32 protein-coding genes, 1 rRNA gene and 1 pseudogene are annotated in these 45,181 nt (G+C 49.1%); 3 read left to right on the forward strand and 31 right to left on the reverse strand.

Going from position 1 to position 45,181, the window contains the following annotated elements; translation table 11 throughout:
- Together H1R82_RS10030 and H1R82_RS10035 are read right to left on the reverse strand one after the other, a co-directional pair.
- Window positions 1-4,717 (reverse strand): non-ribosomal peptide synthetase (locus H1R82_RS10030; RefSeq protein WP_181821650.1); only part of this gene is annotated, 4,717 nt, incomplete at its 3' end.
- Between the two features lie 75 nt (window positions 4,718-4,792).
- The gene (locus H1R82_RS10035; protein ID WP_342354904.1) at window positions 4,793-16,393 is read right to left on the reverse strand and encodes a non-ribosomal peptide synthetase; all 11,601 of its coding nucleotides are present in this window, start codon (window positions 16,391-16,393) and stop codon (window positions 4,793-4,795) included.
- A gap of 373 nt (window positions 16,394-16,766) precedes the next feature.
- Here H1R82_RS10035 and sugE point away from each other — a divergent pair, with 373 nt between their 5' ends.
- Window positions 16,767-17,090 carry a quaternary ammonium compound efflux SMR transporter SugE gene (gene sugE / locus H1R82_RS10040; protein WP_181733011.1) on the forward strand — a complete coding sequence of 108 codons (324 nt, stop codon included), beginning with the start codon at window positions 16,767-16,769 and terminating at the stop codon, window positions 17,088-17,090.
- Window positions 17,091-17,172: 82 nt separating this feature from the next.
- Here the strand turns inward: sugE and H1R82_RS10045 are convergent, their stop codons facing one another.
- Entirely contained in the window at window positions 17,173-17,400 is a 228-nt protein-coding gene (locus tag H1R82_RS10045; RefSeq protein WP_181733012.1) for a hypothetical protein, read from the reverse strand.
- A 389-nt stretch (window positions 17,401-17,789) separates the two neighbouring features.
- On the opposite strand from H1R82_RS10045, the gene H1R82_RS14855 reads away from it, so the two are divergent.
- The gene (locus H1R82_RS14855) at window positions 17,790-18,944 is read left to right on the forward strand and encodes a GH25 family lysozyme (RefSeq protein ID WP_309544817.1); all 1,155 of its coding nucleotides are present in this window, start codon (window positions 17,790-17,792) and stop codon (window positions 18,942-18,944) included.
- 103 nt (window positions 18,945-19,047) lie between these two features.
- On the opposite strand, the gene H1R82_RS10055 is transcribed toward H1R82_RS14855, so the two are convergent.
- The 26 genes from H1R82_RS10055 to H1R82_RS10180 all read right to left on the reverse strand — a co-directional run bounded on the left by H1R82_RS10055 (window position 19,048) and on the right by H1R82_RS10180 (window position 42,369).
- On the reverse strand, window positions 19,048-20,721 hold the full coding sequence (locus tag H1R82_RS10055) for a ribonuclease J (RefSeq protein ID WP_181733014.1): 1,674 nt from the start codon (window positions 20,719-20,721) through the stop codon (window positions 19,048-19,050).
- A 167-nt stretch (window positions 20,722-20,888) separates the two neighbouring features.
- Entirely contained in the window at window positions 20,889-21,758 is an 870-nt protein-coding gene (gene dapA, locus H1R82_RS10060) for a 4-hydroxy-tetrahydrodipicolinate synthase (protein WP_181733015.1), read from the reverse strand.
- Window positions 21,759-21,773: 15 nt separating this feature from the next.
- Window positions 21,774-23,003 carry an aspartate kinase gene (gene dapG, locus H1R82_RS10065; protein ID WP_181733016.1) on the reverse strand — a complete coding sequence of 410 codons (1,230 nt, stop codon included), beginning with the start codon at window positions 23,001-23,003 and terminating at the stop codon, window positions 21,774-21,776.
- A gap of 15 nt (window positions 23,004-23,018) precedes the next feature.
- Window positions 23,019-24,059 (reverse strand): aspartate-semialdehyde dehydrogenase, encoded by a 1,041-nt coding sequence (locus H1R82_RS10070; RefSeq protein ID WP_181733017.1) that lies wholly within the window; start codon window positions 24,057-24,059, stop codon window positions 23,019-23,021.
- Between the two features lie 80 nt (window positions 24,060-24,139).
- A complete protein-coding gene (locus H1R82_RS10075) occupies window positions 24,140-24,742 on the reverse strand; it encodes a dipicolinate synthase subunit B (RefSeq protein ID WP_181733018.1) in 603 nt (200 codons plus the stop codon).
- The gene (dpsA, locus tag H1R82_RS10080; protein WP_181733019.1) at window positions 24,739-25,638 is read right to left on the reverse strand and encodes a dipicolinate synthase subunit DpsA; all 900 of its coding nucleotides are present in this window, start codon (window positions 25,636-25,638) and stop codon (window positions 24,739-24,741) included. The genes H1R82_RS10075 and dpsA overlap by 4 nt, the downstream gene beginning before the upstream one ends.
- Window positions 25,639-25,719: 81 nt before the next feature.
- The gene (locus H1R82_RS10085; protein WP_232334052.1) at window positions 25,720-25,980 is read right to left on the reverse strand and encodes a YlmC/YmxH family sporulation protein; all 261 of its coding nucleotides are present in this window, start codon (window positions 25,978-25,980) and stop codon (window positions 25,720-25,722) included.
- 128 nt (window positions 25,981-26,108) lie between these two features.
- A complete protein-coding gene (locus H1R82_RS10090) occupies window positions 26,109-26,249 on the reverse strand; it encodes an aspartyl-phosphate phosphatase Spo0E family protein (protein ID WP_197461823.1) in 141 nt (46 codons plus the stop codon).
- Window positions 26,250-26,302: 53 nt separating this feature from the next.
- Window positions 26,303-26,746, reverse strand: coding sequence for a dUTP diphosphatase (dut, locus tag H1R82_RS10095; RefSeq protein WP_181733020.1), 444 nt, complete (start codon window positions 26,744-26,746; stop codon window positions 26,303-26,305).
- Complete coding sequence (locus H1R82_RS10100) at window positions 26,739-27,992, reverse strand: M16 family metallopeptidase (RefSeq protein WP_181733021.1); 1,254 nt, start codon at window positions 27,990-27,992, stop codon at window positions 26,739-26,741. Before H1R82_RS10100 ends, dut begins: the two co-directional genes overlap by 8 nt.
- 64 nt (window positions 27,993-28,056) lie before the next feature.
- Entirely contained in the window at window positions 28,057-29,037 is a 981-nt protein-coding gene (locus H1R82_RS10105) for a polysaccharide deacetylase family protein (RefSeq protein WP_232334051.1), read from the reverse strand.
- A gap of 114 nt (window positions 29,038-29,151) precedes the next feature.
- The gene (pnp, locus tag H1R82_RS10110) at window positions 29,152-31,272 is read right to left on the reverse strand and encodes a polyribonucleotide nucleotidyltransferase (protein WP_370527092.1); all 2,121 of its coding nucleotides are present in this window, start codon (window positions 31,270-31,272) and stop codon (window positions 29,152-29,154) included.
- A gap of 126 nt (window positions 31,273-31,398) precedes the next feature.
- Window positions 31,399-31,668: a 30S ribosomal protein S15 gene (gene rpsO, locus H1R82_RS10115; RefSeq protein ID WP_037996435.1), complete on the reverse strand. Its 270-nt coding sequence runs from the start codon at window positions 31,666-31,668 to the stop codon at window positions 31,399-31,401.
- Window positions 31,669-31,789: 121 nt separating this feature from the next.
- A complete protein-coding gene (locus H1R82_RS10120; RefSeq protein WP_181733023.1) occupies window positions 31,790-32,734 on the reverse strand; it encodes a bifunctional riboflavin kinase/FAD synthetase in 945 nt (314 codons plus the stop codon).
- Window positions 32,735-33,649, reverse strand: coding sequence for a tRNA pseudouridine(55) synthase TruB (gene truB / locus H1R82_RS10125; RefSeq protein ID WP_181733024.1), 915 nt, complete (start codon window positions 33,647-33,649; stop codon window positions 32,735-32,737).
- Window positions 33,650-34,627, reverse strand: coding sequence for a DHH family phosphoesterase (locus H1R82_RS10130; RefSeq protein WP_181733025.1), 978 nt, complete (start codon window positions 34,625-34,627; stop codon window positions 33,650-33,652).
- Window positions 34,624-34,983, reverse strand: coding sequence for a 30S ribosome-binding factor RbfA (rbfA, locus tag H1R82_RS10135; RefSeq protein ID WP_181733026.1), 360 nt, complete (start codon window positions 34,981-34,983; stop codon window positions 34,624-34,626). Before rbfA ends, H1R82_RS10130 begins: the two co-directional genes overlap by 4 nt.
- Before the next feature lie 21 nt (window positions 34,984-35,004).
- The gene (locus H1R82_RS10140) at window positions 35,005-35,283 is read right to left on the reverse strand and encodes a DUF503 domain-containing protein (RefSeq protein WP_049720217.1); all 279 of its coding nucleotides are present in this window, start codon (window positions 35,281-35,283) and stop codon (window positions 35,005-35,007) included.
- Window position 35,284: 1 nt separating this feature from the next.
- Window positions 35,285-37,543 (reverse strand): translation initiation factor IF-2, encoded by a 2,259-nt coding sequence (infB, locus tag H1R82_RS10145; protein WP_232334049.1) that lies wholly within the window; start codon window positions 37,541-37,543, stop codon window positions 35,285-35,287.
- Window positions 37,544-37,558: 15 nt separating this feature from the next.
- Complete coding sequence (locus H1R82_RS10150; RefSeq protein WP_181733028.1) at window positions 37,559-37,858, reverse strand: YlxQ family RNA-binding protein; 300 nt, start codon at window positions 37,856-37,858, stop codon at window positions 37,559-37,561.
- Window positions 37,851-38,129 (reverse strand): RNase P modulator RnpM, encoded by a 279-nt coding sequence (rnpM, locus tag H1R82_RS10155; RefSeq protein ID WP_181733029.1) that lies wholly within the window; start codon window positions 38,127-38,129, stop codon window positions 37,851-37,853. The genes H1R82_RS10150 and rnpM overlap by 8 nt, the downstream gene beginning before the upstream one ends.
- A 31-nt stretch (window positions 38,130-38,160) precedes the next feature.
- Complete coding sequence (nusA, locus tag H1R82_RS10160) at window positions 38,161-39,291, reverse strand: transcription termination factor NusA (RefSeq protein ID WP_181733030.1); 1,131 nt, start codon at window positions 39,289-39,291, stop codon at window positions 38,161-38,163.
- 21 nt (window positions 39,292-39,312) lie between these two features.
- On the reverse strand, window positions 39,313-39,774 hold the full coding sequence (rimP, locus tag H1R82_RS10165) for a ribosome maturation factor RimP (RefSeq protein WP_049720218.1): 462 nt from the start codon (window positions 39,772-39,774) through the stop codon (window positions 39,313-39,315).
- Window positions 39,775-40,019: 245 nt separating this feature from the next.
- Complete coding sequence (locus H1R82_RS10170; protein WP_121874389.1) at window positions 40,020-41,444, reverse strand: FMN-binding glutamate synthase family protein; 1,425 nt, start codon at window positions 41,442-41,444, stop codon at window positions 40,020-40,022.
- Entirely contained in the window at window positions 41,428-41,721 is a 294-nt protein-coding gene (locus H1R82_RS10175; protein WP_037996415.1) for a hypothetical protein, read from the reverse strand. The genes H1R82_RS10170 and H1R82_RS10175 overlap by 17 nt, the downstream gene beginning before the upstream one ends.
- Before the next feature lie 177 nt (window positions 41,722-41,898).
- Window positions 41,899-42,369: an Hsp20/alpha crystallin family protein gene (locus H1R82_RS10180; protein ID WP_062843312.1), complete on the reverse strand. Its 471-nt coding sequence runs from the start codon at window positions 42,367-42,369 to the stop codon at window positions 41,899-41,901.
- Window positions 42,370-42,517: 148 nt separating this feature from the next.
- Here H1R82_RS10180 and pepF point away from each other — a divergent pair, with 148 nt between their 5' ends.
- Entirely contained in the window at window positions 42,518-44,332 is a 1,815-nt protein-coding gene (gene pepF, locus H1R82_RS10185) for an oligoendopeptidase F (RefSeq protein WP_181733031.1), read from the forward strand.
- 48 nt (window positions 44,333-44,380) lie between these two features.
- On the opposite strand, the pseudogene msrB reads toward pepF, so the two are convergent.
- Window positions 44,381-44,815, reverse strand: a pseudogene (msrB, locus tag H1R82_RS10190) (peptide-methionine (R)-S-oxide reductase MsrB); the annotation flags it as partial.
- Between the two features lie 252 nt (window positions 44,816-45,067).
- A 16S ribosomal RNA gene (locus H1R82_RS10195) occupies window positions 45,068-45,181 on the reverse strand; the annotation flags it as partial.

Genomic DNA, 45,181 nt, shown 5'->3' on the forward strand with positions numbered 1-45,181 from the left:
CTTTCAAAACACCCAGTACCACCGCCATCATCTCTTTGGACGGGAACATCAGGATGCCGACCAATTGCTCACGGCCGATCCCTTTTTTCCTCAACGCATGGGCCAGGCGGTTGGCCTGCCGGTTTAACTCTTCATAGGTCCACTTTTCTTCGCCGCATACCACTGCCACCCGGTCCGGCTGTTTTTCCACCCGTTCTTCAAACCAGGACGGAATCGTTCTTCCCCGTGGATACTCCAGACGATACGCATTGAAATGGTTTAACACCTGATGCTCTTCATCCGGCGTAATTAATTTGATGTCCGACAGGCGAAGGTCCGGATTCTCCGTGATTTGCTTTAAAATATGAAGATAATGGCGAACCATTCTTTTTACCGTTTCCGGCTTGAACAGATGCGTGGCAAATTCCACGATCCCTTTGATTTTCTCATCTTCGATCAGGATCCAGCTCATATCGAACTTGGATTTTTTCCAATCCCATTCAACCAGTTCCAGCGAAAAATCCCGGAATCGCAGGGGCGGCAATTCATTCTTTTGCAATGAAAACATGGTGTCAAAAAGAGGATTCCGGCTTAAATCCCGTTCCGCCCCCAATTTTTCCACCAGTTCTTCAAAGGGATAATCCTGATGCTCTGCCATCTCCAGGATCTGTTCTTTCAATCGCCCGAGGAATCGGGAAAACGAAACATCCGGTGTCGGCCGGGTCCGGACCGCCAGCGTGTTGGCAAACATGCCCACCATCGACTCCAGATCTGCATGCGGCCTTCCGGCGATGGGGGATCCGACAATCAAATCTTCCTGCTCCGTGTACTTGGCGAGCAGGACATGATAAGCGGCAAACAACACCATATACATCGTTGCATTCTGCTCATCAGCCAGCTGCCTTAACCGGTCCGACAATCCCGCATCCATTTCAAAAGAATGCTGATCCCCGTCAAAACGCTGCACTTTCGGGCGCGGAAAGTCGGTCGGCAATTGCAAAACGGGCAACTCGCCGGAAAGTTCATTCAACCAGTACTCCTCATGTTTTTTCCAACGGTCTTTTTGTTTCTCATGTTGTTGCCAATAAGCATAATCCTTGTATTGCAACGGAAGCGACGGCAGCGCTTCCCCCTGCATCCGCCGCGAAAAGTCGGAAAACCATTGCCGGATCGAAACACCGTCGGCCACGATATGATGGAAATCCAACAACAGATACTTTTCCCGGGTGTCCGTACGTTCCAACACCCCGGCACGCATCAACGGCGCCTTTTGCAAATCAAACGGGCGGATAAATTCTTGAATGGCACGTTTTTCTTGCCATTTCCCGCCGGCTTGGTAATGCTCGACGACCAACCGGGCATCGGGATGGATTTTCTGCCTTAATTCCCCGGCGATCATATGGAAAGAAGTTCTCAACGATTCGTGCCGGTCCACCAGAGATTGCAAGACGCTTTCTAAAACCGGAACGGACAAATCACCGTGAATCCGGAACACATAAGGCATATTGTAACTGGTGCCCATTCCTTCCAGTTGGCTGACCATATACAGGCGCTTCTGCGCGGAAGTCACCGGATAATCCTTCATCTCCGGTGCCGGGGCGATCCCGGTGTATTCTTTTTTGCCCGTATCTTGCAAAAAGGCCGCTTGTTGCTGTACCGTCGGCCGGGCAAAAATCTCCCTTAACGGCAAGTCCGCATTCAATTCCTTGCTCACCCGCGAAGAAAGCATCATCGCTTTCAGAGAGTGGCCCCCCAAGTCAAAAAAGTTGTCATGAATTCCAACCCGGTCCGTATCCAAAACTTCCTGCCAGACTTTCACCAACTTTTCTTCCACGGGGTTGGTGGGAGCAACATAATCGCTTTTGCTCTCCAACGCTTCGGCCGGCTTGGGAAGCGCCCGCAAATCCACTTTTCCATTGGGCGTAAAGGGAAGTTGGTCCATTTTCACAAAGTAATCGGGAATCATGTATTCCGGTAACGCTTTGGACATGTGTGCACGCAATGCGGAAGGTGAAACATCCTTTTTCAACACGACATAAGCGCACAGATAGGAGTGCCCGTTCTCATCTTTATCGGCCAAAACCACCGCATTCAGCACATCGGGATGGGCAAACAAACCTTTTTCCACTTCCCCGGTCTCAATGCGGTGTCCCCGGATTTTCACCTGGTTATCCATCCGCTCCAAATATTCCAAATGGCCATCCGGCAACAGGCGGACCAGATCCCCGGTGCGGTACATGCGTCGGCCGGGATGGAACGGATCCGGAACAAAGCGGGTTTCATTTAATTCGGGACGGTTTAAATACGCTTTGGCCACCCCGTCTCCACTGACGCAAAGTTCACCGGGAATGCCGGGCGGTTGAAGATTTCCCCACGGATCCAACACATACAGACTGGTGTTGTTCAGCGGCTTTCCTATCAGGACGCGATGGGTGGCCAACACCGACGAATCAATGGAATAAGTCGCGGCAAAAACCGTGGTTTCCGTCGGTCCGTACCCGTTGATCAGCCGGTTTCCGCCCAATGCTTGCACTGCCTTTTGGACATGTTTGACCGAAGCCTTTTCCCCGCCAAACACAATCTTGCGCAAGTTCTTTAAACAATCAAGATCCAAATCCACAACCGTGTTAAACAGGGAAGTGGTCATAAAGGCGACGGTAATCTCTTCTTCGCGGATCAATTTGGTCAGTGCCGCGAAGTCTTTAGAAGCCTCTTTGGGCACCAAAACCAGCGTCGCTCCGTTTAACAAGGCGTTATAGATATCAAACGTGGATCCGTCAAAACAATAGTTGGACAGCTGCAAAAGCCGGTCTTCGGCATGTACCTTTATGTACCCGTTGTTGATGACCGTCCGCATCACATTGTAATGCATGGTCAAAATGCCTTTGGGCTTTCCGGTCGATCCGGAAGTATACATGACATAAAGAAGATCATCCGGTTGATTGACATTTTCCGGGTTGCTTTTTTCTTCCCCCGCCCACTCACCGGGAGCCAGTTCAATCACCCGTCCTTCATAACCGGCAGGCACTTTCAGTCCCGGCTGCACCAGGAGAACCGGAGCCCCGGCATCTTCCAGCATAAATTCCTTCCGGTCATCCGGATATTCCGGATCAATCGGCATATAAGCCCCGCCGGCTTTGACGGCCGCCAGCATGCCGATCATCATTTCAAAAGAGCGTTCCGTCATCAATCCGACAATGTCCCCGCGCCGGACACCCTGTTTCCTTAACACCCTCGCCAGCTGATTGGCTTGCTCATTCAACTCTTTGTAAGTCATCGTGTTTCCCCGGAATTTCAAGGCGATTTGCTGCGGGGATGTTTCCGCCTGTTCTTCAAAAATCTCCTGAATGGTTTTATCGCGCGGATAATCCGCATCCGTTTGATTCCATTCAAACCACTTCTGCTTTTCCGAAGGCGAAACCAGTTCAATGTCTTTCAAGCGACAATCCGGATTTTCAATGACTTGGCGGACAATCCGTTCAAAGTGGCGGAAACAGGATTCCACGTCTTCTCTTTGATAAACCTGTCCGTTGTATTGAAACAAAATGGTGAATTTCTCACCGGGCACCACAATCACATTGAAGTCATAGTTGGTTTTTTCAAACGTGCTCTTGGCATCCGTCACGACAAACCCCAATTGATGCCGGTATTTATGGAAAATATTCGAATCAAACACATAGTTTTCAAACACAACAATATGGTCAACCAAGGAATCGCCGCATTGCGCCGCTTTTTGAATATCGGTCAAAGAAGCATAATCATACGGCTCCGAGGCCAGCGCCGCTTGTTGAACCTGTCTGGCCAGGTCAATAAAGCGTTCATCGCCACTTGCTTTAACCCGCACCGGAATGGTGTTGATGAACAAACCGACGATTTCCTGGATCCGGGGAATGTCTTTGTTCCTTCCGGAGACCACGGAACCGAACACCACATCGTCCGTGTGATTGTACCGTTGCAACATCAATCCCCAGATCGTCTGGAAAACATTGTTCAGGGTGAGATGATGTTCACGGGCCAATTGATTGAATTGCCTGGTCAACGTTTCATCCAGTGAATAACGGACTTCCTCCAACTTATAATCATCGCCGCGGGCAGTCTTTGCTCCCGGAATTTTGGCATGTCCCTCATACCCGGCCAAATACTGTTTCCAATATTGTTCCGTTTCTTTGGGGTCCTGATTTTCCAGCCAACGGATCAATTCGCGATATTGCGTCACTTTTTTGCGGGGAACGGGCTCGTGATTTTTCAGTTTCCCGTAAATTTCAAACAAATCTTCAAATACGATCCCCATACACCATCCGTCCAACAGGATGTGGTGGCTGCTGAACACAATTTGATACTGTTGGGCGCCGGTTTTCAACACGGAAACACGCAATAACAAATCTTTGGACAAATCAAACGGTTTGGTTTGATCTTTTCGAATCCATGCCTCAATCTTTTGATTCCGCTCATCTTCCGGAAAATGGGAAAAATCCTGATACTGAATTTTTGCTTTGCGCTCCTGCAAAACCACTTGGCGCGGTTTTTTCAGCTTTTTATAGAGAAACACGGTCCGGAAAATGTCATATCGTTCAATCAAAACATTTAAACTCTTTTCAAACAGTCCGGGATCAAAATCCCCCTCCACCTGGATCAGCAATTGTTTGAAATAAGAATTCCCCTGGTCATACAGCGAATGAAACAGCATGGCTTCTTGCATGGGAGACAAAGAATAGATGTCCACCTGTTTTTTCTCCATAACCGATCTCCTCCTATGCTCAGTCAAGGATGTTAAGCCAAGAGCCCTTCGCGAAAGGACTCTTGGCATGAACGTTTACAAATCGGAAAGCAAATCGGAAATATTCTTCAGCTCTTCAAACGTCAAATCTTTGGAACTAAAGTCACTGGGGGTCCACTCTTCTTCTTCTTTGGCTACGCAATGCCCGATGAGCAGGCGCAACTGACGAACAAACTCATCCGCCACGCGGGCCACGGTTTCAAAACGGAAAACATGCTGATGATACTGGAAGTTCATCTCCAATCGTTGATCCGTCACTTTGCCGTAAATATTCAACAAGTAAGGGCTGGTCGACAACGGACTGAACTCATCGCCCGCCGGTATCGGGGACATTTGGAACCCCTGGTCTTCTTTTTGCTGATCAAACTGCCCCAAATAGTTGAAACTGATCTCCGGTTTCAGGTTCCAGGTCATCCATTCTTTTTTCACCGGGGAAGTCAGGTATTTCAAAATCCCGTAACCAATTCCTTTATTGGGAATCTTCCGCAATTGCTCTTTCACCTGCTTGATGGCATCCCCTTCATGGTCTGTATCCAGATCAAAAACAACCGGGAACGCCGTTGTAAACCAACCGACAGTGCGGCTTAAATCCACATCTTGCACAATCTCTTCCCGACCGTGCCCTTCCAGGTTGACGGCCACCCGTTCCTGCCCCGTCCACTTGCGGACAGCCAAAACCAGTGCGGTCAACAACAGGTCGTTGATTTCGGTATGATATGCATGGTGCACTTCGGTAAGCAATTGTTTCGTTTCTTCTTCGCTCAGTTCCACTTTGATGGTGTCGTGATCCATAAGGCGCCGCTCTTTCGGCGGGATGAAATCCCTCGGCAAGGCCGGAACATCTTTATTTTCCACTTCCTTCCAATAATTCAATTCGGACAAGGCTTGGGGTGAATCGGCATAGTCGGTTAACTTTTTGCTCCATTTTTTAAAAGATGTGGTTTTCTTGGGCAAAACAACCTCCTGGTTTGCACAAACCTGTTGATAGGCGGTTGCGAAATCCTCCAACAGAATGCGCCACGACACGCCGTCCACCAGCAAGTGGTGAAGAATGATCAACAAATGATCCCCTTGGCCGGTTCTAAACAATCCCAGTTGGATCAATTTACCCTGTTTGAAATCATGGTTCCGCTGCAATTCATTGGCCATGGATTCGATGTGCGATTCCGGGTCGTTGACATGCCGCAAATCAAATTCATAAAGGGTGAAAAACTCCTCTTCTGCCAAGCCGCGGTTGATCTGCACCCATTTTTCGCCGTCCTGCTCAAAACGCATTCTCAGCGCATCATGATGTTCCACCAGTTTGGAGAAAGCTAGATGCACCCGGTCTTTTTGCCAGCCGTCCGGATGATACAGCATCATCGATTGATTCCAATGATGGGCATTCATAAACTCCTGCTCGAAGAACCAATGCTGAATCGGAGTCAGCGGGACTTCCCCCTCGACGATCCCCTCATCATCCGCTGATTCGACCGTTTGAACATACGGTGCCAGTTCATAAATGGTGGGATGATCGAACAGGTCGTTGATTTTCAGTTTGTAATCCCATTGATGCAACCGGGATACAATCTGAATGGCTTTGATCGAATCCCCGCCCAGTTCAAAGAAGTCATCATGGATCCCGATCCTTTCCAAACCGAGCACTTCTTTCCAGATTTGAACCAGCTTTTTCTCCACCTCATTGGTCGGAGAGGTGTGTTTCGCACCGGTTTGAACCATCCCGTCCGGTTTGGGCAATGCTTTTTTGTCAATTTTTCCGTTTGGGGTCAGCGGGATTTGTTCCAGTTCCACAAAAAATGCGGGAACCATGTACTCAGGCAACTCTTCCATCATGTACCGGCGCAATTCCGGAACTGACCAGGAATCCCTGGCCGTAAAGTAAGCGCACAAATACGAAGGTCCGTTTTCATTGGTTTGCGCCACCACCGCGGCTTTCTCCACACTCGGGTGTTTCAGCAACCGGTCTGTGATTTCGCCCAGTTCCACCCGGTGTCCGCGAATTTTCACCTGTTCGTCAAGCCGGCCCAGATACTCGATGTTTCCATCCGGCAACCATCGCGCCAAGTCCCCCGTCTTATACATTTTCGTCCCGGGGACAAACGGATTTTCCACAAACTTTTCCGCGGTTAATTCCGGACGGTTCCAGTAACCTCTGGCCAGCCCTTCCCCGCTGATGCAAAGCTCGCCGGGAACCCCGACCGGCTGCAGTTGATGGTCTTGGTTGACAATGTACACCTGCTGATTGAAAAACGGCTTTCCAATCGGCGTTTTATCCGAAGAACCGTCAAGCTTGGCGTAAGTCGTGCATACCGTCGCTTCCGTCGGACCGTAAGCATTGATAAACGTGCGGCCGGCTCCCCATTTATCGGCCACCCCCGGGCTGCATGCTTCTCCCGCACTGATGATCGTCTCCAGATCCGGCAATTTTTCATGCGGGATGGATTGCAATACCGACGGCGGCAATGTCACATTGCTGATCCTTTTTTCTTTCAAATATTTCACCAGGTCATTCAAGAGCACCATTTTTTCTTCCAGATACAAGGTCGCCCCGACGGTTAAGGTGGGGAAGATTTCGGCAACCGATGCATCAAAACTGATGGATGCAAACTGTAAAACGCGGCTGTGCTCACGGATCTCGTAAGGCCGGGCAATTTGCACCAAGTTGCAAAGGTTGCGGTGCTCAATCATCACCCCTTTGGGTTTACCCGTCGAGCCGGAGGTATAGATCATGTAAGCCAGGTCGTCCGGCTGGTTGATGACCGGCAAATCGGAGGCGTCTCCCCTCATCAGTGACGGGCTGATCACCAAAACATTTCCCCGGTAACCGGCCGGCACTTGCAATCCCGGCTGCACCAACAACAATTTGGCTTGGCTGTCCTCCAACATATACTGAATCCGCCCGGCCGGATAATCCGGATCCACGGGGAGATACGCGCCCCCGGCTTTTAAGACCGCCAATATGGAAACGATCAACTCCGGCGACCGGTTCATCATGATCCCGACAATCTGTTCGCGGCCGATTCCTTTGTCGCGGAGATTTCTCGCCAGTTGGTTGGCTTGTTCATTCAACTTTTTGTAAGTCCAGACTTCCTCTTTGTAAACCAGCGCCGGATGTCCGGGGGTTTTTTGCACCTGTTGTTCGAACAACTGCTGAATCACGGCTTGATCCGGATAGTCCGTCTTTGTGCGGTTAAAGTCCGCAAGCAATTGTTGTTTCTCTTTTTCCGAGACAATTTCCAACCGGTTCAGGGGCGTTTCCGGATTCTCCATGATTTGTTCCATCAAGGTCTGCAGATGCAAAATCACATGCTGCATGTCGGACTCTGTATACACTTCCGTGTCGTACTTGAGCTTGATCAACCATTCGTCGCCGGGGTAAATGATCAATCCCAACCCGTAGCTGTCCTGTTCAAACGCATCCAAACCGGCGATGGAAAATCCGAGGTCTTTTTCTTTGCTTTTTAACGCCTCCATGTCCAGCGGATAGTTTTCAAAGGCCATAATGTGATCGAACAGCTGATTAAACAACGGGGTGTTGGCCTGAATCTCCGCCAATGACGCATAGTGGACTTTTTCCGCTTCCAGAATTTCGCGCTGGGTCCGCACCAACAATTCGGAAAACGGTTCGTTTTCCTTCCGGCGGATCCGCACCGGAACGGTATTGATAAACAAACCGACCATTTTTTCCACTTGCGGCAGATCCGACGGCCTTCCGGACACCACGGTTCCGAACACGACATCATCCGTATTGTTGTATTTTTGAAGCAACACTCCCCAGATCGCTTGGAAGAACGTACTGGGCGTCACATGATATTTTTGCGCCAACATCGACAACCGGTCACTCAGATGGCGGGGAAGGCGGAAGCTGACCTCTTTCTTTTCCAACTCAAAATCGGTCTTCTTCCCGATGCCTTTACTCAAGACGCTGGCTGTCTGTTCATAACCCTGCAAATAATCCCGCCAGAACGCTTTGGCTTCTTCATGGTCCTGCTCTTCCAGCCACCGGATATAATCCCGGTAAGGAGCCATTTTTTCCGCTTTGAGCGTGGCATGCTTCATCCGCGCCCGGTACATGTCCAGCCAATCTTCCAACAACAGGCCGATGCACCAGCCGTCAAACAGGATGTGATGAAAACTCCACACAAAGTGATAACGCCGGTCGCCCAATTTGAACAACGCAAAGCGGATCAACGGCTCATGCAAAGTGGCAAACCCTTTTTTCCGGTCTTCCCGTTTAAACCGGGTTAAGAAAGCCTCTTGTTCGGCTTTGGATTGATGGCTTAAATCCTCAAACCGGAACGGAACCCCGACCTCTTTCAACACGGCTTGGAACGGTTGATTCAATTTTTGGTACAAAAAGACCGTTCGCAACACATCATGTTTTTTGACCAAATCATTCAAGCTCTCTTCAAAAGCGGCAAAGTCCACTTCCCCGTCCAAATCGATGTAAAACTGCTCAAAATATTGGATCCGTGTTTGGATCGCATGAAACAAAATTCCTTTTTGCAGAGAAGAGAGCGGATAAATGTCATGAATGTTCTTCGGATCCAACACCGAATAAATCTGTTCCAGTTCACGGATCGACAGGTCCCTGGCGCTGAAATCACTGGGGGTGCGAACCGGTTCGGCTTGATTTAAACAGTGACGGACACACCGGGCCAAATGGTCCAAAAAGCGTCGTCCCACCGTTTCAATGGTTTCCCTGCGGAAGAAACGGGCATTGTATCCCACCCGGACTTTGAATTTGCCGTCTGCCACCATGCTGTTAAACGTAAGCACATGTGGTTCCGGCGTCATCGGGCTGAACCAGTCCCCGGTGGACACGGAGCCAAATCCCAACCCTTCGTTTTCAAACTGTCCGAGGTAGTTAAAGCTGATTTCCGGTTCGAGCGCAAAGGACAAGTCCCGTTTCTGGTCCGAAGCGGTCAGATAACGCAGGATTCCGTAACCGATTCCTTTTTCCGGGACATGGCGCAACGTTTCCTTGACGGTTGGAATCACACGGGACAATTTCGTTTCATTCAGCTCGAAAACCACGGGATACATGGTGGTAAACCAACCCACCGTCCGGTTTAAATCAACTCTGTCAAACAATTCTTCCCGGCCATGCCCTTCCAGATGAAGCGCCACTTTCGATTGGCCCGTCCATTCATGAACAGCCAACGCCAGTCCGGTCAACAACAGGTCATTCACTTCCGTGTGATAAGCCTGATGGGCTTGGGTCAGCAGTTTCCGGGTGAGCTCTTCATCCAGCTCCAATTCGATCTCCCGCATGTCCCGGTGGAGTTTTTCCCCGGTCCATTCCTCATCTTTGGGCAAAGCAGGCACAGTTTGGGAACAAACCCGCTTCCAATAGCTTTTCTCTTTCAACATCTTCTTGCTGTTTGCATACCGGGAGAGTTGTTTTGCCCATGTTTTAAAGGAACTGGTTTTTTGGGGCAACCGGATCTCCTCTTGTTTGGACGCCAAATCATAAGCCGTTTGGAAATCTTCCAGCAGAATGCGCCAGGAGACGCCGTCCACCACCAAATGGTGGATCACCATCAACAAGTAATCCCCTTCACGGGTGTGGAAAACCCCCAACCGGACCAGCGGGCCGTTTGCAAGATCGATTCCTTTTTGCAATTGGTTCGCATAAGCTTCGATGTCGGCCGGCTCCGATCCGGTCAAATCGAATACATCCAAGGTAAACGCATGATGTCCCAAAGGTCGGTTCGTCTGTTTGACTTCACCGTTTGTGAAATCATACGTCATACGGAGCGCATCATGATGCCGGACCAATGCCCGGAATGCCTCGCCGACCCATGCCGGGTTCCATCCTTCACCGGAGAAAAGCATCATGGCTTGGTTAAAGTGATGCGGCTCCCCGGATTGTAGGGAGAAGAACCATTTTTGAATCGGGGTCAACCGGACGTCGCCGGAAACCATTTCCTCTTCCTCTTCCATCCGGGAGACCCCTTGCCGGATATACGGAGCGAGTTCCGCGATCGTGGGATGCCGGAATAACTGCTTGGTTTCCAGTTTCATTTGCTGCTGGTTCAGCCGGGCCGCAATCCGGATCGCTTTGATCGAATCGCCGCCCAGTTCAAAGAAGTTGTCATGAATTCCGACCCGTTCAGCCCCCAAAACTTCCTTCCAGACTTCCGCGAGCAAAGCTTCGGTTTCCGTCGTGGGCTCCACATATCCGGACGAAACCGCTTTGCGCAAATCCGGTTTTGGCAAAGCGCGTTTGTCAACTTTCCCATTGGCGTTTAACGGCAGCGAATCCATCGGGACAAAATATCCGGGCACCATGTAATCCGGCAGTTTTTTCAGCAAGTTTTGCCGCAATTGAGCAACATCGATTTCCCCTTCGGCCACGCAATAAGCGCATAAGTAAGACTGTCCTTTTTCATCCCGGTCCATCATCACAAAGGCTTCCCGGACCGTTTCTTCCTCCAGCAGCTTCCGTTGGATCTCGCCCAATTCAATGCGATGTCCCCGGATTTTGACCTGATCATCCATCCGGTCCAAATACTCAATCGTGCCGTCAGGCAACCAACGCACCAAATCGCCGGTTTTGTACATGCGCCCGTGCGGGGCGAAAGGCTCCCGTACAAACCGCTCTTCCATCAATTCCGGACGGTTCAGATATCCTTTGGCCACCCCGTCTCCGCTGATGCACAGTTCGCCGGGCACCCCGACCGGCTGCAATTGGTTTTCGGAATTCAACACATAAAGCCGGGTGTTATGGAGAGGTTTCCCGATCGGAATGATTCCGCGCCCGATATGCTTGAAGCCAACCGGGCAATAAGTGGCGAACACGGTGGTTTCCGTCGGTCCGTACACATGAACGATCCGATCCTCGCCCAAAAACTCCACCGCTCTTTTCACATGGGAAAAGGAGACTTTTTCCCCGCCAAACAAAATTTTCCGGACGTTTTGCAAACATTCCAAATCCAAGTCGACCAGGGTGTTAAACAACGCCGTCGTGATAAAGGTGACCGTGATTTGTTCTTCCCGGATCAGCCTGGATAATTGGTTCAAATCCAATAATGCCTCTTTGGAGACCAAGGTGAGTTGCGCTCCGTGCAATAACGAAATGTAAATGTCAAAGGTCGATCCGTCAAAAGCATAATTGGACAGTTGCAACACGCGATCCGAAGGATCCATTTCGATATATCCGTTATTAAACATGGTCCGGATCACATTATAGTGCATGGTTTCGATGCCTTTGGGCGTACCCGTGGAACCGGAAGTGTAGATGATGTACAAGACGTCTTCCGGGGCATTGATATTCGGCAAATTTCCGGGTTCCTCATCTTCCCAAACTTCCGGAGACAATCCGGCCACCAGCCCTTGATAAGAAACCGGCGCGGAAATCCCGGGTTCCACCAACAACATGGATGCCTGACTGTCTTCCAGCATAAACCGGATCCGCTCATCCGGATATTCGGGATCAATCGGCAAGTAAGTTCCTCCCGCCTTTACAATTGCCAACAGACTGACAATCATCAAGGGGGAACGGTTTACCATCAAACCGACGACACTTCCCCTGGTGACCCCTTGTTTCCGCAACCAACGGGCCATCCGGTTGGCTTGGGCATTCAACTCTTGATAAGTCAGCACTTGATCGCCCATTTTGACCGCCGTCCGATCCGGCGTTTTCAACACTTGCTCCTCGAACAGCTGTTGAATGGTCTTCGTTTTCGGATAAGGCGCATCCGTCTGATTGAATCCGACGACAAGCTGACGGCGGTCTTCCGGCGGGAGCAATTCCACGTCAGCCAGGCGCTGGCCCGGATCCATGGCGATTTGTTCCAAAATGTATAAAAAGGACCGGATATATCGTTGAATCGTTTCCGGTTCAAAAAGACGCGTGCAATACTCCACATGAAAGCGGACGGTGTCAGCTTCTTCCTTCGCTTCCCAAGTCATGTCAAACATCGATTGTTTCCAGGTTAACGGCACACTTTTCACGTCCACCCCGGGAATCCGGATGGCGACTTCCTCCATGTTTTGCAAAACAAACGCGGTGTCAAAGAGCGGATTGCGGCTCCGGTCCCGCTCCAATTGCAATGACCCGACGATTTCTTCCAACGGATAATCGCCGTTTTCATAAGCTCCCAGCACCCGGGTTCTGACTTGTTGCAGGTAACCGACAAAAGAAAGTTCCTTTTTGGGCTGTGAACGAAGCGGCAAGGTATTGACAAACATTCCGAAAACCGGTTCCATCCAGGATTTGGCCCGTCCCGCCACCGGGATTCCGACAATGATATCATCTTGTCCCGACAGTTTGGAAATGAGCACCTTGTATGCCGAAAACAGCATCATGAACAAGGTGGCATTTTCTCTTTGCCCGATTTGCTTCAGGCGTTCCACCAATTCCGGTTTCACTTCAAAAGAAACTTTATCTCCGGCAAACTCCTGAACCGGGGGCCTCGGATAATCGGCCGGCAACTCAAGAACCGGAATCTCTCCTTCCAGTTGCTTGAGCCAATACTCTTTGCGGCGAAGGCACTCTTCCGAACGGAGCCATTGTTGTTGCCACAGGGCATAATCCTTGTATTGTTTGGAAAGCGGCGGAAGCTCCTGTCCTTGATACAGCGCTCCCAGTTCACGGTACAAGATTTCTTCCACAGAAATTCCGTCCGAAACGATGTGGTGCATATCCAACAACAGGTAACAGCTCTCTTTGGCATGAATCAGGGCAGCACGAAGCAAAGGAGCTTGTTCCAAATCGAACGGCCTGATAAAATCTGCGGCAATCCGTTTGGCTTCTTCCTCCGAATCCGCATGGAACATCTCCCACGCAATCTCTGCTTCGGCATGTACTTTCTGCACCAGTTCTTCATCAACCCAGTGAAAAGAAGTCCGCAATGCCTCATGCCGCTGAACCAATTGTTCCACCGCCGATTTTAACCGCTTTGTGTCAACCTCTCCCTTCCATTCCAACAGCACCGGCGTATGGTAAGTGGTGCCGATGTTTTCCATCTGCTCCACTGCATACAAGCGTTTTTGGACGGAAGACACCGGATAATACTCTTTTTCCTCTGCCCCCTCCCATTCATCCGGGATTCTCCCTTCCGCTTTCCGGATTTGAACGGCCATATCTTGTAAAACCGGATTTTCAAACAAAGCCTGAATCGAAAGCTGAATCTGAAACGCTTCCCGGATCCTTGACACCAGCCGCATTAACTTGAGGGAATCCCCTCCCAAACGGAAGAAATGGTCCCCGGTTCCGGGCTCCACATGCAAAATTTCTCTCCAAAGCCGGATCAGCGTTTGTTCGGTCTCATCGGTGGTTTTCACCGTTTCCCGGGTGGCGGCGGCCTCCGTTTCCGGCACCGGCAAGGCTGTTTTATCCACTTTTCCGTTGGGGGTCAGCGGAAAAGCTTCCAAATGAATCAGATGGGATGGAATCATGAAGTCGGGCAATTCCTGCGCCAAGTGTTTGCGGATGTCTTCTTCCTCCCATCCTTCCCAGGCCGTGAAATAGCCGATCAGCCGGTTTTCGCCGTATTCATCCTTTTGCACCAGAACCAATGCATCTTGAATCAATGGATATTCCATGAGGCGTTGTGCGATTTCCCCCAGCTCAATCCTGAATCCACGGATCTTCACCTGGTCATCCAACCGCCCCAAAAACTCAAGCCTTCCGTCCGGAAGCCAACGGACCAAATCACCGGTTTTGTACATGATTTCACCGGGTTCATGGGGATTGGGGACAAACTTTTCCCGTGTCAGGTCGTCCCGGTTCAAATAACCGCGTGCCAAACCGGCCCCGCTGATGCACAACTCCCCGGGAACGCCAACCGGTTGCAACTCGTGGTTTTGATCCAAGACATAAACACGGTGGTTGGCAATGGGTTTTCCGATCATGACCGGCTCACCGGGACGGACGGTCCCGCTGGTGGTGACGACGGTGTTTTCCGTCGGCCCGTAGTTATTCACGATTTGATACGTTTGCGGAACCACTTTTTGCAGCCGGTCTCCACCGACCAGCAGGGTTTTTAAGCAATGGTTATCAAGCTCCATAAACTGTTCCGCCACCTGCGTCGGCAGAAAACTTACCGTCACGCCTTTTTCCTGCATAAAATCATTGAGCTGCCGGATGTCGTAACGCAATTCCTCCTCAATGACATACAGCGTCGCCCCGGCCACCAACGGCGGGAAAATTTCCCACACGGAAGCATCAAAGCCAAAACCGGCATATTTGGTGCACCGGTCTTTTTCGGTGATGTGAAATTGTTGATTATGCCAATAAACCAGGTTGACCAAAGAAGAATGTTCGATCATCACGCCTTTGGGTTTTCCCGTGGAACCCGATGTATAAATCACATAAGCCAGATCATCGGGCCGGACCGTCGACGGCAAGGGGCGCACTTCCCTGGTTACACTCCAATCCATTCCCGACAAATCAAACACCGGGATATCCGCCGCCCAATCGCGGGACGCCGTTTTCAAAGACAGCAACATTTTGGCATGGCTGTCGCTCAACATAAACGAAACCCGCTCCGGGGGATAATTGGGATCCACCGGCAAATAAGCGGCTCCGGTTTTCAAAATTCCCAAAACTCCCACGATCATTTCCAAAGAAGGCGGGACCATGATGGCCACAATATCCCCTTTTTCAATCCCGTGATCCCTTAATGCCATCGCCAGCAGATCCGCACGCCGGTTCAACTCCTGATAAGTCAGGCTGACCCCTTTGAATTCAACGGCGGTCCGGTCCGGCGACTTCACAGCCCTTTGCTCAATCAACCGGTGCACCGTTTGCCCGTCCGGATAAGCCCGGGTCGTTTCGTTAAACTTTTTCAACAATTTCTTTTCTTGTGCCGTCACGATTTGCAGCTTGGAAATTTCCAAACGGGGCTGGCTGATGACACTTTCAATGATTTGTTTCAGGTGATGACCGGTCGCTTGAACCAACCCGCCGTCATACCGGATCGGATCATATGAAATCCGGATGGTCAGATATTTGGCGGGAATAAAGGTGACAATCAATCCGAGCCGGGGCGAATGCTTTTTGATTTCATGAACGTGGCTTTTATATTTCTGGATCCATTTTTGGTATTCAAAATCGTGCTTGGAATAAGAACGTTCAGCGACCATCACCAGATGGTCCAAGGCTTTTTCTTCCATCCCCGTCGCTTCCTGAAACTTGGAAAGCGGAAATAAATACAAATCAGAATGGACATTCGTTTCAGACAAATGTTGAAAGAGCTGGTGAAAGGTTTGAAAATCGTCTTTGACACGGAGCAATCGAATTTCCGGATCGCAAGCGGAAACCTTCTCCCCGGAATGGTCGGCAAATGCAAACAAAACTTCTTTCTCTCCGCTGTATCTCAACAACAAACTGCCCCATACCCCTTGAATCAACGAAGACAAAGCCCCTTGATACCTTCTGGATAACGCATAGAAGCTTTCCGTGACGGACCGGCTCAGTCTGATTTCATAATGCTCCGTTGTTTCCACCGTGTCCTTCGTGTTTTCTTTGCCGGCCCATGTTTTCCTGGCGGGAATGAACACGCCCCCGTCATAGCTGCTTAACCATTCATCATAATACTTCCTGTGCTCACTCCATCGTTCCTTAACATTTGCCTTTGTCATGATTAACCTCCAATTTATATAAAACTTATAATCTATTTCAATTATTTTAAAAAGGCAAAACTCATTTTATCCGAAAATCCACCTCTTGTCAATGAGACAATCATGAAATTACAAAATAAAATATAAAAATTATATTATCAAAAAATGATTTTCGGAATAAGATGCAGGTATTTTGGATATCATCCCGGGGTATGTATTCTTTAAAAAAATGATATGCTTTTGTTTTTGGAATATACAGCATTTGGGAATTATGAAATATCATACTAATTCTTTTCCATCGTTTTGAATTCTCCTTCCTGATTCATACAAATTTCTCATTGGACTCCGGATATCGAAAGAGATTGCTTTTGATTTGAAAATTGTTATACTAAATGAGTATGAATCCAGCCATTCCGTTTTAACGGGAGGAGGAGATTCCATGGCATGGGCTTATTTGATCATTGCCGGAATCTTTGAAGTGGTATGGGCAATCGGACTCAAATACGCTCAAGGATTCACCCGGTGGTTTCCATCCCTTGTCACCATCGCGGGAATGATCTTCAGTTTTTATTTTTTGTCCCTGGCCCTCAAAGCACTGCCCATTGGCACCGCCTATGCGGTCTGGACAGGGATCGGCGCTTTGGGCACGGCGGTGATGGGGATCTTTTTGTTTGATGAACCTCATGACTGGATCCGTTTATTTTTTTTGTTCTTGATTCTGACCGGAATCGTCGGCTTGAAAGTGACATCCGCCGGTTCATAACCAAAAAGCCGTTTTCTTATCCGCGCAAAATAAAAAAACCGTTATCCTTGAACAGGATACGGTTTTTTATTCACTCTGTGGATCAGTTTTCTTTTTTGTCCTTCGTTTCTTCTTCACTAATTTCCTTGTTTTCACCGGCCGGAACACGCGGCTCAGCCGTTTTCTGATCCTTTTTTACCAATGGTGCCAGGTATCGTTTTACAAAGAAACCGGCAAACAGTGTCACCACCAATGCCTTGATAATGAATACCAACAATTCAACAGCCACTGGTATGACGAGTGAGTTCATCAAATCTGGTTCTTGCAGCAATTTTTACCCTCCCAATCGAACATCAATCACAAGAATTGATGGATATTATATCAAATCTCACCCCTTTTACATAACCCGTTTGAATAAATTCACCAATTTTTAATGAATGCTTACAAAAATCCCCGTCCCCCGGCGTCAAATGAACACAAAAATAGATAGAATTTTCTTTATTTTTGGTATAATTAAATGTGGAATAAGAAAAAGGGGGAGGGAGGTTCCACCACCTGGATCATCCAAAACCGCTTTTCAACCGGAAACCGAGGGATTTTGATTATCATCTTTAAGGGGTGAATGGCATGTCTGATCGATTTGGCAGTGTCACCGGGATTGATGTTTCCCATCATCAATCGGTCATTGATTGACAGAAGGTCAAAGAAGATCCCCAAAACATTCAATTCGCTTTTATCAAAGCCTCCGAAGGAGAAACATTCACCGACCCGCAATTCTCCAACAACGTAAAAGGGGCACAGGCCGCAGGAATCCAAGCGGGTGCTTATCATTACGCCAAGTTGTTAAGAGGGAAAGCAGAGAAAGAAGCGCAGAACTTTGTTGAAAAACTGAAACAACACCAACTGGATCTCATGCCTGTTCTCGACCTGGAAGAAAAAAATACCGATATGACAGCGGACGAAATCGCCGATTGGGTGCTTGCCTTCGCCGAGCATGTCAAAAAAGAAACGGGCGAACAAGTTCTGTTATATACTTTCCCCGCTTATATCAACCGGTTTAACGGCTTTAACAACCGTTTGAAGGACATGCCCTTATGGTTGGCGCATTGGGAAGTGGACGAGCCACGGTTGCCCGCAACAGGCGGCTGGGAAGAAATTACCTACTGGCAGTATACGGACAAAGGGAGTGTTTCGGGAATCATGGGGAACGTGGATATGGATAAAGCAAAATCGCTCGAAGCACTGAAAAGCAAAAAAGGATCGGACAACCCCCCGCCGGAAGAACCGCCCAACCCGCCGCAATCCCCGGAAGACGACAAATATTGGCATGTTGAACTGATCGCCTCCGGTTCAGGATCTGTCAATATCAGTTTTCAATTCAAAAAAGGAAATTCAGACAAAGAACCCGCCCCTTCCCCGGAGCCGGAACCCGATCCCGATCCGGAACCGGAACCCAAGCATGAAATGATCGATGATTACCCTTTTAAAAACAACAATCCCGGCGATGTGGACCCATGGGTTTTTTATTACAGGGAATGCGTCTCTTTTGTCGCTTGGCGCATCAATAACAATCTGGGCATTCCGTTCACCAATGACATGACCGGCCCCAACGGGAAAAAAGGACATTGGGGAGACGGCAGACATTGGGATGAAACCGCAAGACAGATCGGTTACAAAGTAACCCGCACCCCGAAAGTCGGAACCATTGCCCAATGGAACAAAGGAAACCTCAACCACGTGGCTTTCGTCGCCGAAGTGAGCAGCGACCAGAAAACGGTGACGGTCGAAGAATATAACTGGGACGTCCGTCACGGCTACGGAACACGCCAAGTTCCGGTCGACCGGATTGACAATTTTATCCATTTCAAAGAATAAACGGTTTCAGCATCCCGGTTTTCTTTTGCGGAAAACCGGGATATAAAAAAACCGCAGCCTTGAAAATTCAAAAGCTGCGGTTTTCTGTGCGGTTTAGCTCCGGTTACACTTCCATGATAATTGGCAAAATCATCGGACGACGACGGGTCCGCTCAAACAAGAATTTGCTTAATGCATCCCGGATGCTCGTTTTGAGCGAAGCCCATTCGCTGACATGTTCTCTCATGCATTTTTCCATGGTCAATGCCACAATCCGGTTTGCTTCATCCAATAACTGTTCGGATTCCCGAACATAAACAAAGCCTCGCGAAATGATATCCGGTCCTGATACGATGGTGCCGTTTTCTTTGCTTAAGGTCAGCACCACGACCAAAATTCCGTCCTGAGATAGTAATTTGCGGTCTCTTAATACAATATTGCCAACATCACCAACACCCAAACCGTCAACCAGTACTTTTCCGGTTTGAACCTTGGGCCCGTATCGGGCACGACCACCTGAAATTTCGACCATATCTCCGTTGTCACAGATAAAAATGTTTTCCGGGCTTACTCCTACAGATTCGGCAAGTTGGGCGTGAGCACGCAACATACGATACTCACCATGAATCGGAATAAAGTATTTGGGTTTCATCAAATTCAGCATGAGCTTCAGGTCTTCCTGAGACCCATGCCCCGAGACGTGTACATGCGAAGTCGTGCTATACACCACATCCGCCCCAATCCGGAATAATTGATCGACGGTGCGGCCGATCAATTTTTCGTTGCCCGGAATGGGCGTGGCGGCAATGATCACGGTATCACCGGGTAAAATTTCCACTTTGCGATGAGATGCGTTCGCCATGCGTGTCAGCGCTGACATCGATTCCCCCTGGCTTCCTGTGGAAATCACCGCCACCCGATTGGCAGGCAAACGATTGATCTCATCCGGGTCAATGATCAAATCAGAGGGCACATGCAAATACCCCAGCTCCGATGCAATATTGACCACGTTGACCATGCTCCGTCCCACCACAGCCAGCTTTCGACCGTACATATGGCATGCGTTCACCACTTGCTGGATGCGGTGAATATTGGACGCAAAAGTAGCCACAATCACCCGTTGCTTTGCTTTACGGAAAACTTCGTTAATCCCTTCACCGACCGAACTTTCCGATCCGGTAAATCCTCTCCGCTCCGCATTGGTGCTGTCGGATAATAAACACAATACCCCTTTTCTTCCAATCTCAGCCATTTTATGGATGTCCGCAGCGTGTCCATTCACCGGAGTCATGTCAAATTTAAAATCTCCCGTGTGAACAACGGCTCCTTCCGGTGTATGAATACAAATGCCGACGGAATCAGGAATACTGTGATTTGTATAAAAAAAGGTCGCTTTCAGTGTAGAACCCAGTTTGATTTCCGATTTACCGTTGATGATGTACCGTCTCGTGTCATTTAACAGATGAGCCTCACGCAATTTATGCTCCACCAGTCCCATCGTCAATTTCGTGGCGTAGATGGGAACATTGAGCTGACGCAAAATATACGGCAACCCGCCGATATGGTCCTCGTGACCATGCGTCAAAAGAATCCCGCGTACTTTATCCTTATTCTCAACCAAGTATGTGATGTCAGGTATCACGATATCGATTCCCAGCATTTCCTCTTCCGGGAACATCAAGCCCGCATCAATCACAACAATGTCGTTCTCATACTGCACCACATACATGTTTTTTCCGATTTCATCCAACCCACCGAGTGCAAAAATGGATAATTTGCCTCGCTGGTTTTTTGTCAAACTGTTTACCTCCTATATTCTGTTGTCTTTCACTGAAACCGCACAATTACCACTTGTCCCTTATTATATACGATGGAAAAATGGATATGCAACCGGATCTTTTGTTGAAAAAAGTCAATGACAAACAAAAAACCTGCCTGTTTTTTTCACAGGCAGGTCCGTTCCCGTCACAGTTCTTTCAACCATGCATCCGTTTTTCTTTTTTCTTCTTCCGACAATTCCACAATCGGAAGGCGCACGTAAGGTTTCGACCAACCTTTTTGCGACATCGCATATTTCAATGGCGCCGGGCTCGTCGTCAAAAACACGCCGTGGAAGACAGGAAGCAAACGAATGTGCAAGTTTTGGGCTTTCTTCACATCCCCCGAAAAGAAAGCGTCCATCATTTCTTTCATTTCCCGGCTGACCAGGTGGCTGGCCACGCTGACAACTCCGGCTCCGCCAATCGACAGAATCGGCAAAGTGAGCCCGTCATCGCCGCTGTATACCGCCACATCGTCGGGAACCGCCGCAATCAGCCGCCCGATTTGGTTGAGATCCCCGCTTGCTTCTTTGATGGCGACCACATTATCCAATTGAGCGAGCCGGGCCATGGTTTCAGCCGTCATATTGACACTGGTGCGTCCGGGCACATTGTACAGCATCACCGGCAATGAAGTCGATTCGGCAATCATTTTGAAATGTTGATACAACCCTTCCTGCGACGGTTTGTTGTAATAGGGGGCAACCAGCATCACCCCGTCGACGCCGATTTCCTCCGCTTTCTTGGTCAATTCCAGGCTCTGCACGGTGTTATTGCTTCCGGTCCCTGCGATCACTTTGATCCGGCCGTTTGCTTTTTCTTTGGCAAAACGATATAATTCCAGCTTTTCGGAGAGGGTCAGGGTGGGAGACTCTCCGGTCGTTCCGGAAACAACAATCGAATCATTCCCGTCTTCGATCAAACGCTCGATATTGGCTTCCAGACAGGGCCAGTCAATCTCATTCTCTTCGGTAAACGGCGTAAACAGCGCCGTGATTAATCGGCCAAACAACATCCTCACTTCCCTCCTTTATGAGCAATAGAGTTTATTCAGATGAAATTTTTTATGCAAAGCACGCACGGCTTTCTCCATGTCTTTTCCATGGACGAGCACCCAAATGGTGGTATGGGAATCCGCCGATTGCAACACTTGAATATCCTCTTCCGTCAGTGCTTCCGAAATTTTGGCCATCACGCCCGGAACGCCGGCGATGCCTGCCCCGACAACGGATACTTTACTGCAACCTCTGGATAATTCTGGTTCCAGTCCCAGGTCATATAAAATTTGTTCCGCCTGATCCGCCAGATCATCATAAACCGTATAAGCAATTTCGCTCGGGTTGACACTGATAAAATCGACACTGATCCCATGATCGGCCATCGCTTTGAAAACTTTCAACTGCGTATGGTATTGTCCTTGTCTCAGCCGGATCTTCACTTGGGTCACATTGGGCATCTGGGTCACCCCGATGATGGTGTTTTCCCGCACTTCCCGAACCAACCGGTCAATTTCACTCCGGTGTGTCACCAACGTGCCCGGATGGTCCGACATGGTTGAACGGATCCGGATCGGGGTGCTGTTTTGCATGGCAATCTCCACAGCCCGGGGATGAATCACCTTGGCTCCTTGAAAAGCGAGATTGCACATTTCGACATAGGTGACCTGCTCCAATTGGGCGGCATCCTCGACAATTCTTGGATCAGCTGTCATAATCCCTTCTACATCTGTAAAAATATCTACATATTCGGCATCAAGAGCCGCTCCCAACGCCGTTGCGGTGGTATCGCTGCCGCCGCGTCCCAATGTGGTGATTTCCCCATCGGTTGTTTGTCCTTGGAAACCGGCCACGACAACGACCCGGTTTTTCTCCAGTTCATGCAAAATGCGTTTGGGATTGACGGTGATAATCTGGGCATTGGTATGCTGATCGTTCGTAATGATCCCCGCTTGTCCACCGGTCAATACACAGCTCCGGATCCCCGCCTGGGTCAACATGCTGGACAGGGTAGCTGCAGAGATGATCTCTCCACAGCTTAACAACAAATCTTTCTCACGGGGAAGGATCTGCTGATCATATTGATCAATCAAACCAAGCAACGTATCGGTTGCGTATGGTTCCCCTTTTCTTCCCATCGCTGAAACAACGACAACCAGTTTGTTTCCTTTCTCCAGCTCGTTGGAAATATGATGAAGGACACGTTGGCGCCGTTCAGCGGTTGCCACGGAGGTTCCTCCGAACTTCTGTACAATAATGCTCATGCCTATCCCTTCTCTTTATGATCTTTCTCTTTTAATCAAAGTTTCTGCAATTTGAACCGTGTTGGTTGCGGCTCCTTTCAAAAGATTATCCGAAACCACCCACATGTTGAGCGCGCGCGGATGGGTCAAATCGCGACGGAGACGTCCGACAAACACTTCCGTCCGGCCGGATGCATCCAACGGCATGGGATAAATCTGCTCCTCAATCGCATCCTGCACCACCACACCCGGCGCATCATTTAAGAGGGTCCGGACTTCATCAAGATCATAATCCGATTTTAATTCCACATACACCGATTCGCTGTGTCCCCGTACAACCGGGACCCGTACACAAGTGGCAGTCACGCCGATGGAATCATCCGCGAAGATTTTTTTCGTTTCGCGCACCATTTTCATTTCTTCAAGTGTAAATCCGTTTTCTTCCGCCACATCCACTTGCGGAATCACATTGAACGCTTGCTGATAATGTTTGTCAAGTTTGCCCACGGGAAGAACATTTTTTTGGACTTCTTCACCGGCCATCACGGCTTTCGTCTGTTCTTCCAATTCATTGATCGCTTTCCAACCCGCACCGGAGACGGCTTGGTAAGTGGAGACAATGATTCTTTCGATTCCGTAACGATCCGCCAACGGTTTTAATGCAACAACCATTTGAATGGTCGAACAGTTGGGATTGGCGATGATTCCTTTATGTTGATCCAACGCTTCCGGATTCACTTCCGGAACCACCAACGGGACTTCCGGATCCATTCGAAAGGCGTTGGTATTATCCACAACGATTGCACCACGTTGCACCGCTTCTTTTGCCAATGCCTTACTCACACTGCCGCCGGCACTGAATAAAGCGAAGTCAATGCCTTCAAATGCTTCCGGCACGGCTTCCTGAACCGTGATTTCCTGACCGCGGAATGTGATTTTTTTGCCTGCGGAACGTTTGGAAGAAAGCAAGCGCAATTCTTTGACCGGAAAATTTCTTTCATCGAGGGTGTTCAATATTTCTTGCCCGACGGCTCCGGTTGCTCCTACCACTGCAACATGATATTTTTTTGCACTCATGAAGTCCCCTCCCATATGAAGTGAGCCCCCTGTTTTTCATCAAGGGGGACGAATGTATCATCTATCCGAGCTCTTTTCTATTATGAAGTCAAGTCGCGGTATTTTTCAACTATTAATGGTTGCAACTGTTTCCCTTCGATGGCGGCCAGACAAGTTTCCGGGATCAATTCCATGCGCGCGACCATGGACTTGGGTTTTTTTTCGGGGGCATCCTGGCCGAACGGAACAAAATAAATGTCTTTGGCTGCCAGCAGTTTTGCCAGGTTGACGGCATTTAAGCCGAGGGCGTCGTTCGTGGAAATGGCCACCACCACCGGACGGTGATTGCGCATTTGCGCTTTTGCCGCCATCAAAACCGGGCTGTCTGTCAACGCATTGGCAAGTTTGGCCAGGGAATTGCCGGTGCAGGGAGCAATCACATAACAATCCAAACTTTTTTCAGGACCGAACGGTTCCACTTCCGGTATGGTCATCAACGGGGTCCGGCCGGTGATTTCTTTAATTTTTTTCTTCCACTCTTCCGCGGTGCCGAACCGGCTGTCCACCGTCGCCACCGTGTGGGAAATCACCGGAATCACGTTTGCCCCCAGTTCCACCAATCTTTTCATTTGCGGAAGCACTTCATCATGCGTACAGTGGGATCCCGTCATGCCGAAGCCGATCGTCAGGTTTTGAAAATTCACTGAACGGTTCCCTCCCTGAATAACTCATTTTTCATGATCCGGGTGATGGTCCGCGCCAAAATTTGTCCGGCTGTTTTCGGAGCCACGATTCCCGGCAGACTGGGTGCCAATATGGCTTTGATTCCCCTTTTTTCAGCAAACGGATAATCCACGCCTCCCGGTTTGGATGCCAGATCAATGATGACCACATCATGCGGCACGTTGGCTAAAACGGCTGAATCAATGATCAAAGCCGGAACGGTGTTAAAAATCAAATCCGCATTTTTCACATGGTCTTTTAATTCGGATGTATCAAACGCCTGAATCCCCATTTCAAATGCGCGGGCTTTATGCTCGGAACTTCTTACCCCGACTTTCACCCGGGCTCCGATCGCATGAAGCACACGGGCCAGCGACAAGCCGCATCTTCCCATGCCCAGCACAATGCTTTCGGAACCGTGAATGGTGATGTCGGTGTGTTGGATGGCCATCATGAGTGCGCCTTCCACCGTCGGGATGGAGTTATAAATGGCCACATCATCCCGGTTTAAGAGTTCAAAAAGTTGAATCCCGAAATCTTGGCACAACTTTCGCAAATACTCCTTGGCCATCCCGGCAAAAACGAGGCAATGTTTTGGAAGTGATTGAAACACCTCCGGGGTCAAAAACAATTTTTTGGAAGTAAAAACACTGCTGATTTGCCCTTTTTCATCGGTTCCAATGATCGGGAGCACCAAAACATCCGCCGTCTGTAACACATCGGACGAAAGCTCCTTTAATGAAGCCCCGCTGACCGGACTTTGCAAATTGTCAAATCCGACCAACGAAACCCGGGCTCCCATCTCTGTACAGCTTTTAATCACCTCTAATTGCCGTGCATCTCCACCGAGGAAGACAACGTGTTTGCCTGTCAGCATTTTCTTCACTCCTTTCCCCGGAAGAATCCTTACCACATCTATTTGCATCATATGAAAAAAATAAAATTCGGTTCCCTTCTGTCAAAATTGTTTTTTGGAAGATCTCCGGTCCAACGAATCCACGATCAGCATTTCCGGCCCGACTTTCCGGATCATGCTCCACGTCAATTCCATAAATCTGTGCTTCTTTTTAAACCAGGAAGATTCCGTCGGCACCAAGATAGCATGGATTTTTCCGGTTAGCGGATCAAACGACATGTCTGCATGCAACAAATCCCCCAAACGTTCTCCTCCCACCAAATCGATGCATTCCTTTTCCGCCAGTTCACTCCAGCGCAACATCCTTCCCTCCCCCGGCTTTTCATTTTTTCTCTCCCTTTATTCATATGATTCAGTCAACTCTTTTATAAAAAACAAAAAGCCCGGCAGGTTTAGCCGGACTTTCGGGATTTGGCATTCATCCTCTTTATTTAACGATGTTCCAATCGGATCCTTTGCATTTCCAAAATCAGTACATCCAATTGCTCGGATAAGGGCAAAACACGGGCATCCATCAATCGCTCGGGTTCACCGTTCACCAACTGGTACAATTCCTTGCGGAGATGTTCCATTTCCTCCTGTAACCTTCTGATCCGATGCCGCTCGGACATGAAGATCACCTCTCCTATTTACCCGTATGGCCAAAGCCTCCAGACCCACGTTCCGTTTCATCCAACGAATCCGTAACCTTGAGGGAAACCGCAGGTACTTGCATAAACACCAACTGCGCAATACGGTCTCCCCGCTGAACCCGAAAAGGGCGTTCACCCAGGTTCAGCAAAATCACCCCGATTTCTCCACGGTAATCCGCATCGATCGTCCCTGGTGTGTTGAGCACGGTGATTCCGTGTTTTAAAGCAAGACCGCTTCTCGGACGCACTTGGGCCTCCAGCCCTGCCGGCATCGACAAGGCAATTCCGGAAGGAATCAACTTCCACCGGCCCGGTTTGATTTCCACTGGATCCTTCACTGCGGCATGGAGGTCAAAACCACTGGAACCCGTCGACATTTTTACTGGAAGAGGCAGATCTTCGTTTCCTGGCATATGAAAAACTTTGACATTATGCAATGGAGTTCCTCCTAAAACTGGAAGGGATTTTTCCGTCCGGCGAAATCAGCGCCAACGACATGGGCGAGGAGAAAATTTTCCGTGCCAGACGATTCACGCCATCCAAAGTGATCTTATCCACCTTTTTGATGATTTCATCCAAAGTAAATTGACGGTTTAACAACAATTCATTGCGACCCAACCGGCTCATGCGGTTGTTGGTGCTCTCCAGTCCGAGCATTAAGCTCCCTTTCAATTGCTCTTTGGCTTTGTGCAATTCGTCCGTCGTCAATCCTTTGGTTTTGAGATCATCCAAAATTTGATAAATGTATTCCACCACTTCATTTTCCTGCCCGTGTTTCGTTCCGGCGTAGATGGCAAAAAGGCCGGTGTCGCGATGGGCGGAATGATAAGAAAACACCGAATAGGCAAGCCCGCGCTCTTCGCGGATTTCCTGGAACAAACGGGAACTCATGTTGCCGCCAAGCACATTATTCAACAAAACCAATGTGTAAAAATCATCATCACCGACGGCCAGTCCCGGCAACCCAATACATAAATGGGTTTGTTCGGTTTCTTTTTGTTTCACTTTGACATCCGGCGTAAAAACCGGAACCTCCCTGCTTCGCACCGGCATCCCGCCCTGATGGCCGGAAAAAGCTTCCTCGACCCTTTCCTTGTAATCATCCGGCAAATTGCCGGCGATGGCCACCACGACATTGGAAGGGACATAAAATTGATTTTTGTACCGGAACAAATCCTCCCGGCGGAAACTGGTCACGGTTTCGGCATTGCCCAACACAGGGTATCCCAAGGGGTGCCCTCCCGACGACACTTCGGAAAGCATGTCATGGACCAGGTCATCCGGCGTGTCTTCCACCATGTAAATTTCCTCCAAGACCACTTTTTTCTCTTTTTCGATCTCGCCTTCATCAAACACCGATTCAAAAAACATATCCGATAATACATCCAGTGCCGTTAAAAAATGTTCATCCAGCACTTTGGCATAATAACAAGTGATCTCTTTGGAGGTGAAGGCATTCACGTGCCCGCCGATTGCGTCAAAGGCTTCCGCCACCTCTTTCGCGGTGCGTGTTTTGGTTCCTTTAAACATCATGTGTTCGATAAAATGGGAAATCCCGTTATTGGCAAGCGTTTCATTTTCAGAACCGGTTCCCACCCAAATCCCCAAAGCGACCGAACGGACGTGGGGAATTTTTTCAGCAACCAACCGAACACCATTCTCCAGCGTATGTTTAACGATCAAATAAGATCCTCCTTAATTCTCTGATAAACTACAAAAAAGCAACACTACTATATCAAATCATAAATTATTGCTCAATGGAATCCACCCGTTTTGAAGAGAGCATTTCGCTGACCGTCATCCACTTCAAGCCCTTGTCCTTCCCTGCACGGATCATCCCCGGCAACGCTTTGACCGTCCGGTCCGTCGGATGGGTCAACAACAAGGTGCCGGGTGCAATCCCTTTCTCCACCTTGTTCACCATCATAGCCGGCGAAACGGACTTTTTCCAATCGACGGTATCCAATGTCCATAATATGGTTTTCATTTTAAATTGTTCGGCTATTTTTAATACGCGATTGTCATAATCGCCGGCCGGCGGGGCAAACCACTTGCTTTTGACCTGTAAGGTTTCTTGGATCAAAGACTCCGTCTTCCCGATCTCGGCTTCGATTTGCCCGGTGCCGATCCGGCTCATTAAAGGGTGGGAATAGGCATGATTTCCCACTTCATGCCCTTCTTTCACCAACTGTCTGGCCAATCCGGGATTCTTTTTCAGCCAGGAACCGTCCAAAAAAAAGGTCGCTTTCACCTTCTCCCGTTTGAAAATCTTGAGCATTTCCGGTATGTATTCCGTTCCCCAGGCCACATTCACCATCAGCGCGGCCGCCGGTTTTTTTTCGTTCCCCCGGTAAACTGGTGCCTGCCCCAGATCTTTCAGTTGTATTTTCGGGGGAATTTCCTGATAAACCCAATGAATCCGGTGCTTGTCTTTATGCTTGAGGGTGCTTTCGATCGTTGCTTCCAGGTTGACTCTTCGCCCGTTCAGCCCCGGAATAGCTTTCCAGACCGGATCGATCCGCGCATCGATGGGGGCAATCTGATATTTCGGCGCCTCTTTTTTGATTTTCTCGACAAGCGGGGAGTCCGTTTTGAAGCCGGAAGAGAGCACCGATACCTCCTCTCCGCTCTTCACGGCCGTCACATAAGCTTCAATGGTGGGAAGTTGGACCAGCAAAACAATAAAACAAATCGATAAGAACAGTGTCGCCATGCGAACCGGAAACAATGTTTGCCGCCTCCTTTCCTTCCTACCATATGCTCCCGGACAACTCCCTATGACCGTCATATAAATATAAAAAAGAGGCAGATTCGCTCTGACTCTTTTCCTTTGCCTCTTCCTTTAAATTTTTTCTTTTTTCTTCGCTGCTTCATCTTTTAACACAGCTTTGCGGGACAAATTAATTCGGCCTTGATCATCAATCTCCGTCACTTTTACCATGATCGAGTCTCCGACTTTCACCACGTCGCTGACTTTTCCGACCCGGTTTAAATCCAGTTGAGAGATATGAACAAGTCCTTCTTTGCCCGGAATGATTTCGACAAATGCTCCGTATTTTTCAATCCGTTTGACCGTTCCGAGATACGTTTCGCCGACCACCACTTCACGGACCAGATCTTCGATGATTTTTTTCGCCCGTTCGTTTTGTTCTGTTTCCGGAGAAGCGATGTAAATGCGGCCATCTTGTTCGATATCGATTTTGACTCCGGTTTCTTCGATGATTTTATTAATGACCCGTCCGCTCGGTCCGATCACATCACGGATTTTATCCGGATGAATCCGCAAGGTGGTAATCTTCGGAGCATATGGGGACAATTGTTTTCGCGGTTCCTTGATGGTGGCTTCCATGTTGTCCAGGATCACCATTCTCGCATTCCGCGCTTGTTCCAATGCTCTTTGGAGAATGTTCCGGTCGATGTCTTCGATTTTGATATCCATTTGAAGGGCGGTAACCCCTTTTCGTGTACCGGCCACTTTAAAGTCCATATCTCCAAGATGGTCTTCCATGCCTTGAATATCGGTTAACACGACAACGTTATCCTCTTCTTTGACCAGCCCCATCGCGATGCCTGCCACGGGTGCTTTGATTGGAACCCCCGCATTCATCAAGGCAAGCGTCGACGCGCAGATACTCGCTTGCGAAGTGGAACCGTTGGACTCAAGCACTTCGGAAACCAATCGGATGGTGTACGGGAAAACATCTTCGGAAGGAATCACCGGTTCGAGTGCTCTTTCCCCCAAAGCCCCATGTCCGATTTCCCGGCGTCCCGGTGACCGGATCGGTCTTGCTTCACCAACGCTGAACGGAGGGAAATTATAGTGATGCATAAAGCGTTTGGATTCCTCCAAATCCAAACCATCCAGGATTTGCACATCGCCGAGTGCCCCCAACGTACAAACGCTTAACACCTGGGTTTGTCCGCGTCTGAACAACCCGGAACCGTGTGTCCGTGGCAGAACGTCAATTTCGCTGGAAAGCGGGCGGATTTCATCGACAGCCCGTCCATCCGGACGTTTGCCCTCTTCCAAAATCAACCGGCGCACTTCTTCTTTCACGATTTGATCCAGGACGGTATTCATGTCTTTTTCTTGCTCGGCCCATTCTTCTTCCGTCAGTTCTTCGGCCATCTGTGCCAAGACTTCTTCCTTCACCTGATCGATCGCATCCTGGCGCTCTTGTTTGTCAATGACCTGAACGGCTTGGATCAAAGAATCGGTTGCCAGTTCCCGAACGCGTTTTTCCAATTCTGGATCAATCTGATGCAGCTCGGGTTCCATTTTGGGCAGTCCCACTTTTTCCACGATCTGTTCCTGAAAAGCCACCAGCTCCTTGATCACTTCGTGGCCGAACAAAATCGCTTCCAGCATCGTTTCTTCCGGCACTTCATCCGAACCGGCTTCCACCATGTTCACCCCGTGTTTCGTACCGGCCACCACCAGATGCAGATCGGATTTTTCCATTTGTTCCACCGTCGGATTAATGACCAATTGACCGTCAACCCGGCCAACCACCACGCCTCCGATGGGACCTTTGAAAGGAATGTCCGAAATGGAAAGTGCCACGGATGCGCCGATCATGGCGGCAATTTCCGAAGAACAATCCTGATCCACCGACATGACGGTGGTCACAACTTGTACTTCATTGCGAAACCCTTCATCAAACAGCGGGCGAATGGGACGGTCAATGAGCCTGGAAGCCAAAATGGCTTTGTCGCTCGGGCGACCTTCACGCTTGATAAAGCCTCCCGGGATTTTCCCGACCGCATACAAACGTTCTTCATAGTTTACCGTCAGCGGAAAAAAGTCCGTGTCTTTCGGCTCCTTGGATGCAACCGCGGTGGCCAGCACCGAAGTGTCTCCATATCGCACCATCACCGCACCATTGGCTTGATTGGCATATTTTCCGATTTCCAGTTTTAATTTTCGTCCAGCCAGATCTGTCTCAAATGTTTGTGGTTCCATCTTCAATCATTTCCTCCTCTCAAAAACACAAATATAGCATACTTCTCCACATTTACAGTATGTTCCTTCCACTTCTCTTTTAAAAGATGAGATGATAAAAAAGCGGGGCATGCCGCCCCGCTTTTCTTATCGACGCAATCCGAGTTTTTTGATCAGTTCACGATAACGAACAATGTCCTTCTTCTTCAAGTAGTTCAACAAGTTCCGGCGTTGACCAACCATTTTCAAAAGACCACGGCGAGAATGATGATCTTTTTTATGATCTTTTAAGTGCTCGTTTAACTCATTGATCCGATGAGTCAAAATCGCGATTTGCACTTCGGGGGAACCCGTGTCATTATCGTGTGTTTTAAATTCATTGATGATTTCTCTTTTGCGTTCATTGGTTAATGCCATAGATAAATCCTCCTTTTGATCAATCGCCCATAACCCAGAACACCGTCGAGGCATCGGTGATCCGAGCCAGGGTTGTTTACCGAATCAGTATACCATAAGAAAAAGATGAGTACAACAAGCCTTATTGTGCAAATAACTTCAACCACTGCTCTGCTTCTTGCCGGTCTTTTTCAATCTGCTGAATCAACGCCTCCACGCTCGGAAACCTTTTCTCTTCGCGCAAGAAATGATAAAACTCCACTCTGCATTTCTTGCCGTAATAGTTGCCGGATTGCCCGAGCAGGTGCACTTCCAGTCTTTCACTCGGTTGATCGCTTCGAAAAGTGGGACGCACTCCGATATTCATGATGCCAAAGGAAGAAACCTCATCCATGGTTGCTTTGACCACATAGACGCCGCGGGCGGGAACAAAATACGGGGCCTTCAGGTCCAGATTGGCCGTGGGAAACCCCATCAACCTCCCCCGTTGATCTCCCTGGACCACCTCTCCTTCCAACGAATACGGGCGCCCCAGGATGTCCCGGGCGGTTTTGACATCCCCTTCGGCCAACGCCCGCCGCAATCTGGTGCTGCTGATCACTCCCTGATCCTGTTGGATCAAAGAGACGATTTCGGTGACGAAATGCCCTTTTCCCAGTTCGGTCAGATCTTCTGCTTTCCCCTCCGCTTTGTGTCCAAACGTAAAATTGTACCCTGTCACCACGCCTTTGACACCAAGCGGCAATAAAATGTCGGTCACAAATTCTTCTTTTGACAAAGAGGCGAAATTCCGGTCAAACCGGACAACATAAACTTTCCTGACCCCCAAACGGGCAAACTGCTCCAATTTGTCCGGAAACGGGGTCAGATAACGGTGAATCGCCTCTTGCCCCAACACTTCCCGTGGATGCGGATCAAAAGTCATGACCGCCGGAACCGCCTTCAGTTCCCGGGCCAAATCCATCGCCTTTCGGATCACGGCTTGATGCCCCAAGTGGACACCGTCAAAAAAACCAATCGCCAATGAAATCGGTTCCTGATCGGTTGGTTGATCGATCATCGGATAGGTTAAATGTATCGTTTCCATCTACTCCACATCCCGAAATACTTTTTCTGGTTTCGCCAAGCCCTTTTCAATCACCCGGTACACGGCGCAGAAAACACCGGCATCCGTATACACGCGAACCAGTTGATTCTCATTGAACAATTGATCATCAACAGGAATCTCTATTTTCCAACCATCATAAACTTTTCGAAGATCTTCATGATTCACCATCATGCCGGGCATGAACGAAATCCCCTCATCCAACCGGATGACATGCTTTTCCCAAGCCTCTTGTTCCCCGATTTGCTTCAACTCATCCAGCGTGTAACAATCCTCCAGATGAAACGGACCGCTTTGCACCCGCACCAGAGAAGCCATATGCGCCGGATACCCCAAAGCTTTTCCGATATCCACACACAAGGTGCGGATATAAGTCCCTTTGGAACAAAGAACTTCAAAATGGATTTCCGGATATTCCCCCGGCGTCATGCCCGTCTGTTTCAATTCATAAATGTGGACCTTCCTTTTCGGCCGGTCGATCTCCTTTCCTTCGCGGGCCCATTCATATAAACGGCGTCCGTTCACTTTCACGGCCGAATACATGGGCGGAACCTGCGTTATTTCCCCGACAAACCGGGAGAAAACCTCCTCCACTTGTGCCGGCTCCACCGGTTCCACCCGTTCGGCCTGCGCGATGACGGCGCCGGTCTGATCTTCCGTTTCGGTGGCAATCCCCAATTTCAAGGTTCCTTGATAACGTTTGGGGCGGTCCTGCAAATATTCCACCAACCGGGTGGCTTGTCCCAAACAAACAGGGAGCACGCCTTCCACTTCCGGATCCAGCGTGCCTGTATGACCAGCCTTTTTTTGCTTTGTCAAGCGGCGGACGATGGCGACGATATCATGGGATGTATAGTTTTTCGGTTTAAAAACGGGCAAAATCCCATGGCATCCCATTTACACTTCACACTCCTGCTTCAATCTGGACTGAACTGCTTTGAACACGCGCTCGTGGACTTCGCGAAGCGTCCCGCGCATGCTGCATCCCGCCGCACGGGCATGGCCGCCTCCGCCAAATGCCTTGGCCACCTGGCCCACATCGACCTGTTCTCTGGAACGGAAACTGACTTTGACGGTTCCGTCATTCTCTTCCCGGTACAAAATGCCGACATCCACCCCGTAAATATTCCGCGCATAATTGACGATGCCATCCAAAGCTTCGTGCGAAACCGCCACTTTTTCCATTTCCTCTTTGCTTAAAAACATCCAGGCAATGAGTCCGTCGTCTGATTTTTGCAAGGTGGATAAAGCGCCTTGCAGCAATTTTAACTGTTCCATGGTCACGGTTTCCAAAGCCCGGTCGGCAATTTTGTGCGCTTCGATGCCGGTCTCCACCAACCTTGCAGCTTGTCTCAACACTTTCGGGGAAGTGTTGGAATAGCGGAATCCCCCCGTGTCCGTCAACAAACCGGTGTAAAGGCATGCCGCCAGCGGTTCACCAATGGGGAAATGGTTTTCTTCCGCCCAATCAAAAATGATTTCCACGGTTGCCGCCGCTTCCGGAACCACAATGTTGATATCCCCAAACCGGTCATTGGTCGCATGATGGTCCAGGTTGACAATCACCGCATCATCCCGGATCAGGAAACGGCAGGCGCCCATCCGCTCTTTGTCGGCGCAATCCAAAGCAATCACATATTGAAAGGTGCCGGAAACTTGTTCCACCGGCTGAATCTCTTCCACTCCGGGCAGAAAAGAAAATTTCCGGGGAACCGGGTTTTCGTTGACCATCGTCACTTGCTTGCCGGATTGTTTTAACAGATAACCCATCGCCAAGGTGGAACTGATCGCATCCCCATCCGGGTGAAGATGGGATACCACCAAAATTTGGTCGGCCTTTTCCAAAAAAGCAAGCAGCTCATCAAAACGGCTCATTGTTCCTCATTCTCCCGTGCATGAACATCCCGCAGCAGACGTTCAATGTTTTCACTGTAATCAAGGGATTGATCAATCGAAAAAATGAGTTCGGGGACATGACGCAACGAAACACGATGCCCGATTTCAGAACGAAGGTATCCTTTGGCTTTTTCCAGTCCGGCCAAAGTTTCTTGTTTTTGCTCCTCGTTTCCCATCACGCTGATGTATACTTTGGCAATTTGCAGATCTCCGCTCATTTCGACGCCGGTCACCGTCACAAATCCGATGCGGGGATCTTTTAACTCTTGCTGGATAAGTTGGCTTAACTCCTTCTTGATCTGTTCGCCCACACGACTGATACGTATCCGTGCCACGGACCAAACCTCCTCGTCAACCTAAAATGTGATATCTGCCGCAATGATCTCCAAACCATCCGTTTGTTCAAGCAGCCGAAGGGCTTGTTCCAGTTCTTTTTCCACCACCATCCGGTTGCTTCCGACCCCGACGACTGCAAGAGAAACAAACTGACGATCGTCTTGATCCGCCACTTCTGCAATGGAAAGGTTAAACCGGTTCCTGATTTTTGCCTGGACGCTTTGAATCACCCTGCGTTTGTCTTTGAGGGAGAAAGAGGCGATCACCCGCCCCTTAAACTCCAGTACACCGATGTGCACGTTACTTCCGCTCCACTTCCTGGATGGTGTAAACTTCGATTTGGTCTCCTTCTTTGATGTCATTATAGTTTTGCAAGGTAATCCCGCATTCATACCCTTGTGCCACTTCTTTGGCATCATCTTTGTAACGTTTCAGTGTGTCAATTTCGCCTTCATGGATCACGACGCCGTCACGAATCACCCGGGCTTTTCCGTCACGAACCACTTTTCCTTCGGTGACATAACAACCGGCAATGGTTCCGATCCGGGAGACTTTAAAGATTTGGCGGACTTCGGCAATGCCTGCCATGACCTCTTCATATTCAGGATCCAAGAGACCTTTCATGGCCGCTTCGATTTCCTCAATCGCTTTATAAATGACCCGGTGCAAACGGATGTCCACTTTCTCCTGTTTGGCCATCTCCCGGGCATTGGGTTCGGGACGGACATTAAACCCGATCACAATGGCATTGGAGGCAGAAGCCAAAATGATGTCTGATTCCGTGATGGCTCCGACCGCCGCATGGATGATTTTTACGCGTGCGCCTTCGACATCGATTTTTTCAAGCGAATGTTTCATGGCTTCTGCAGAACCATGGACGTCTGCTTTAATAATAACATTTAATTCTTTGACTTCGCCTTCTTTAATTTGTTTGAACAAATCATCCAGCGATACGCGGGAATGGGCTCCGCGTTCTTGTTCTTTTTGTCTCGTCTGGCGTCTCTCGGCGATGGAACGCGCTTTTTTCTCATCCTCAAACACCATGAACGCATCGCCGGCATTCGGCACATCGGAAAGCCCCAAAATTTCGACCGGTGTCGATGGCGGTGCCGTTTTGACGCGACGCCCTTGATCGTTGATCATGGCACGGATTTTCCCGAAGTAATTTCCGGCCACCACCGGATCTCCGACATGGAGCGTACCGTTTTGCACCAGCACGGTGGCGACAGCTCCGCGGCCTTTGTCCAGTTCCGCCTCAATGACCACCCCGCGGGCGCGTTTATCCGGATTGGCTTTCAGTTCCTGAACTTCGGCCACCAACAGAATCATTTCCAGCAATTCGTCAATGCCGTCTCCCGTCAAGGCCGATACCGGGACAAAGATGGTGTCCCCGCCCCATTCTTCCGGAACCAATCCGTATTCGGTCAATTGTTGTTTCACCCGGTCCGGATTTGCCTCGGGCTTATCCATCTTGTTGACGGCAACAATAATCGGGACATCGGCTGCTTTGGCATGGTTGATGGCTTCGACCGTTTGCGGCATGACTCCGTCATCGGCGGCGACCACCAAAATCGTGATATCCGTCACTTGGGCTCCCCGTGCACGCATGGTGGTGAATGCAGCATGCCCCGGCGTATCCAAAAAGGTGATTTTTTTGTCATTGGCCTCGATCTGATAGGCACCGATGTGTTGTGTGATTCCCCCGGCCTCTTCTTCCGTGATTTTACTTTGGCGGATTTTGTCAAGCAGCGTGGTTTTTCCATGGTCCACGTGTCCCATGATCGTAACCACCGGCGGGCGTTCAAGCAAATCCTCCGGTGCGTCCGTTTCTTCGATCTCTTCAAAGTTGCTTTCATCCACTTCTTCTTTGACATGGATGGTGACGTCAAATTCTTCTGCCAGGATGGCCATCGTTTCCACATCAATTTCCTGATTGATGGTGGCCATGATTCCAAGCGTGATCAATTTTTTAATGACAGCGGAAGATTCCCTGCGCAACAGCTTGGCAAAATCCCCAACGGTCATGGGACCGGAAACGGTGATTTCCTTTGGCAGTACCGGAGCCTGTTTTTCTTTGGCCTCTTTCTTTTTCTCACCTTTTTGACGGCCTTTTCCTTTCCGATTTACATGGTCCCGGCGGGCACCGTCTTTTCCTTTCTGGAAAGCCTTTCCTTTCTTTCCTTTGCGTTGACGCTTCTCCTGCTGGCTTGTCTCATGGTTTGCTTTGCGCTCTTCCTGCCCGCGGGCGGCCTGATTCCGTTGGCTGTTGCGGTTTGGTCCGGAAGAGGCACGCTTTTTGTTGTGGGCGGAAGATTCTTGTTTATTCCGATGATTTCCGTTGGACGGTGCTTTCTTGTTTTCTTCGCTTTGCGGACGGTCTTGATCTTTTGCAGGTTTTTCTTGTTGATTTAAACGTTGATCCAATTTTTGTATCATTCCTTCATCCAACACACTCATATGGTTACTCACTTGAATGCCTAAGTCTTTCAGACTGTGCAATATTTCTTTACTACTCTTATTCACTTTTTTCGCGTATTCATATACACGCATTTTCGCCAAATCCATTCACCCCCGTTACTTACTGCCGAGCTTCATGAATGACCAGGCAAACCCCCGGTCCGTAATTGCAATGACCACGCGTGTCTCTTTTCCAATCGCATTACCCAGCTCTTTTCTGGTACCGTATCGCAACAAAGGAACGTTGTAAGAATCACATTTGTCACTGACCTTTTTTTCCGTGTTTTTTTTCGCATCTTCGGCCAGGATCACCAACTGCGCTTTTCCCGAGCGAATTTCCCGGATCACCCATTCCTCTCCGGAAACGACTTTTCCGGCCCTCATCGCAAGCCCCAGCAGTTGCAAAAACTTATTCATTTCCCTGATGCTCTCTTACATAATCACGAAGTTGATCATACAATTCGGAAGGAACCTGCACTTTGAGGGCGCGATCCAAAGCTTTCTTTTTTTGTGCCAAATCGATATATTCCATTTTTGCGCACAAATACGCTCCGCGCCCGGATTTTTTTCCGGTCGGGTCGATGACCAGTTCATTTTCCGGCGTTCTCACGATCCGGATCAGTTCCTTTTTCGGAAACATTTCTTGTGATGCCACACATTTACGCATCGGTACCTTTCGCCGTTTCATCTTATGCCAAAAACCCTCCCCTTGGAAGAAATTATTCGGTCTCTTCACTGCCATCGGTATTTAATAAAGCATCTTCATCCGGAACTTCGACTTCATCCAGGATTTCATCTTCAGCTTCTTCTTCCAATTCTTCGGCTTCCGATTCGCTTTTGATGTCAATCTTCCAATTGGTGAGCTTTGCAGCCAGCCGTGCGTTTTGTCCTTCTTTTCCGATCGCCAGCGACAATTGGTGATCGGGAACAATCACCCGGGCCATTTTTTCTTCTTCATAAATGGTGACGGAAATCACTTTGGACGGGCTGAGCGCATTGGCAATCAACTCATCCATGCGGTCAGACCAACGGACGATATCGATTTTTTCACCGCGCAGTTCATTGACCACCGTTTGCACGCGGGAGCCGCGATGACCCACACAGGCTCCAACCGGATCCACATCCGGATTGTGCGAAGCCACGGCAATTTTGGAACGTTGACCCGCTTCACGGGCAATCGATTTAATTTCCACAACGCCATCATAAATTTCGGGAACTTCCAATTCAAACAACCTTTTCAACAATCCGGGATGGGTGCGGGACAAGAAAATCTGCGGACCTTTCGTCGATTTTTCCACCCGGGTTATGTAAACTTTCACACGATCCCCGTGGCTGAACCGCTCCCCGGCGATGACTTCATTGTGGGGCAGCAAGGCTTCCACCCGGCCAAGGTCCACGTAATAGTAACGGTTGTCGGCTCTTTGCACAATCCCGGTGACAATGTCTTCTTCCCGGTCCACAAAATCTTCGTAAATGGCTGACCGTTCCGCTTCCCGGATGCGTTGCGTCACCACCTGCTTCGCCGTTTGAGCCGCAATCCGGCCAAAGTCTGCCGGCGTGACTTCGATCTCCACAATATCGCCCAATTGATAGTTGGGGTCGATTTCCCGGGCCGCATCCAATGAAATTTCCAAGCGGGAGTCGACGACCTCATCCACGACGGTTTTGCGGGCAAACACACGCACCTGTCCGGTCTGTCTGTTCACATCTACCCGTACGTTTTGTGCAGAATGAAAGTTGCGCTTATATCCAGATATCAATGCAGCTTCAATCGCTTCAATCAAAATATCTTTACTGATCCCTTTTTCTTTTTCTAATTGATCAAGGGCCTCGATGAACTCGGCATTCATCGGCCTAATCCTCCCTTCGCGTTAAAAAACGACGCTTAATCGTGCTTTGGCCACCTTCTCGAGTGGAATCTCAAATGTCTTCTTCTTCTCATGGACCGTAAGGGTGGTACCGTCAAATTGGTGCAAAACCCCTTCAAACACTTTTTGGCCTTCAATGGGTTCGTACGTGGTAATATATACATTTTTACCGACAGCTTTTTGGAAATCCTTCTCCTTGGTCAGCGGCCTTTCCGCACCCGGTGATGACACTTCCAGAATATACGCCCCTGGCACCGGGTCTTCTTCGTCCAGCTTTTCCCCCACTATCTCACTGATCCGGGTGCAATCATCCAAATCAACTCCCCCGTCTTCCCGGTCGATGAAAATGCGCAAAAACCAATTTGGCCCTTCTTTTTTATACTCGATATCGACCAGTTCCAAACCTTCTTTTTCCACAATCGGCCGGGCAAGTTGTTGTACGGCTTCTGTAATTTGTCGGCTCAAAGCCAACCCTCCTTATTTGGCTAATTCAAACACCTGCAACAAAACGCAAAGAGTGGGCTTCCACCCACTCTTTGCACTCGCAAGATGTATCTACAATAAGTATAGCCAAAGTGATTATAACACAATCACCAAAAAAGAAGCAATTGCCTTTGCCGGCTCCTTTTTCCTTAACGAACCGCTTTTGTCCCTCTTCCCGGGGACCGGGGCAGAAAAAGCCGGTATCCCCGGGATGCATTTTTTATCTCTCAATGGCTGACAAACGGCCCGGTTTCAAACTCCCGGTCCCGTGGAACGGAAAACAAGGGGTTGGTTTCTTCAAAAAAGCGGGATTGGTCTTCGGGGGCAACATAGCCCAACTCAATGCCCGTTGCTTTGGCAATAAAAGGATCCATGGTACATAAATCCGATTTGGTCAAATCGGCAACAGCCGTTTTTCCAAGCGATATCAAAACGAGCTCCATTTCCCGCACGCAAGCATTCAAATAACGGACCAGATTCATGGCCGCCTGGTCCACATCCAATTGGTCGGTCATTTTCCCCGAATAAACCAACAAGCTGGTGGGAGGTTCAAAGGGTACGGATTTGACCATTTGTTCGCTGGCCAAGGCCATCAAGGCCGCCGTTCCGATATACACACAATCGGCTCCCAAGGCGATGGCTTTCAGCATTCGTCCGGGAGTGACCAATCCTCCTGTGGCAATCAGTTGAATATCCTGTTTCACCTTTTTTCGGGCAAGAAATTCGGATGCTCTTGTAATGGCAAAGAGGGTGGGCAATCCGACATCATCCTGCAAAGTGGGTGCACCCCCGTGCGTTCCGCCTTCGGCTCCGTCAACGGTGACAAAATCCACTCCGGCTTCCACGGCGATTTGCAACTCTTTTTCAAGATGATGCGTCGCAGCAATTTTCAGTCCCACCGGCACCCCGGTTTCCTCTTTCAGTCTGCGGACCAGTTGGACAAACTCTTCCTTGCCATTGACCCCGGGCAGCCGGGAATGGATCACCGCATCTTCCCCGGGTTGCAACTCATAAACTTCCCTGAAGTCCTCGCCGATGTTATGGGCGGCCGTCCGCTGCGAAGCAGATCCTTGGGCCCCCTGCCCCAGTTGAATCTCGATCGCATCCAAGGCTTTGTACTTTTTCGGATCGTTCATCCATCCGCCCCGGTTATACTGTCCGATAAACAAACCGGCCGCTTCCCTTTCCTCTTTCATGAGCCCCGCTTCCCCCGAATTGGTCGCGGTCCCCACCTTGGTGGCAGCTTTGGCGAGGGCAATTTTGGTTTTTTTGCTTAACGCACCGCCGAAGGACATGCCTGCAATCATGATCGGAATGGAAATCGTCAATGGTTTTTTGGCCCGCTGTCCAATCGTGACCGAAGTGTTGATTCCGACGTTTTCCGGAGTGGGAAAGCGGAACAGGTGAACCGGATTGAACAAGATTTTTTCCCACGGGGACATAGGAACAGGGGTTCCCAAGGGTCGGGAGATGGGTGTGCCCTGATTGGCCCTCATGGTGATTTCCATGAGGTTGGTCACCCCCACCTTTTTCGAGGCCGGCACCATTTCAAACAAATTCTCGGTATATTGGTCCCGGATCATCCTGGTCAACGCTTGATCGACAGACCGGTCAATGGCGGACCGGATCATCCTTTCAATGAACTTCAGCACGATGGACACGCTCCTTGGCTTCACCCTGCCCCAACGAATTTTGAAGTTCTTCAATTTTTTGCGCCATCGACAAGCACATTTGCTTGACCGTTCCCAACTGACGGGCGGCATTCTGTTCTTCGACCGCAATATCCACCAATTTGCGATGATCGAAATTCGTCAGCTTCCGGTAATGGTCCTGTTCAATTGTGGCCAATGTACCCGCCATCGTTTCAATGCGGTTCAGCTCGGAATGAATGTAGGAAAGAACGTTTTCCATGTTTTCAACATTTTGCATAATCCTTACACCTTCCTGAAATTGAAATGGATTTGGTGATAGTATGCGATCATCCTTCTCTGATTACTCACATCTCCATCCGGGAAAAATTAGGAGGAACCCGGTGCCGGCTTCTTTCCAAAAAAAAGGGCCGTGTCCCATACGGCCCCGTTGGTTTTTTTCATTTTTCCCGCACGATCATGAAGAAGGTTTCCGGTTGATTTTAATTCTCTTCGGTTCTTTTTCCGGATCCTTCGGAATCGTGATTATGAGAAGCCCGTTTTCATAATCGGCTGTGATATGATCCAAGTTGGCATCCTGCGGAAGGGTGACGGTCCGGTAAAACGAACCATAACTCCTCTCTTCAATATACATGTGCTCTCCTTCTTTTTTCGATTCTTGTTTCCGTTCCCCTTTGATCGTTAATTGTCCGCCGTGCACCTCTATTTCAACATCTTCATCCCTGAGGCCGGGCATTTCCGCCTCGATGACATACTGGTTCCCTTCCTCTTTCATGTTGATGGCGGGCATTTTTGGCATCGACTCATTCCAGATCGGATTTTCAAAAAAACGTTCAAATGTGCGGTTGATTTCCGAATGGATTTGTGACAAAGGATGTACCGGGTTGTAAAGATTTCTCCGGCTTCTGAAACGCTCCAGATTGCTCACTTCTTGTACCTCCCTTTCATGATGATCACCCCAATATTATGCAAATTAATAAAAAAAATTATACACAACCCAATAAAAGGAATGGTTTCTGAATTCCCCGGCCGAGTAGTATAATGGAGAATACAGAACTGATTAAGGAGGTATAATCATGACCCAATCCTCATCCAAACTTCCTCTTCGCTCAGAAATTCCGGATGAATATAAATGGCGTCTTGAAGATATTTTTGAAAACGATGAGAAATGGGAAGAAGAATATCAAAACATCAAACAAATGATCCCTGAGATCAGCCGGTTCAAAGGGAAGCTCGGACGGTCTGCTGAGGATTTGTTAAAAGCGCTGAAATTCCAGGATCAATTGCTCTACAAACTTGACAAACTTTATACATATGCGCATATGCGGTTTGATCAGGACACCACCCAATCCTTTTATCAAGCCCTCAATGACCGCGCAAAAAGTTTGTATACGGAAGTTTCCGGAGCCTTGTCCTTCATCACTCCGGAGATCCTTTCCATCCCCGAAGAGAAAATCACGCGTTTTTTGGAAGAAAACGAAGAATTGCAGGTATACAAACACGCTCTGGAAGAGTTAAACAAAAAGCGTCCCTATGTTTTATCGGAAAAAGAAGAAAAACTCCTAGCCCAAGCCGGTGAAGTCCTGGGGGCCTCCGCCAACACCTTCGGCATGCTGAACAATGCAGACTTGGAGTTTCCCTCGATCCGGGATGAAAACGGGGAAGAAGTCAAAGTGACACACGGCCGGTACACGAAATTGATGGAAAGCCCGGACCGCCGCGTCAGAAAAGACGCGTTTCATGCCGTATACTCCACATACGACAAATATAAAAACACTTTTGCCAGCACCTTAAGCGGGGCCATCAAGAAAAATAATTTTTATGCAGAAGTCCGCGGCTATGATTCGGCACGGCATGCCGCTTTAAGCCGGAACAGCATACCTGAAACCGTCTATGATCAATTGGTGGATACCGTCAACCAAAATTTGCCCTTGCTGCACCGGTATATGCGCATCCGCAAAAAAGCACTGGGCTTGGAAGAAATGCACATGTACGACATTTACACCCCGTTGGTGGAAGAATCTTCTTTTAAAATTTCCTACCCGGATGCACAAAAAATTGTGCTCGATGCGTTAAGTGTCATGGGCGAGGAATATGTATCCATCCTGAAAGAGGCTTTTGACAATCGGTGGATCGATGTTTATGAGAACAAAGGAAAACGAAGCGGCGCCTATTCTTCAGGAGCTTACGGAACGGCCCCCTACATCCTGATGAACTGGCAGGACAGCATTGACAGCTTGTTCACACTGGTACATGAACTGGGGCACTCCCTCCACAGTTATTACACCAACAGAAACCAACCGTTTGTCTATGGCAACTATTCCATTTTTGTTGCGGAAGTGGCATCGACTTGCAATGAAGCCTTGCTCAATGATTATTTGCTCAAACAAACCGACGACAAACAAAAGCGTCTGTATCTCTTGAACCATTATCTCGACGGCTTCCGGGCAACGGTTTTCCGCCAAACCATGTTTGCCGAATTTGAACATCTCATTCACCAAAAAGCGAAGGCAAAAGAAGCACTGACACCGGAATTGCTCACCTCGTTGTACTATGATTTGAACAAAAAATATCACGGCAACGACATGATCAGCGATGAGGAAATCGGTTTGGAATGGGCCCGCATCCCGCACTTCTATTACAACTATTATGTTTACCAATATGCGACCGGATTCAGTGCCGCGGCGGCATTGTCGGGGCAAATCCTGCGGGAAGGAAAACCGGCCGTCTCCCGTTATCTTTCCTTCTTGAAAGCCGGAAGTTCCGACTATCCCATTGAAGTATTGAAAAAAGCCGGTGTCGACATGACTTCACCGGAACCGATTCAACAAGCCCTGAACGTTTTTGAAGAGAAACTGGATGAATTGGAAAAACTGCTGGCCCAATCTTAATGTCACAAAAAAAGCGTTTGCCGGAACCGGCAAACGCTTTTTTCTTTGTCATGAATCCTTTTTGTCAAACAGGGACAGGTATTCCCCATAACCTTCTTTTTCCAAGTCTTTTTTCGGGATAAACCTTAAAGCTGCCGAGTTGATGCAATAGCGAAGCCCTGTCGGCAGCGGCCCGTCATTAAACACATGTCCCAAATGGGAATCTCCTTCCCGGCTTCTCACTTCGGTACGGATCATGTTGTGACTGTAATCTTCCTTTTCCACTATCTGATCTTCATGAATCGGCTTGGTAAAACTGGGCCAACCGCATCCGGCATCAAATTTGTCCAATGAACTGAAAAGCGGTTCGCCCGAAACCACATCCACATAGATTCCTTCTTCTTCATGATTCCAGTATTCATTTTGAAAAGGAGGTTCGGTTCCATTTTCCTGAGTGACATGATATTGACGCGGGGATAACTTTTTTTTCTGTTCTTCTTGTTCTTTTTTTCCTCTTCTTGCCCGCCTGACCATTTGAAACACCTCGTCTTCCAATCATTTTCCCAGTATCTCTTCATTTTAGCATACCCCGTTTCAGGAGGTATCTTTCCTTTTTGTTTCAAAAGGCAACCCGTCGCAAACAAAAAGCCCCGCAGACCACGGTCTGCGGGGCTTTTCCCAGTGTTCCCTGAAAACCAAAGAGTGTGAGACATGACTCTTTGAAAAAATCGTTTTTGCTCGAAATGAGCTCCTTAGAAAGGAGGTGATCCATCCCCACCTTCCGGTAGGGATACCTTGTTACGACTTCACCCCAATCATCTGCCCCACCTTCGGCGGCTGGCTCCTAAAAGGTTGCCTCACCGACTTCGG

Source organism: Thermoactinomyces intermedius (assembly GCF_013912365.1).
Classification (GTDB): Bacteria; Bacillota; Bacilli; order Thermoactinomycetales; family Thermoactinomycetaceae; genus Thermoactinomyces; species Thermoactinomyces intermedius.

Bases quoted from the DNA above. Each gene is read 5' to 3' on its own strand.
- sugE (WP_181733011.1), top strand. From the start codon at position 16,767: ATGGCATGGGCTTATTTGATCATTGCCGGAATCTTTGAAGTGGTATGG.
- dapA (WP_181733015.1), bottom strand. From the start codon at position 21,758: ATGTTGTTTGGCCGATTAATCACGGCGCTGTTTACGCCGTTTACCGAA.
- dapG (WP_181733016.1), bottom strand. From the start codon at position 23,003: ATGAGCATTATTGTACAGAAGTTCGGAGGAACCTCCGTGGCAACCGCT.
- H1R82_RS10070 (WP_181733017.1), bottom strand. From the start codon at position 24,059: ATGAGTGCAAAAAAATATCATGTTGCAGTGGTAGGAGCAACCGGAGCC.
- dpsA (WP_181733019.1), bottom strand. From the start codon at position 25,638: ATGCTGACAGGCAAACACGTTGTCTTCCTCGGTGGAGATGCACGGCAA.
- H1R82_RS10085 (WP_232334052.1), bottom strand. From the start codon at position 25,980: ATGTTGCGCTGGAGTGAACTGGCGGAAAAGGAATGCATCGATTTGGTG.
- H1R82_RS10090 (WP_197461823.1), bottom strand. From the start codon at position 26,249: ATGGAACATCTCCGCAAGGAATTGTACCAGTTGGTGAACGGTGAACCC.
- pnp (WP_370527092.1), bottom strand. From the start codon at position 31,272: ATGGAACCACAAACATTTGAGACAGATCTGGCTGGACGAAAATTAAAA.
- rpsO (WP_037996435.1), bottom strand. From the start codon at position 31,668: ATGGCATTAACCAATGAACGCAAAAGAGAAATCATCAATGAATTTAAA.
- H1R82_RS10120 (WP_181733023.1), bottom strand. From the start codon at position 32,734: ATGGAAACGATACATTTAACCTATCCGATGATCGATCAACCAACCGAT.
- truB (WP_181733024.1), bottom strand. From the start codon at position 33,649: ATGGGATGCCATGGGATTTTGCCCGTTTTTAAACCGAAAAACTATACA.
- H1R82_RS10130 (WP_181733025.1), bottom strand. From the start codon at position 34,627: ATGAGCCGTTTTGATGAGCTGCTTGCTTTTTTGGAAAAGGCCGACCAA.
- H1R82_RS10150 (WP_181733028.1), bottom strand. From the start codon at position 37,858: ATGAATAAGTTTTTGCAACTGCTGGGGCTTGCGATGAGGGCCGGAAAA.
- rnpM (WP_181733029.1), bottom strand. From the start codon at position 38,129: ATGAAACGGCGAAAGGTACCGATGCGTAAATGTGTGGCATCACAAGAA.
- nusA (WP_181733030.1), bottom strand. From the start codon at position 39,291: ATGAATGCCGAGTTCATCGAGGCCCTTGATCAATTAGAAAAAGAAAAA.
- H1R82_RS10175 (WP_037996415.1), bottom strand. From the start codon at position 41,721: ATGCAAAATGTTGAAAACATGGAAAACGTTCTTTCCTACATTCATTCC.
- pepF (WP_181733031.1), top strand. From the start codon at position 42,518: ATGACCCAATCCTCATCCAAACTTCCTCTTCGCTCAGAAATTCCGGAT.